A 46,706-nucleotide genomic window follows, 5' to 3' on the forward strand; every position below is an offset into this window, starting at 1 on the left:
CATCGACATGAAAACCTCTATGCTAAACTACTCAAAGAATTAAGAGAGAATCCACTCTAAAGTTATCTAGACCCTTTGTTATAAAATTTTTTTAAAAACATGACATTTGCCATATTTTTACTATAGATCGTAAGATTACATGTCGTTGATTATAAAATCAACAGTCAAATATATTTTCTGTAATAAAATTAATCACATATATACCCAAAGCGTTTCTTGATCATCCATACCTAGAACAAATGTACGGTCATTATCACTTTTCACAACCACATGATCATTAAGCACCAAAAGTACTTTCAGTAATGTACCTTCATCATACTGGATATCTTCGTGACCATCTTTAGAGAGTACCAACGTATCTTTAAGCACGATCAGTTCATTTACATGATGCATATTAAGACCTCCCAAAAGTTAGAAATTTGAACTCTTACTGAATATATTAGGGTGAAACCTTTTGATTAAAACCTTTTAAGCGTAAAGTTTTAAGGGTGTTTTATTATCAAATCCACCGATCAATTACACATTTCTACGTTTTATTTCACATTTTTACGTTGTATGAAGATTAGGTTTAAATCGTGTTTCGGCTTAAAGTTTTTCTCTATGATTTAAAACTGTGTTGCAGAGACTTTTTTCACCTCGCCATCCCAATATAAAGACAATAACTCGTCGGCATCACGTTCAATTGTGACATTGAATCTATCAATCGATTTTGCACAATTCGCACCTGTTTTCAAAATATAGAAAAGTCCTGAATAAACCCCATAACTTTCTCCTCGATCAATGACCTTTTGAATATTCTGATCGACACAATGCGCTTTGGCAACCTCTTGTCCAAGCCCTAGAGAACCGCCAACCAAAGGCTGATATTGATGAGAAATTTTCGTCTCTGTATACAGCTCAATTTTTTGAATATTTATTAAAGTTTAACCGAGAAACCACAATGACATTGCAATTTCTTGTGAATTTTCTCGATTTTCATTGGCATTAAAAATAATTCTCAGTACAATATTTGCCACGTCGAGGGATGCTGCGACTTTTTTACAGACTGACTTTTAACAAAGAAAGCTTGCAAAGGCAGTAATGTGAAATCGCTAGGCTCGACAGATTCGAAGAAATACTATTCCAAATAGCAAGTTCGAAACAAATCAATAACGGCATCCGCGAACAGAATGATCATCACCAAAATATTAGGAGATCCTGATGAACGCGGTTAATCCTGCATTTACAGATTATAAAGTTGCCGACATTTCACTTGCTGATTACGGTCGTAAAGAAATCAAACTTGCCGAAGCTGAAATGCCTGCGTTAATGGGCTTGCGCAAACGCTATTCTGCTGAAAAACCACTTGCTGGTGCAAAAATCCTCGGCTGTATCCACATGACGATTCAGACTGCAGTTCTAATCGAAACATTGGTTGAACTCGGCGCAGAAGTACGTTGGACTTCATGTAATATCTTCTCTACCCAAAACCACGCTGCTGCTGCGATCGCTGCCAGTGGCGTACCTGTATTCGCTTGGAAAGGCGAAACAGAAGAAGAATATATGTGGTGCTTAGAACAACAAATCAATGTTGACGGCTCACCGTGGGATGCCAATATGATTTTGGATGATGGTGGTGATTTAACCGCACTTGTCCATGAAAAGTACCCTGCACTTTTAGAACGTATTCACGGCATTACTGAAGAAACCACAACAGGTGTCGCACGTCTGATCGAAATGTGGAAAGATGGTTCACTCAAAGTTCCTGCGATCAACGTCAATGACTCTGTGACCAAATCTAAAAATGACAATAAATACGGTTGCCGTCATTCTCTAAATGATGCGATCAAACGTGGTACGGACATGCTTCTTTCTGGTCGCCGTGCATTGGTGATTGGTTATGGCGATGTCGGTAAAGGTTCTGCGCAATCGCTTCGTCAAGAAGGCATGATCGTTCGTGTCACTGAGATTGATCCAATCTGTGCAATGCAAGCGTGCATGGACGGTTTTGAAGTAGTTTCTCCATATAAAAATGGCGTACAAACTGGTAATAAAGCCGACATTAACTTAGATTTATTGAAAAATACTGATTTGATCGTGACTACGACTGGTAACTACCACGTTTGCGACGCTGCAATGCTGGATACCTTAAAAGCAGGTGCTGTAGTCTGTAATATTGGTCACTTTGATACCGAGATTGATACTGCATATTTGCGTAATTACAAATGGGTTGAAGTCAAACCACAAGTGCATCAAGTTTATCGTTCAGAGAATGAAAATGATTATTTAATCTTATTATCTGAAGGTCGTTTGGTGAACTTGGGTAATGCAACAGGTCACCCATCACGTGTCATGGACGGCTCTTTTGCCAACCAAGTCTTGGCACAAATGCACTTATTTGCTGAGAAATTTGCCGATTTATCTGCGGAAGACAAAGCCAAACAGATTCGTGTCGAAGTTTTACCGAAGAAATTGGATGAAGAAGTTGCAGCTGCAATGGTCTTAGGTTTTGGTGGTGTGTTGACACAATTGACCACAACGCAAGCAGACTACTTAGGCGTTGCTGTTGAAGGTCCATTCAAAACTGACGCTTATAAATACTGATGATTGAGCAATGCTAGTCGTTAGCATTGACGTATTTAGCGAATCTTGATTCATTCAGGATTCGCTTTTCAAAATCATTTGTTCGGAAAATACAAATTAAGGACAGCTCATGTCAAAACGTATTCCCATTTCTTTTGAATTCTTCCCACCAAAAACTGATATTGGCGCAGAAAAACTTCGTGCAGTCCATCAAGAGCTACAACAACTCAACCCTGAGTTTTTCTCTATCACCTATGGCGCAGGTGGCTCAACACGTGAGCGTACTTTAGCGGCAATTGATGATTTTAATGGCAAAGGTACAGCAGTTGCCCCACACCTTTCTTGTATCGGCGATGACAAAGCTCGAATTGCAGAGTTGCTTGATCTTTACAAAGCTAAAGGCATTGACCGTATCGTTGCACTACGTGGCGACCTTCCTTCAGGTCAGGTTGGACTCGGTGAGCTACCTTATGCACAGGATTTAGTGCGATTTATTCGTGAGCATTCAGGCGATCATTTTCATATTGAAGTGGCTGCTTATCCTGAGATGCATCCGCAAGCTGATTCATTTGACAATGACATCAAACGCTTCGTAGAAAAGGCGAATGCTGGAGCAAATGCCGCAATTACCCAGTTATTCTTCAATCCTGATGCTTATTTTTATTTCTGTGAAAGTGTGGAAAAAGCTGGAATTAATATTCCAATCGCACCAGGAATCATGCCAATTACCAATGCCAGTAGCTTGATTCGCTTCGCTGATAGTACAGGTGCAGACATTCCACGTTGGATTCGTAAACAACTGGCTTCTTATGGCGATGACAATCAAAGTATTCAAGCATTTGGTCATGAAGTCGTATTTAAACTATGTGAGCGTTTGATCGCAGGCGGTGCACCAAGTTTGCACTTTTATAGCATGAACCAAACTGAGCCGACACGCCGGCTTGTTATTGATTTAGGCTTAAACTAAGCGTGAACTATTAATTTGAGAATGAAATCATGAACCGTTTCTATATGGAGAGCTCGCTCACTGTTGGTGAACACGTTCAATTATCAGAAACGGTTTTCCATCATTGGGTACGTGTACTCCGCGCCAAAGTGGGTGATCAAGCGACGCTATTTAATGGCCTGGAATTTAACGGTTTAGGCGGTGAATATCTGGTTGAATTAACTCAGATTGAAAAAAAGTCCGCAACCGTTCAAGTGCTTTCATTTGATCCAATCAATCGTGATTTGCCGATCAAAGTTACGCTAGGACAAGTGATGAGTAAAGGCGATCGCATGGATTATGTGATTCAGAAATCTACCGAGCTCGGCGTATCAGAAATTCAACTTCTCACCAGTGAACGCTGTGAGATGCGCCTAAAATATGACCGTGATCAAAAGAAAATCGAACATTGGCAAAGTGTTGCAATCGCAGCCTGCGAGCAATGTGGACTAAATCTCGTACCGAAGATTTTGCCACCTTTATCTGTAAATGAATGGATTGACAGCGTAGATACTGAAGTAAAACTCATCATGACTTTAGCAGATCAACCATTTCAATTTTCTGATGAAAAGCCAAAATCAATCGCTCTACTCGTTGGCCCTGAAGGCGGTCTAAGTCAAAGTGAGATTGATTTTGCCCTCGCAAAGCAGTTTCAAGCTTGGACGATCGGTAAACGTGTTCTACGCACAGAAACCGCCCCTATAGCCGCACTGGGTGTCATCAATCAATATTTCGTGTAATTCATTTCCATAAATTTTAAAAAGAACTTGATTTTATAGACGCTAAATTGTAACTTTAGAACTGACGGATTGTTTTCTATTTTATCCTGAATTAACTCATTAAAATATAAATATTTAACCGTAATGATTAAGTTTTTTTTGCTTTTAGCATGAGTTTTCGCCATTCTAGGGACATGATGAAATAATGGATAACAGGCAACTCAATTTAATGCTTAATTCTTCAAAAGATGAAGAGCAACTTAAGAGCTTTAAGTCGCTGTATTATTATCGTGTCTTTCAATACATATTCCTATCTCTTACCCTCCTCGTATTTATAATCAACCTATTTCTTAATTTTGAAAGTTTTTCAGTTACTACAACCTTATGGGGTTTTATTACGACTGTTACTATTCTGATTTCGCTACTGATTAACCAATCTTTACTATTAGAATTACCAAGAAAGTCCTTATCTGTAAAAACCTATCTCTCTGCGAGCGCTTTTTTAAATGGCGCATTATTTGCGATTTGTGTTGCATTAATTAGCAACCACCTAGAGTACAAGGTTGATCACTCACATATTGAGATGATGACTTTAGTTATAGCCTCTGTACTGATTCTTCACACTTCTGCGCTAGTGTTATTGACACACTATTACTATGTTTTTTTACTATTCTTCTCGCCAAGTGTATTATCACTACTTAGTGTGAATGAGTTATCTAGTAGTCAACAACTTACCCTTATTGATTTTATTAGCTTCATTACCTATGGTGCTTGCTTACTGTTCATGGCACGTATGATCCATAATCGTAGAAATGAATATTATTCTCTAATTGAGAGTAATAAAAGTTTACTCTCAACAAACAATGATAATACTTCGACAATAAACCATCTTTCAGTCGAGCTAGACGCAGAAAAGCAGATGGCTATGCGCATTCGTGAAGAGCTTGAAACTAACAATATCTTGTTAGAGCAAAAAGTTAAGCAGCGTACAGCGGATATTGAAAGTATCAATGCAAAACTGGAACGCTCACATCAAAACCTCGAATTAGCACATGAAACCGCTGGTATCGCATCTTGGGATTGGGATATTGAAAATCAGAAAATTGAAACGAGTAATTTCCCGCAGATTTTCGGCTACAACATCAAAAATGTAGAGCATTATATTTCTCACTTACATGATTTTATTCATGCCGAGGACTTAGAGCATGTAAAAGAAATTATGCGCGAGCACTTGCGTGGCAATGAAGACCGCTATGAAGCGACCTTTCGAGTGTATCACCCAACAGAACGTTGGATATGGGTACATGATCTTGGTCGTATCACACAACGTGATTCCGAAACAAATCGTGCACTGCGTATGGTCGGTATTCGTCGCAATATTCAAAATGAGAAAAAAGCAGAAGAGAGTTTAAAACTCTCAGCAAGTGTCTTTAAAAAGGCTGCACAAGGAATTTTTGTACTTGATGACAAGCTCAACTATGTCGATGTCAATCCATTTTATCTCAAGCTCATTGAATCTAATGAGGATCAAATCATTGGTCGTCATGCCTTTGATATTTTGAAAAGCTCTAATGTCGATGCTCAGCGCATAAATTTAACGATTTTGCGTCAGCTGATGAGCACAGGTGAGTTTGAAGGAGAAGTTGTTGAGGTGTTGCGTTCTGGGCGAGAAATTCCGCTTTGGATGCATATCAACGGCATTCGAGATAGCCACAATAATATCACGCAGTATATCGGCATCGTCACTGACCTGACAGAGCGCAAAGCCTCTGAAAAACGTTTATCTTATCTGGAAACCTACGACACGCTCACAGATTTACCGAACCGTACCTACTTCAACAATCTCATTCACAGTTATTTGACCGAATCCCCAAGACTACTTAAGCGCTTTGCTGTGATTCGTATCAACTTAGATCGCTTTCGTTACCATAATGAGTATCTCACCCATCAAGGTGGTGATGAGCTGTTAAAAAAAGTAGCGAATCGCCTGCGACGCAATAACTCTGATGCCGTTGTGATTGCACGACTTAATGCAGACGATTTTGCCATGATTTTAGAAGTCAAAGAAAATGTTGATGAAATCACTGACAGTGCGAAGAAAATACTCGAATCTTTTGAAGCGCCGTTTCATGTGCAAAATAAAGAACTGATGTTGAATATTTCCATCGGCGCAGCGATCTACCCTGATCATGGTCGCCAAATGGACAGCTTAAACAACTACGCTGAGCTTGCTTTGTTAGAAGCAAAACGTATCGGCGGCAATACTTTTAGAATATATCACAGCGAAAGTCGTCTCTCGACCGAAGCACGCATCAACCTAGAAGCGGAAATTCGTCGAGCCATTGCTCAAAATGAACTCGCCGTCTACTACCAACCTAAAGTCGATACAAAAACCAAAAAAGTTCATGGCTTTGAAGCACTTGTACGATGGAATCATCCAGAGCGTGGTGTAATTCCACCTGCACAGTTCATTCCACTTGCTGAAGAAACCAGTCTAATCACCGACATCGGTCGTGTGGTCTTAGAACAAACTTGCGCTCAAATCAAAGTTTGGAATGATTTGGGGTATCAAGATATTGCGGTTTCGGTCAATATCGTTGTGCAACAAATACAACGTGGAAGTTTGGTTGAGGAAATTGATTGTCTGCTACAAAAATACAAGATCAAACCACATCAGCTCCTACTTGAGATTACTGAAACTTCATTGATGGAAAATATTGATGAAGTCCGCCAAGTGATGTCTGCATTTCATCAACGTAACATCAAGATTGCACTTGATGACTTTGGTACAGGCTATTCATCATTGGCTTATTTAGGTATGTATGACTTTGATATTATTAAAATTGATCGAAGTTTTGTCAGCAAACTCGGACAAGCCAACCAAAACGCCATTGTTCGAGCAATTATCGCCATGGCAAAAGCGATGGATAAAAAAATCGTCGCTGAAGGCGTGCAAACTCAAGCGCAATATGACTTTTTGAGCGATGAGGGCTGTGATTATTTACAAGGCTATTTGATCGCAAAACCTATGCCTGCCGATCTTGCGACTGAATTTTTAGAAATTCAAAATATTCAGCAAAATAATCCATTGAAAATGCATTAATGAAACGTCATCACAATCAAATTTCAAAGTAAAACTGCGATATTATTTGATAAAAATTAAACCCTTTAGACTATTGTCGCCGTTGAGAAAATGGTATAATGATGACCTTAAAAATTAAGTGTAATTTATTTTGTGATTGATGGGTCAGATTCCTGCCCCGATTTGGTATCCGCATAGAGAGTAAGATGGACGAACAAGCATTAAAGCAAGCCGCATTGTATTATCATGAGTTTCCACGCCCTGGTAAAATCAACGTCACACCAAGCAAACAAGTCGTCAATCAACGTGATCTTGCACTCGCCTACTCTCCAGGTGTGGCTGCACCTTGTTTAGAAATTGCCAAAGACCCTGCAAATGCTGCCAAGTATACCGCACGTGGTAATCTCGTCGCTGTGGTTAGTAATGGTACTGCGGTACTTGGACTGGGTAATATCGGACCACTCGCCTCAAAACCTGTCATGGAAGGTAAAGGCGTACTTTTTAAAAAATTTGCTGGTGTCGACGTATTCGACATCGAAATTGCAGAAAATGATCCTGATAAAATCGTTGATATCGTTGCCGCATTAGAGCCAACTTTTGGCGGAATTAACCTCGAAGATATCAAAGCTCCTGAATGTTTTTACATTGAGCAAAAACTCCGTGAACGCATGAAAATTCCTGTGTTTCATGATGATCAACATGGCACAAGTATCATTGTCGGCTCAGCACTATTAAATGCCTTGCAAATCGTCAATAAAAAGATCGAAGACATAAAAATCATCGTCTCTGGTGCAGGTGCAGCAGCACTTTCTTGCTTAGATTTACTTTGTGCATTAGGTGCACGTAAAGAAAACATCATCGTAGCCGACTCTCGCGGATTATTAACAACATCTCGTGAAGGCTTAGATGCTTCAAAAATGCGTTATGTACAAGACATCCCTGAAAGCAAATTGCACGAAGTGATCGGCGGATCAGATATGTTCTTGGGACTCTCTGCTGCGGGCATTTTGACCAAAGAAATGGTTAAAGAAATGGCGAAAGATCCGATTATTTTCGCGCTTGCTAACCCTGACCCTGAGATTCTACCTGAGCATGCGCACGAAGTACGCCCTGATGCCATCATGGCGACTGGTCGTTCAGATTATCCAAACCAAGTGAACAATGCCCTTTGTTTCCCATATATTTTCCGTGGAGCTTTGGACGTTGGCGCAACCACCATTAACGAAGAAATGAAAATTGCCTGTGTCCATGCAATTGCACGCATGGCGCATGTCGAAGCTGACGCTGCTTCTTATGGTGAAAAATCAGGTAGCTTTGGTCGTGATTATTTGATTCCTCGTCCACTTGATCAGCGCTTGATTCTTGAGATTGCACCTGCTGTTGCACGTGCTGCAATGGAATCTGGCGTTGCGACACGCCCAATCGAAGACTTTGCTGTGTATCATCAGCGTTTGTCTGAGTTTGTATACAACTCAGCATTCATCATGAAGCCTATTTTTGCAAAAGCGAAATCAGCTCCAAAACGTATTGCTTACGCTGAGGGTGAAGATGCACGTGTACTTCGTGCTGCGCAAATTGCTATTGATGAAAAAATCGCATTTCCAATATTAGTTGGTCGTACTAAAGTCATTGAAGACAATATTCGTAAGCTTGGCTTGCGTATGGTACACGGTGAGAATATTGAGATCGTCGATCAAGAACTCAATCCAATGTACGATGAGTTTTGGAAAGATTTTTACAACGCATTGAAACGCAAAGGCACAACAGTTGAATTTGCTCAGCGTGAAGCTCGTCGTCGCTCGACTTTGGTTGCGGCAATGCTTGTGAAGTTTGGCAAAGCTGATGGTATGCTTTGTGGTACGTATTCAGGTTATGACGTTCATTTAGAGTTTGTCAAAGATGTGATTGGCCTAAAAAATGGTCATCAGACATTCTTTACCTTGAATGCGTTAATGCTTGAAGATCGTAATCTCTTTATTGCTGATACTTATGTCAACACCAATCCTACAGCTGAACAATTGGCTGAGATGACGATTTTGGCTGCAGAAGAAGTGCGTCGCTTTGGTATTACACCTCGTATTGCCCTACTTTCTCATTCTAGCTTTGGTAGTGACGAGCTTGATCCTAGTGCGCAAAAAATGCGTGAAGTGTTTCGCATCTTATCTGAAAAAGCGCCAGAGCTCGAAGTTGAAGGTGAAATGCACGGTGATGCAGCGATGGATGAAACCATTCGTGATGGCGCATTCCCGAATTCACGCTTTAAAGGTTCAGCAAACTTATTGATCATGCCGAATCTTGATGCGGCAAATATTTCATTTAACTTGCTCAAATCGACCGTCGGCAACAATGTAACAATTGGTCCGATCCTATTAGGTGTCGCAAAACCTGTGCATATTTTGACACCGACTACAACGACTCGTCGTATCATCAACATGACTGCGTTGACTGTTGCTGAAATTCAAGAAAATGAAAAAGTTTAATTTTAAAAAAAGCTTACTTTTCTAACTTTTTCTTTATCGCTAAAACCTCTAATGTCAATCATTGGAGGTTTTTGCTTTTAGGCTTTTAATTCAAATAATGCAAAGCGCTTTATATTTGTTATGATCAGAACAATCTGTTTGTAAATTTTTATTGATACGTTGTTATGAAAATCTATTTAGTCGGCGGTGCAGTACGTGATCAGCTCTTAGACCGTGAAGTGATCGAGCGTGATTATGTCGTGGTCGGTGCAACGCCTGCACAGATGATTGCACTTGGCTATCAACAAGTTGGTAAAGATTTTCCAGTATTTTTGCATCCTGAAAGCAAAGAAGAATACGCCCTTGCACGCACCGAACGTAAAAATGGACATGGCTATCAAGGCTTTGATTTTTTCACTTCACCTGAAGTGACTTTAGAACAAGATTTATCACGTCGTGACTTGACCATCAATGCGATGGCGATGGATGAAGATGGCAATATCACCGATCTTTTTCATGGTACGCAAGATTTAAAAAATCGAGTGCTGCGCCATGTGTCCGATGCTTTTATTGAAGATCCACTACGTGTATTACGTGTCGCTCGATTTACTGCACGCTACCATAATTATGGCTTTCAGATTGCACCTAAAACCATGCAATTGATGCAACGTATCAGTGACTCAGGTGAGTTATCACACATTTCTGCTGAGCGTGTATGGAAAGAAACAGTAAGAGCTTTAGCAGAAAATGATGCTGATGTGTATTTCTCTGTGCTTCGTGAATGTGGAGCGTTGAAACAATGGTTTCCTGAAGTCGATGCGTTGTTTGGCGTGCCACAACGTGCTGAATATCATCCAGAGATTGATTGTGGTATCCATACGCTGATGTCATTACAACAAGCGTGCAAAAATAACTTTTCAACCATCGTTCGCTTTGCGGTGCTTTGTCATGATTTAGGGAAAGCATTAACACCTGCGGATGTCTTACCACGACATATCATGCACGAACAGCGTGGTATTGAACCTGTCAAAGCCCTATGCAAACGCTTAAAAGTCCCGAGAGATTTTCAGCAATTGGCTCTGAAAGTGTGTGAATATCATTTGCTTTGTCATCAGTTATTTCAGCTAAAAGCATCCACGATTTTAAAACTATTAAAAAGTCTTGATACCTTTCGCAAACCTGAACAAGTAATTTACTTTGCACAAGCTTGTTTGTGTGATGCACGAGGACGTTTAAATTTTGAGGAGAAACCTTATCCACAAGCTGAAGTATTGATGCACCTAGCACAACAGCTTGCGAATTATAAAATTGAAATTCCTGAAGGTTTGCAAGGCAAAGCGATTGCTGAGCACTTAGATCGTGAACGGTCTAGATGGATCGCTGATTTTATGAAAGAAGCAAAGCAAACACTTTCTGTTTAAATGACTGATTAAAGTGTTTTGACTTTGCTTTATTTGAAATGTGCTTTATTTAGAGTGGCTTTATTTCACTTTACTTTTTCGGATCATCTTATACATCAGCTTCGGCGAGATTCGAGAGATTGCTACACCAAGTTTTTCTTTCAGTCCGCCAATGACGATATATTCCTGATCGTTCATGACTGCTTTTACTACTTTTTGTGCAAAATCATCTGCTTTTAAACCATTTTCAATCGCTTCATCTTGATGTGCTTGCGCTTGCCCTGCACCATTGAGTGCATTAAACGACACATTGGTTTTGACAAAACCAGGGAAAACCACAGATACATTGAGTCCTTTCTCGGCATATTCTGCACGTAAGCTATTAGCCCACATATGAATTGCACCTTTTGCCGCAGAATAACTCGCTCGGTATTGTGTACCAAGTAAACCTGCGACACTAGAGATAAATATCACATGCCCAGAGCCTTGATTTTCAAGGTAAGGTAAAACACATTTTGTCATACTAATTTGCGCAAAATAATCAATTTCCATGATACGACGTTCAGTGTCTATCGTCGTATCCGCAATCAAAGCACGTTGACTTAACCCTGCATTGTTAATGAGATAATCAATACGCTGACATTTTTCAATAACTTGCTCTACCGCCTGCTGTGCTTGATCTGCTTGAGTCACATCGAATGCCACACAGAGGTGATTTTCAGGATGATTTAACTGCTGACGTACACGTTCTAGCTCTTCACCTCGACGTGCTGATAGCACCACTTTTGCACCGAGATTGGCAAATACTTGGGCAAGTGCTTCACCAATCCCCGAGCTTGCCCCTGTGATCCAAACCACTTTTTGATCTAAATTTCCTTGACTCAATGTAACATCCTTTTCGCGTTGTATTTTTTGCAATTAAACTTTACGCCGACTTAGCATAAATAAACTTTTGAAAATGTTCAGCATAGCGCATCGCAAGCTGTGGTGAGGAGTGTTGCCCCATTTTTTCAATACGTTTATAGCCAATACTGGTAACGAGATGAATCACGCCATTTAAGGTTTTATCCACCACAAAGTTAAATTTCAACATCGATTTTGGCTTACGAATAAACTCAGTTACGCCGAGATCAATCACTTCGATAATATTTTTCAACATTGAATCAATGGCTGACAAATCACCTTGTTGGATACGCTCAACATCTTTAAGCATACTTTGCACCAGTGCATTGGGCACAGCATAGCGGAGCAAACTGGTTTTGGGATGACTCAAATCAAAGTGCGCCACCATATGATTGGATACAGGTGTTAGGCGATCGTTGTTAAACATGCCGACTGCCCACGGCATATATTTTTGTAGTTGCTCTCGGATTTGACCCAAAACTTTTTCAGCTTCATCGGCATGATCCGCAAGTTCAGGTTGTTGTCTATTGGCATGGATGAGTTCCATAAAGACTTGATCAAGCACCTGATGGGTAATCTCGGTAAAGACTTGCCCTAAGTCTTTAGACAAATCTTTGCCATCACCATGATTAAGCCGTGTATTAATATCTTCAAGCTCACGATAGGTTCGATCGTGTATTTTTAGATGGACATTTTGTGTAGTCACCGCTACTTACCCCTGCTTTTAATTTTTAAATCTTTGCGTCCAAATTCCTTTGACGCATTTTTCTACGCTGTGATCTAATTTTAAAAAATCAAATCTGATCAAACACACGCTATTCTTTCATCAGTGTAACAAGTCCGAACTAGATGCTCAATTGTATTTTAAGCTTTATATTTTCTAGCTTAAAGGACAAAATTCAAGTCATGAAAGCACAATCGTTGCATATATTTTTACGACTATTTTTGCTAGAATAACACCAATTTTTTGCTATTTCATACGCCATATCCAATGACTGAACAAAACTCAAACCAAGCCTCAAATACCGCCCAAAATATTGCAACCACTTACGATCCATCTGATATTGAACGCAAATGGTACAAAGTCTGGGAAGACAATGGTTACTTTAAACCGCACGCTGCAGAAGCGAATTCAACGGCAACACCTTTTACCATCATGCTTCCACCGCCAAACGTGACAGGTAGCTTGCATATGGGACATGGTTTTAACAATGCCATCATGGATGCGTTGACTCGATACCACCGCATGCAAGGTCATAATACGTTGTGGCAACCGGGTACAGACCATGCGGGGATTGCAACGCAAACCGTTGTAGAGCGTCAGCTTGGTGAGCAAGGCATTACTCGTCATGATTTGGGACGTGAAAAATTATTAGAAAAGATTTGGGAATGGAAAGAAAAGTCAGGCGGAACAATCACAGGTCAGATTCGTCGTCTTGGTTCTTCGGTAGACTGGACACGTGAACGCTTTACCATGGATGATGGTTTATCCGATGCTGTGAAAGAAGTCTTTGTACGTTTGCATGAGGAAGGCTTGATCTATCGTGGTAAACGATTGGTCAACTGGGATCCTAAGCTACATACCGCCCTATCTGACCTTGAAGTGGAAAGCAAAGAAGAACAAGGTTCATTGTGGCATTTCCGCTATTTCTTTGAAGATAAATCACTCAAAACCAAAGATGGCAATGACTATCTTGTAGTCGCAACCACTCGACCTGAAACTCTACTTGGCGATAGTGCGGTTGCAGTACACCCTGAAGATGAACGCTATCAACATTTGATTGGTAAAAATATCGTGCTACCGATCACCGGTCGTCTTGTACCCATCGTTGCCGATGATTATGTAGAAAAAGACTTTGGAACAGGTTGTGTCAAAATCACGCCTGCACACGACTTCAATGACTATGATCTTGGCAAACGTCACGATCTACCAGTGATTAATATTTTTGATAAAGATGCCAAAATCTTGAGCGAATTTGACTGGATGGAAAAAACTGGCGTACCAGTGACTAAAACCATCACTGCACCTGAAAGCTATGTCGCACTTGAGCGTTACGTTGCTCGTAAAAAGCTGGTTGCGGAAGCTGAAGCCGAAGGTTGGTTAGAAAAAATCGAGCCATATACACTCAAAGCACCACGTAGCGAGCGTTCAGGTGTAATTGTTGAGCCATTATTATCAGATCAATGGTATGTGAAGATTCAACCGCTTGCTGAGCCTGCGATCGAAGCAGTGAAAAATGGCGACATAAAATTCGTTCCTGAACAGTACAGCAATATGTACATGGCATGGATGAACAATATTCAAGATTGGGCGATCAGCCGTCAGCTTTGGTGGGGACATCGTATCCCTGCATGGTACGACGATGCAGGCAATATCTACGTTGGACGTAACGAAGCCGAAGTTCGTGAGAAGCATAACTTAGCTGAAGATCTTGAAATCCGACAGGATGAAGACGTACTGGATACATGGTTCTCCTCTGCGCTGTGGACGTTCTCAACGCTTGGCTGGACTGGCGATGCACAAAAAGATGCGGAAAATTATTTCTTAAAAACCTTCCATCCAACCAATGTTTTGGTGACTGGTTTTGACATCATTTTCTTTTGGGTTGCCCGAATGATCATGATGACTTTGCACTTCGTCAAAGATGAACATGGCAAACCACAAGTCCCGTTCAAAACTGTCTATGTACATGGTTTGGTACGTGATGGCGAAGGTCAAAAAATGTCAAAATCTAAAGGCAACGTGCTCGATCCTTTAGATTTGGTCGATGGTATTGATCTTGAAACCTTAGTTCAAAAACGTACCACTGGTTTGATGAATCCTTCAACTGCGCCGAAGATCGAAAAAGCCACGCGTAAAGAATTCCCAGACGGCATTAACGCATACGGAACAGATGCGCTACGCTTTACTTTCTGCGCACTTGCCAATACGGGTCGTGACATCAAATTCGATATGAAACGTGTCGAGGGCTATCGCAACTTCTGTAATAAAATTTGGAATGCGACTCGCTTCGTGATGATGAATGTCGAAGGCAAGCAAGTTGCACAAACGGTACAACCTGAGCTATGGGAATTGCCTGAACAATGGATCATCAGCCGTCTACAGAAGGCAGAACAAGCTGTAAAACTCGGCTTTGAAACATATCGTTTAGACCTCGTAGCACAGAGCATTTATGACTTTATTTGGAATGAATATTGCGACTGGTATGTCGAGCTGACCAAGCCTGTACTGAATGACGAAAATGTTTCAGAAGCTCGTAAAGCCGAAGTCCGTCGTGTCTTGCTTTCAGTCATGGAATCTGCGCTACGTCTTGCACATCCATTGATGCCATTCTTAACTGAAGAAATCTGGCAGACGCTTGCACCGATGATCGGACGTGGTGGCGATACCATTATGCTTGCGCCATACCCTGTTGCCGAAGAAGCGAAAATCAACAATCAAGCCGAAGCCGATATGGATTGGCTACAAGCCTTGATCGGTGCGGTTCGTAATATCCGTGGTGAAATGGGCTTGGGCAATGCTCGCCTGTTGCCTGTGTTATTGCAAAATATCAGCGATGCAGAACGTACTCGTATTGAGCGCATTGAGCCATTGTTCAAGGCTTTGGCAAAAGTGGAAAGTATCGAGTTCTTGAGTCTTGATCAAGAGCCACCGCTATCGTCTTCAAGTGTGGTTGGTCAGGCTTCGGTATTTGTTCCAATGAAAGGTTTGATTGATCCAAAAGCTGAGCTTGCTCGTCTGCAAAAAGATTTAGACAAAGTGCAAAAACAACATGACCAAATCGCAGGGAAACTTGCCAATGAAGGTTTTGTGGCAAAAGCACCGCCTGCTGTTGTGGAAGGTGAAAAAGTTAAATTGGCGGAGTTTGCCGATCAACTTGGCAAGATCAAAGCGAATATGGAGCAGATTGCGAATTTGTAATTTGTTTCAAATCCCTATCGTAAAAACCTAGAGCATTTGTGTTCTAGGTTTTTACTTTTGCATATCCTAAATACCATTATTTGATCGACTCAATCCACCTTAGTCAAATTGCCATTTCTCTACTTTCAAGGGGTTGATGCCACGCCAATTGTTGGTTTTGACAATGTATTGCTAGATGAAATATTAGGTTTGTCTGCGCTTGGTCTGCGTAGTGTGGTGATCGTGGCGCTTGGCTATCGAAGCACTGAAGACTTCAATGCGGACTTACCAAAAGCACGTTTAAGCAAAGACGCAGTAATTCGATTTTTATAAGTCATTGCTAAGGCGATTTAGTATTTTCAATAAGTATAAATCACATCATATTTATTGTGCAAAGTTTGATCATTTTCAACATTTGTGCATAGATCAGCCTGTCTTTAGGCTATATGTCCTGCACTCTGTCTGCTATGCTAAAGCCCACGATAAAATTATTATTTTAGGTTGACGGCATGACAGTACGCATCGGCACTCCTTTACAATCTTCCGCCACTCGGGTGTTATTTTTAGGTTCAGGTGAGCTCGGCAAAGAGGTAGTGATTTCCCTGCAACGCCTCGGTGTTGAAGTGATTGCAGCCGATCGTTATGACAATGCGCCTGCCATGCAAGTCGCACATCGCAGTTACACCTTGAATATGAATGATGCGAAGGCGTTAAAGACTTTAATTGATGAAGTAAAACCACATCTGATCGTACCTGAGATCGAAGCGATAGCTACAGAAGTCTTATTAGATATTGAAGCACAAAATATTGCGACAGTGATCCCCTCTGCTAAAGCAGTCAATCTGACCATGAACCGTGAAGGGATTCGTCGCCTCGCTGCTGAAGAATTGGGTTTACCGACGTCGATTTATCGTTTTGCCGATAGCTTAGAAAGTTTCCGTGCTGCCTGTGATGACATTGGCTATCCAAACTTTGTCAAACCTGTGATGTCATCTTCGGGTAAAGGTCAATCTAGAGTGACCAACTTTAAAGAAGTTGATGCCGCTTGGGATTACGCCATGCAAGGCGGTCGAGTCAATCAAGGTAAAGTAATTATCGAATCGCAAATCAACTTTGATTATGAAATTACCCTACTGACCGTCCGTGCCAAAAATCCAGAAACAGGTGTCATCGAAACCCATTTCTGCGATCCGATCGGACACCGTCAGGAAGCAGGCGATTATGTGGAAAGTTGGCAACCTCAAGCAATGAACGAAACTGCCCTCATTGAAGCCAAACGCATTGCAGATAAAGTCACAACGGCACTGGGTGGTTGTGGTATTTTTGGTGTGGAATTATTTATTAAAGCCGATCAAGTATGGTTTAGTGAAGTGTCACCTCGTCCGCATGATACAGGTCTGGTGACATTGGCGAGTCAATTCCAAAGTGAGTTTGAACTCCATGCTCGGGCAATTCTAGGCTTGCCAGTGAATACTACTCGTCACAGTACTGCTGCCAGTGCGGTGATCTATGCAGGTCAAGATGGTGAGAATTTAAGCTTTAGTAATTTGCAACACGCATTGACGCACCCTGATACCGATTTACGTTTATTTGGTAAGCCTGAAGGTTTTGTCAAACGTCGTATGGGCGTGGCAACAGCACGTGCAGAAACGATTGAAAGTGCACGTCAACTTGCCAAAGCAACTGCCGATGCGGTACAAGTAAACCCATCAGAATAATGGTGTTTTAACATGAACGCTTCAACCTAAACACATTGTTCAGCATCAATTGATTCGAAAATACTTTTAATAGCACCTTTTTTAAAGAGCACATCGCATGTTAGATTTTCCTCCCATTTCTGAATATGTTTGCTTAGGTCAAGATCTGCAAGGCTTGACGACTTGGCGTGAGCAAGTCGAAGACAAGCTTGATCATTATTTTGCCGATGGTACCAATATCCGAGATGTGGTTACTGCTCGCTCAGATCAGATAGACTTGGCTTTGGATTTTCTTTGGAAAAATGCAGGACTGGATCAGACTGATTTGGCACTGTTTGCAGTCGGTGGCTATGGTCGCCGTGAGATGTTGCCCTATTCTGATGTCGATGTGCTGATACTTTCTGAAGAAGAGCTCGATGAAGCCACAGAAGATAAAGTGAAAACCTTTGTATCGTCGCTGTGGGATGTGGGGAATTTTAAACCCGGAATTAGCGTTCGCACCATTAAAGCATGCTATGACCAAGCGAAGCTCGATGTCACCATTGCCACCTCTTTGATCGAAGCTCGTTTACTGAGTGGCAATGAATTATTAAAAAAATGGCCACGTCGTATTGTGTCAGAAAGTTGGACGGACAAGACGTTCTTCGATGCCAAAGTGCTAGAGCAGAAAAAACGCTACGAACAGCATAACAATACTGAAAGCAACCTTGAACCTGATATTAAAAATGCTCCCGGTGGTCTACGTGATATGAACCAAATCGGTTGGATTGCCAAACGGCACTTCCGTGTTGGTCGGATTTACGACTTGGTGCATCTTGGATTTATTAGTGAGTTTGAACTAGCAATATTGGAAGAAGCGGAAATTTTCTTATGGGAAATTCGCCACTATCTACATCGCCTCACTAAACGAGATGAAAACCGCTTATTGTTTGATTATCAACGTGAGATTGCCACTTGTTTCGGCTATCAACGTGAGGATGGTAAACATCCAAATCACGCCATTGAACAATTTATGAAGCGTTATTATCGTGTGGCGCAAAGTGTTTCGACTTTGAGTGAATTACTGATCAACTACTTTAATGAAGCAGTAATTATCCCCCGTTTGGCGGATTATGAACGTCAAATTGAACCATTAAATAAAAACTTTAAATTGGTCGATGGCAAACTGGCAGTTACCCATCACAAAGTCTTCTCGGAAACGCCAAGTGCAATTTTAGAAGTCTTTTTTCTGATGGCGAACAATCAAGAGATTCAAGGTATTCGAGCACGCACATTGCGGTTGCTGCTTTTGGCTGCGAAGAAAATTGATCAAAATTTCCGTAATAATGATGCGCATAAAGCTTTATTTCTAGCGATCATTCGCTCGCCATATCGCTTGTACGACACGCTGGTTGCAATGCGTCGTTATGGTGTTTTGGGAAATTATATTCCTGCGTTTGGGCAGATCATGGGCTTGATGCAATACGATCTGTTCCATATTTATACCGTCGATGCACATACTTTATTACTCATTCGTAATTTGAATCGTTTCTCCGAACTTGAGTTTGGTAAGCAATATCCTGTAGTCTGCAACGTGTTCCAACGCCTTGCACGTAAAGACATTATCTTTATCGCTGCACTGTTCCACGATATTGCAAAAGGTCGTGGTGGTGATCATAGCGAACTGGGCGCAGAGGATGCGATTGAGTTTTGCCGTGCACACGGACTCAGTGAACGTGAAGGCAAAATGGTCGCATGGCTGACTCGTAATCACTTAATGATGTCGCTCACCGCACAGAAAAAAGATATTTCTGATCCTGATGTGGTGCAAAGCTATGCCGAAGCGATGGGTGATATGGAGCACTTAGACTATCTATATTGTCTGACTGTTGCCGATATTAATGCGACCAATCCAACGCTGTGGACCAATTGGAAAGCATCGTTGATGCGTCAGCTTTACTCACAATCTCGTGAAATTATCCGTGGTGGATTAGACCGTCCGATTGATCATCAAATGCTGATTGAAGACACTAAGTTTTCTGCATTGGAAAAACTTTCTGACGAGTTCCCGCTGAATGAAATCGAAGAAGTGTGGAAAGAGCTTGGCGATGATTATTTCTTGAAAGAAACGGTCGATGAAGTGGTTTGGCATACCAGTGCGATCTTGCGTCATGGTGAAAATAGCGATCCACTTGTGCTAATTCGTGAGCACCGTAAAGCGATTCAGCTATTTATCTATACTCGTGATACGCCAAACTTATTTGCAACCACCGTTGCCCTGCTTGATCGTTTAAATCTCGATGTCCAAGATGCACGGATTATTACCGCAGCGACCAATTTTTCACTCGACACCTATGTGATTCACGACCGTTTGGGTTCATTGCTAAGCGACCCAAGTCGTGAAAAACAAGTCGTAGAAACCTTAGTCAAAGGCTTGAGTCAAATTGATCAATATCCTGCGCTGATGCAACGGATGATTCCACGTCGTCTGCGTCATTTTGAAGTAGAAAATAGTGTTGATATTCGCCTAAATCGTGCTTTAAATCAAAACATGGTGGAAATCTCTACACTCGATCAACCTGGTCTTTTGGCGAGAATTGGCGGTTTGTTTATGATGCAAGGCATTGATATTCATTCTGCACGTATTGCTACGCTTGGCGAAAAAGCCGAAGATATTTTCTTCGTCACCAAGCCTGATGGTACGCCACTGACTGAAGAAGAATCGACGGTTTTTGCTGAACAGCTTAAAGCGGCATTGGATGAGGCATCGAATCAAGTGACGATACAGCATTGATTTATAGTCAAGTTACTTGAAGTCTGCTACATCGTTAACCTCGCTCAGTTGCCGTGTATCAGACATCAATTACTTCGACTATAGTTAGAAATCAATAGTTGATAACTTGAAAAATATTTACATAGATGAAATTTGGAACTTGCGGTTATGAACCCTGATTTGGCATTACTACACCCTTACCCTTTTGAAAAATTAAATGCGCTATTTGCAGATATTCAACCTGCAAACTTGCCGTTAATTCCACTGTCGATCGGTGAGCCAAAACATGCTGCGCCTGCCTTTGTACAGCAAGCGATCGAAGCCAACTTTGCGCATCTTTCCACGTATCCAAATAGCAAAGGACTACCTGAGCTTCGACAAAGTATTGGCAATTGGTTGACCAATCGTTTCCAACTACAAAGCATCGATGCAGAAAAGCAAATCCTGCCTGTCAGCGGCACACGTGAAGCGATTTTCTCTTTTGTGCAATCTGCGGTTGATCGTAGCAAAACGCCTTATGTAGTGATGCCCAATCCGTTTTATCAAATCTATGAAGGTGCAGCGTTGCTGGCAGGCGCAACGCCCTATTTTGTTAACTGTACAGCGGACAATGATTACAAAGGCGACTTTAGTCAAGTGCCTGCCGAAGTGTGGGAAAAGACCGATATTTTATTCGTCTGTACACCGGGCAATCCGACTGGTGCTGTACTCAGCAGTGAAGATTTTCAACAGCTGATCACCCTATCTGATGAATACGATTTTATTATTGCTTCGGATGAATGCTATTCGGAATTGTGGTTTGAGCAAGCGCCTGTTGGCTTACTACAAGTCTGCGCTGAAATCGGTCGCCATGATTATAAAAATTGCGTGGTGTTTCACTCGCTTTCTAAGCGTTCTAATCTTCCGGGAATGCGTTCAGGTTTTGTTGCAGGTGATGCTAAGCTCCTTGCGCCGTATTTGAAATATCGTACTTATCATGGTGCTGCCATGCCTGTGCAACATCAGCTTGCGTCGATCGCCGCATGGGAAGATGAACAGCATGTTGAAGACAATCGCATCGCCTATAGACAGAAGTTTGCGCTATTTCAATCAGAATTGGGCGATCGCCTACCATTTAAAAAGCCCGATGCAGGATTTTATTATTGGCTGCAAGTTGATAATGATGAAGCCTTCGCCAAAAAATTACTTAGCGAGGCAAATATCAAAGTCCTCCCAGGTCGTTACTTGTCACGTGAAACTGCACAAGGCAATCCGGGTGAGAATCATGTGCGTATGGCATTGGTTGCAAGTATTGCACAGTGTGAAGAAGTCGTAAAACGATTGAAGAAAATTATCTAACAATATACCCCCCTTTAATTCCCCCTACTCAGGGGGAAAACCATCCAATAAAATGGTCAGAATTCCTCCCCTTTTAAGGGGAGGCTAGGTGGGGTTCTAAATTGAATTTTGAAACAACTTCATCCCTAATACACTTAACTACAGTGAAAAATTAAATCTAAATCGCAGTCGCTGTATAACCCTCTTCTTTTAATACATTTTGTACTTGCTCAAGACTCAGCGCAGTTTCCACATCGACTTGTTTCTTAGTCAAATCCACTACGACTTGTGCATTTTGATCTGCACTTGCTATCGCCTGTTTAATGGCTTTTTCACAGTGTCCGCAAGTCATATTCTCTACATGTAATTTCATCTTTTTTTCTCCAATGTATTCTGTATCATGATAATGCTAAAGCTTCCCACTATGGTAAGGTCAAGCAAATAAATCCATCACACATACTAAAAACTCATTATTCAATCCAGAAAACTGTATCACTTGACTTTACCATCATGGTAAGGTTGAAAATAGTGTTAAACCTTATCAATAGAGGTACTCAACCATGAGTCAACAAGCCCCGAACCAACAAAGCATAAATCAGCAACAAAAAACGCTTAACTTTGATGTCAAGGGCATGAGCTGTGCCTCATGTGTAGGTCGTGTCGAGCGAGCGATTGCCAAAGTTAATGGTGTCGACAGCGTCAATGTTAATCTTGCGACCGAACGTACCACAGTACAAATTAGCGATTCGGCTGCTGATGTTGAGTTAAGTACTTCGATAGCCCAAGCCATAGAAAAAGCAGGCTATCAAGCAACCTTGCATCAAGATCCACAACAAATCAATACACCTGCAAAAGATGATGTGCGTACAGTATTGCGTATCGACGGCATGAGCTGTGCCTCTTGTGTAGGACGAGTTGAACGTGCATTACAAAAATTAGAAGGTGTGATTGATGCCAGTGTCAATCTCGCAACGGAAATTGCAAATATTCATCACACTTCAATGGTTGATACAGATCAACTAATAACGCAAGTCGAACAGGCTGGCTACCAAGCCACTGTCGTACAACAGCAATCTAATTCGACAACTGAACATACAACGCAATTACCTCAAAAAAGCTATAGCGAGCGTCGTCAGCATGAAGCGAATGAATTATTTAAAAAGTTAATTGTGGCGATTATCTTGGCGTTACCTGTGTTTATATTGGAAATGGGAAGTCACTTTATTCCTACTTTGCATCATTGGGTCGCCTCAAATATCGGCATACAAAATAGTTGGTATCTGCAATTTATCCTTGCCACTTTAGTATTGATTTTTTCAGGTCGGCTGTTTTATACGCACGGGATTCCTGCACTGTTTCGTGGTGCTCCTGATATGAATACTTTGGTCGCCGTTGGTTCTTTGGCGGCATATAGTTTTTCCATCATTGCGACCTTCCTGCCACAGCTTCTGCCTGAAGCCAGTCTTGCGGTGTACTATGAATCTGTCGTGGTGATCATCGTTTTGATACTTTTTGGACGTTATCTGGAAGCTAAAGCCAAAGGTCAAACCTCACAAGCCATTGAAAAACTCATTCAGTTACAGCCCAAAGTGGCACATGTAAAACGTGATGGTCAATTTATTGATGTGGAAATCACTGATGTAAAAAGTAATGACATTGTAATGATTAAACCCTCAGAAAGCGTGCCTTTTGACGGTGTGGTGATTGAGGGTCAAAGCTATATTGATGAGTCCATGATTACGGGTGAATCAATAGCTGTGCAAAAGACTGTTAATGCTCAAGTGATTGGTGGTACGCTCAATCAGCAAGGTCAACTTATCGTGCAAGTCCGTGCTGTGGGTAGTGATACGGCTTTAGCCAAAATCATTCAATTAGTGGAGAATGCACAGTCGAGTAAATTACCAATTCAAAATCTGGTCGATAAAATCACCATGTGGTTTGTTCCGACCATTCTCGTGATCGCTGTGCTGACCTTTCTCGCATGGATGTTATTTTCTGAGCAAGGATTAAGTTTTGCGCTAATCAATGCGGTATCGGTACTGATCATCGCCTGTCCATGTGCCATGGGCTTGGCGACACCCATGTCAATCATGGTTGGTACAGGTCGTGCCGCCGAATTGGGGATTTTGTTCCGTGATGTTCAAGCATTGCAATCTGCCAAAGATATTCAAGCGGTTGCTTTTGACAAAACAGGTACGTTAACCGAAGGTCACCCGATTTTAACGGATTTGTTACTTGCGCCTGATGTGAAAGACAATGACGTTGACCTGATTCGACAATACGCCGCTTCTCTTGAGTCTGCATCAGAACATCCGATTGCCAAATCCATTGTTGAAGATGCTCAAACACGTGGATTAGCTTTATTACCAATCACTGACTTTCAGGCACATGTTGGTTTAGGTGTACAAGCACAGATTGATGGCAAAACTATTCGCATTGGCTCGGGCACGTGGATGCAGCAATTGGGCTTTTCTACTACAGCTTTACAACCTTATTTTGATGAATTGACCAGTGAAGCAAAAACCACATTTTATCTCAGTGTCGATGAGCAAATCTTTGCGGTAATTGCCGTTGCTGATGAAGCCAAAGCCGATGCAAAATCTGCAATTAAAGCTTTGTATCAAGAGAAGTTTCATGTAGCAATGGTCAGCGGTGATCAACAGAAAACTGCCGAAGCGATTGCCCAATCACTCGGTATCGATCAAGTCATTGCCAACGTCAAACCTGCGCAAAAGGTTGAAGCCATCAGCGCATTACAAGTCAAATATGGCAAAGTCGCCTTTGTCGGTGATGGCATCAATGATGCTCCTGCACTTGCGCATGCCGATCTTGGCATTGCGATGGGTACAGGTACAGATATTGCGATTGAAACGGCGGATGTGGTACTCATGAATGGACATGTAAGCAGTGTGGTGGATTGCATTGCGCTATCTAGTGCTACGATTCGCAATATTCAGCAGAATCTATTTTGGGCATTTATTTATAATGTGGCGTTAATTCCAGTTGCAGCGGGTGTGCTCTACCCGTTGAATGGCATGCTACTTTCACCGATGTTTGCCGCTTTTGCGATGGCGTTATCCTCAGTTTTTGTAGTAACTAATGCTCTACGCCTTAAACGCTTTCAGTCAATTACTGCAAAAAATTAGCCTAACTGGAATTGGATTTATATGAATATCAGCCAAGCAGCCAAACAAACTGGCATCTCCGCCAAGATGATTCGCTATTACGAAGACATCCGCTTGATTCCGCATGTCTTGCGCACCGATGCAGGTTATCGGGTGTTTAATGCGCACGACATTGAGCGATTACAGTTTATCCATCAATCACGCAATCTCGGTTTTAGCCTTGAACAAATCAAACTCCTACTCGAATTGCAAAATAATCCTGACCGCAATAGTGCCGATGTCAAAGCATTGGCACAGCACCATGTCGATGAATTAGAAGATAAAATTGCACAGATGCAACAACTGGTTATACACCTTAAAGGCATCATTAAAAAATGTCAGGGCAATGATCAACCTGAATGTGCCATCTTGGATGATTTAAAAGCAAAATAGATCATGATTCGTTTTTTATTATGATGAGCCTTAAACTGGCAGTTTTAGAGTGTCTCAAAAAACCTAGCGAGTAGCGAAAATTTCAAGGCGCACCTCGCACAGCAACCGCAGTCTACAAAGGCGTACATGAGAATTGCGAGCAAGGAGCAACGCAGAAATTTGCCTACGCAGATGGTTTTTCTTCTGCCTATTGATCTTTATTTAACGAAATCCCCTTCCCACAATGCGGACACACCGAATGCGTATCATGCAATGCTTCTCGTTCTCGGATTAACTGAATAATCACGTCATTCATCTGCTCTTGAGGTAGCCCGACACGCTGACGCAATTTTTCCAATTCATCTTGATCGGTCAAAATATTTAAACCTTGCTGATGCAATAGCTGACGAAATTCAAGCTCAAGTCGTTGATTACGTTGATTCAGCTCATTTGCCAAACCCGACGCCAAAATACCCGCAGGCAATGCCGCAATACCCACACCTAAAATGGTAATCAGCGCCCCTAAAAATTTCCCAACCGTGGTCACAGGTGTGACATCGCCATAACCGACTGTAGTCAAGGTCACCACTGCCCACCACATGGATTTTGGAATCGAGCTAAATGCTTCAGGCTGTGCTTTATTTTCAACGATATAAATCCCTGATGCGGTCATTACAATCATGATGACTAAAATAAAAATCACTGCTTGAAATGAACCACGTTCACGCTGAATCACACGCAGAAGAATCTGTAATGACACAAAATAACGAGTCAGTTTTAACAATCGAAGTAAGCGTAAAATTCGCAGTACGCGCAAGTCGATATGTACGAAGAAATTGAGGAATGCAGGTAAGATCGCCAATAGATCAATAATCGCACCACCGCTTTTCATCCACTGCCAACGCATCGCCCACGGCGAACGACTTTGATCCTGCTCTGCCACACTCCAAATACGTAACAAATACTCTATGGTAAAGACAACAATGGAAATATTCTCGAAATGATTAAACCAAAACTTATATGTCTTATATAACGGCTGTACCGACTCCAAAATTACTGCACCGACATTGGCAACAATCAACACAATCAAAAAATAATTGATACAGGTACTAATCACACTCCGATAATTATCATCATGAAGATTGAGATAGACCCAACGACGTAAGCTTAAAAATGTGGACATGATTCACTTGAATTAAAGTATGCGGTGCATACAGTGTAAACAAATCAATTGATAATGCAAAAATCATCATGTTTTGTAACGCATTTTTCAAATTATTCTATCGGTTATGCGCGTAAAGAATTAAAAAACAACTTTCCAAAATAAACGGATGGATTGCCCACGATCATGCGGGAATGAAGAAATATATTCATAGCCTACAGACTGATTTTTATTCAGGTTAAACGCCATACCATAACCTAATGAAATGGATAAATCCGACATCGTGACTTGGCTAGCTTGGGCTTGACGATATTTATTGCTCAGTTCGTCCATGCTGTATAACGTGTTGTTATATATGCGTATATCTCGATCTTCATAAAAAGCATTATCTAACCGACTTTCTTCGACCATCGGCTGATCTTCACCGTAGTGACGTGACGTCTGATCAATTGAAAATGGATTGTGATTCAATAAAGGTTCTAAATCAGAAAATGTTGTTTGTAATATTGTCTGCTGTGTAGCAATCGGTGCGAAAAACTGAGGCACACTCTCAGCCTTAACCACTACCACCGATGCTATGAAAACGGTTAAAAAGCTAATGGCAAAATATAAAACATGCTTAAGGTAGGAGAAGCAATCCATCGCTATCAATTAACGCTCCATTTTATTGATAAGTTTCACCTTTATGCTTTAGCCAACCACCTACATGCTGACCTTGTGGATCATGATGTGTCCAATGAATCACTCCACCCTTTTGGTTATATTCATATTCACCAAAAAACTCCACATCATCGCCCTTTTCGAGATTTTCAATACGAGGGGCAAGATCAATATTGTGCGCAACCAACACCGTTTGCGCATTACCAATATCGAGAATAAACCGCTGATGGCGTGAACCTTTATTATCGTCAGGAAGTACCGCAACTACCGTACCTACTGCCTGCACTTGTACGTCATTTAATTGCTGATCGTATGCGTTTTGAATCGTCGATGCCCCTTCTGATCGCTGTTGAGCCTCTGACTGATCAGCTCGATTTTCCTGTGGCGTTTGCTCTATGGCAGATTTGATATTGCCATGTTTTGATGTTTTTTCATCTTGATTAAAAAATTGATTAGCAGCAAAAATGGCAATGATAATCGCCGTGAGCACGCCTGCATTCAATTTGTTTTTTGCATTTTTCAAACTCTACTCCAACCGTAAAACAAAACCATTTGATTACATTATCTTATCACTGATGCTTTGGATTACCCGAAGATTATTCCTCATAAACGCACTAAATCTGATAAAAATGTGAATAATCACATATTTCTACTTTCTATCTTGGAAAGATTGCAATAAATTATGCGATATCGACACTTTTTGAATATTGAAGATGAAAAAATTAATCCTTGCATTTGCAATCACGAGCCTTGCTTTAACTGCATGTTCAAAGCCTGAAAATAAATCAAATACCGAACAAAGTGCGCAGAATCCCGACCCCGCACATACCGCTGAAAACTCTCTCGATTGGCATGGCAAATATACAGGGACTTTACCTTGTGCTGACTGTAATGGTATCGAAACGGCAATACAGCTCAATGAAAATAAAACCTACGAAATCAACGAAACCTATCTAGGCAAAGGTCAAGGCAAAGGACAGAATTTCGTAGAGAAAGGTTCGTTTAATTTTGATAATAGCAACTCTTCCATTATCGTTTTAGATCAAAAGGCTGATGGTCGTAAATACTTTGTAGCCGAAAATCAACTCTATGCACTAGATAGCTTTGGTGAGAAAATCACAGGTGATTTTGAAGAAATGTATATCTTGAAAAAAGAAGCCAACTAATTTTTTCCATTTTCAATGACACCATCCCAAATGGTTTTGCCATTTGGGATTTTTTATGCTGCAAATGATTTTATAATAAAAAAACTCGCTCAATTGAGCGAGTTCTTTTTTAAATCAACTTCGTGATTACTCATGAATGAGTATTAACCACCGAATTGACCCATAGTGTTTGCAGTACCGCCAGCTTTAAGCGCGTTGTCACCAGAGAAGATCTCTTTGTGATCATCACCGATGTCTGAACCAGCCATTGCTTGGTGTTTAACACATGCGATACCACCACGGATTTCTTTACGTTGTACGCCAGCAACATAAGCCAACATACCTTCTTCACCGAAGTAACCTTTAGCAAGCTCATGCGTAGACAATGCAGCTGTGTGGTAAGTAGGAAGTGTAATCAAGTGGTGGAATACACCCGCTTCACGAGCAGCATCAGCTTGGAATGTACGGATTTTCTCATCAGCATCTTTAGACAATTCAGAGTCATCGTATTCAGCACTCATCAACTTCGCACGGTCGTAACTAGATACGTCTTTACCTTCTGAAGCCCAACGGTCATAAGTTTGTTGACGGAAGTTCAACGTCCAGTTGAATGATGGAGAGTTGTTATAAACAAGTTTCGCATCTGGAACTTGTGCTTTCACGCCATCAACGAATGCTTTGATTGCAGCAACGTCTGGAGTTGGAGTTTCGATCCAGATCATGTCTGCACCGTTTTGCAAGCTGGTTACACAGTCAAGGACAACGCGGTCGTGTTGCGTGCCTTCACGGAACTGATACAAGCCAGAAGCAAGACGTGTAGGACGGTGAAGTTTACCATCACGTTTGATTAGGATTTCGTCATCAGCAGCTTCTGAGATGTCGATTTCTTTGGTATCCAAGTAGCTGATATATTGAGAAGCCAAGTCGCCTTTCTCTTTAGATACTGGGATTTTTTGCGTCAAGTCAGCGCCTTCAGAGTCAGTACGTGCAACGATGACACCGTCGTCAACGCCAAGCTCTAAGAATGCATAACGTACTGCATTGATTTTCGCCAAGAAGTCTTCGTGTGGCACAGTCACTTTACCAGCTTGGTGACCACACTGTTTCGCATCAGATACTTGGTTTTCGATTTGGATTGCAGCAGCACCCGCTTCGATCATTTGTTTGGTCAACAAATAAGTCGCTTCTTCGTTACCGAAACCAGCGTCGATGTCAGCAATGATTGGTACAACGTGAGTTTCGAAGTTGTCGATTTGTGCTTCGATTTCTTTTGCTTTTGCAGCATCGCCAGCAGCTTCAGCTTTTTGCAATGCACGGAACAAATCATTCAATTCTTTGGCATCAGCTTGACGCAAGAAGGTGTAGATTTCTTCGATCAATTTTGGTACAGAGGTTTTTTCGTGCATAGATTGGTCAGGAAGTGGACCGAACTCTGAACGAAGTGCAGCAACCATCCAACCAGAAAGGTAGATATAACGCTTGCTAGTAGTACCGAAGTATTTTTTGTTCGCGATCATTTTTTGTTGCGCGATAAAACCGTGCCAGCAACCTAATGATTGAGTGTACTTGCTGTTATCCGCATCGTATTCAGCCATATCTTTACGCATAAGTGCTGCTGTATATTTCGCAATGTCCAAACCAGTTTTGAAACGGTTTTGAACAGCCATACGAGCAGCATCTTCAGGACGAATCGCGCCCCAAGTACCACCTAGTTTTTCTTTAACGGCACGTACGTGCTCTAAAGCTGATTGATAAGTCATGATCTATTCCTGCATTCATATTAGGAGTATCAATTGAAGTCACATGCTCCACCCAATCCACTCAGAAAGCTAAGTCGAATGGATAAAACTCGAGCGACTTTATTAATGGGTGACAGGATAGTCCGAGTGCCTTGATTAATCCAATATCCTATGATGATTTTCACTATTTATTTTAGAAATGGAAGGTAATCCCTGATGTGATGCGCAAAAGCTAAATCTCAACCTATTCTTTTACAATAAGTATTTCACATCGCTTTTGAATAATTTCTTATGATCAGGTTTCTTTTTATCCAAAAATTCTTGTTACGACTTATGTCTAAAAGCCGAAATTTCCCCCTTAGAAATGTATTCAACCATTTCGATAGCAAATATTCTGCTTTTTTTGGTGGAATCTCGAATCTTTTTTCAATAAGTTTCGATATATCGTCATCGAAATTGACATACAAACGTCATATTTTATGGCATAATCGCTAAAATTTCTCTAGGTTATTGTCGGTATTTATTAAATGAATCTTGAGCGTGTCGATCTCAATTTACTTATATATTTAGACGTATTATTACGTGAAAAAAATGTGACACGTGCTGCCGAGCAATTGGGCGTTACCCAACCTGCAATGAGTAATATTCTGCGCCGTTTGCGTACTTTATTTAATGATCCATTATTGATTCGTTCATCAGAAGGTATGACACCGACTGAACGTGCATTAGAACTACAACCACGTATTCGTGATGCGCTGTCTGATCTGTCGATGATTTTGGAGCCACGTACCGAGTTCCGTCCATATACTTCGAACCGTGTCTTTCGCATTATGACGTCGGACTATGCCGAAGCAACGCTTGTTCCACGACTTATTAAAGCATTACGTTCTGAAGCACCAAATGTCGTTTTAGACTTCCTTACGCCAAGCGATGTGTCTTATCGAGATATGGAGCAAGGTAAAGTTGATCTTGCCATTAACCGTTTTAATGAGATTCCACAAAGTTTCCATCAAGTCTTAGTTTGGCGTGATAGTTTTAGCTGTCTACTGAATGACAAACATCCTGCCAATACACACCTCAATCTAAAAACATATTTGGACGCACAGCACATTTGGGTATCCAAGACTGGTATGGGCGTTGGCTTTGGCGTGAATCCTGAAAAACAAGCTGGGCTTGGGTGGATTGATCAAGCTTTAGAACGAATTGGTCAAAAACGTAAAATTTCAGTGTTTACTCGCCACTATCAAATGCCTGCGCTACTTGCACAAAATGTTGATCTCATTGCGACTTTACCGACACGTATTGCACGTTTACAAGCCAATAATTCTCGATTAACGATTAAAGATCCGCCATTTTATATTCCAGAGTTTGAGCTAAAAATGGCATGGTGTCCGTTACTTCATCATCACCCTGCGCATCGTTGGTTACGCCAATTGATCTTGTTTGTCGCACGTCAGATGGTCGAAGAAGAACATCGTGAATTTATTGCCAATAACAATACGCCGTCACAACCTTTTTCAAACTACTGATTAAAAAAGTAAAGATAAAGCTAAATCGTCAGTCCATACTGGCGATTTTTTGTTTTTATGGACACAGATTGACAACGGATACTCACATACCGCTTTGACCGTAAATACGATATAATGCTGAACTATATCACTAAAAATCAATACGAATCTAAAAGCCTCTCATCGCAAAGGTGCCCCGTGAGTTTATTTCAAAATGTCCTTGTCATTCTTATGCTCATCACTGCGGCAGGCTTTCTTTCCCTTTCAGAAATTGCGTTAGCGGGTGCACGTAAAATCAAATTAAAACTACTTGCGGAAGCAGGCGATGAACGTGCTCTAAAGGTTTTAAAATTACAAGACAACTCCGCAGACTTCTTTGCTGCATCGCAGATCGGATTAAATGCGATTGCGATTCTTGGTGGTATCTTGGGTGAAGCCGCTTTTCGTCCATACTTTGTTGAACTCGTAACACGTTTTTATCAAGGTCAAGGCGCTGATACTATTGGTTTTGTACTTTCTTTCACCTTAGTCACTTCATTATTTATTTTATTTGCTGATCTGATGCCAAAGCGTATGGCAATGATCGCCCCTGAAAAAATCGCCATTCGTGTGATTGATCCAATCAGCATATTTATCAAAGTGTGTCGCCCTTTGGCATGGTTTATTAATGCGATTGCGAACCTTTTATTTAGACTGTTTAAAATCAATACAACACGAGATGACAACATCACTTTTGATGATATTTCGGCGGTGATGGATGCAGGTGCACAAGCAGGTGTGCTCTTACAACAGGAGCATCATTTTATTGAAAATGTATTTGAGCTCGAAGAACGTACCGTCCCATCAAGCATGACCACTCGTGAAGATGTGGTATTTTTTACTTTAAAAGAATCTGAGCAAAGTATTCGTCAGAAGATTGCAGAGTTTCCTTATTCAAAATTTTTGGTTTGTAATGAGCATATTGATCAAGTAATTGGTTATGTCGATACCAAGGATATTTTGGTCAAAATCATGAATAATCAATCGTTTATTCAACTCAATGAATCGACGATTCGTAATGTCTTGATTATCCCTGACGCACTTACGCTCTCTGAACTTTTAGACCGTTTCCGCTCGACTAAAGAGAAATTTGCCGTGGTCATTAATGAGTACGCTCGTGTGGTCGGTGTCATTACATTGTCAGACGTTATGATCACCGTAATGGGCGATTGGGTTGCGCCACTGGAAGAAGAACAGCAAATCATTAAACGTGATGAAAACTCATGGCTCATCGACGGTACAACGCCAATTGAAGATGTCAAACATGCCTTATCTATCGAGGATTTTCCTGAGTGGGAAAACTACGAAACCATCGCAGGTTTTATCATGTATAAACTGCGCAAGATTCCTCGCCCTGCTGATGCAGTAGAACACGAAGGTTACAAATTCGAAGTGGTTGATATTGATCACTATAAAATTGACCAATTATTGGTGACTCGCATGACGCTTGATAAAACTTCGGAACAGAAAGCAGACTAAAACTGAGATTGGTTTAAAACAACTATTTTCCGTAAAATTAAAGTGTCGTTTGCCCACTCAGCAATAACAATTGTTTCTCAATCGCCAACCAATCTTGTGCGACTTCGCTAATGATCTCTAAACGGTTATCTAGTGCAGCTTTAGTAGCAAAATCGACCTGAAAATTCGTTGAGATAGCATTAATATCAATCCAACCATCGGTAGTATGCAGCTTCGCTTTAATCCGCACAAAACCTTGAATGGCTTGCAACACCCGAATCAACGCATCTGTATCAAACTGCCATGATTTTGGCATATGCCACCCTGCCACAAAAAAGCCTTGCTGTTCACTCGAATAATGATATGGCAAAGTCTTTGGTACACTGAAATCACTTCCGTTAAGTCGTGGCATGTTTTGTGTTAAAAGCTGTTGGCTCAGCAATGGTTGTTTTTTAATTTGCTTGGGAATGCGAGATTGATCAATTTCTTGAAGTGAAATTTCCCCATGATCAAGTAATTTCCATAGCTTAGGTGGAAATTGATAACTATCTTGTAATTGTTTGAGTTGCAGTTGATCATCAGCATTCATCTCTGATTGACACGACACCAGTACAAGATCTGCCACATCAAGCTGTTGCAGGAAAATCTCATGCTTTTGCCAAAGCTGCTCATGCAGTCGATGACCATCAATCACAGTGATGACTTGACGGATATTCAAGCTGGATTGCCAATTTGATTCACTGAGTTGATCAATTAATTCTTTAGGATGTCCAAGCCCTGTCGGCTCAATAAACAATCTAGTCGGTTTAAACTCTGACAATAACCGTGCTAATGCAATCTGCATCGGAAGCTGTGAAGTACAGCACAGACAGCCACCGAGTACTTCTTTCACCGCAATACCTTGATGTTCTGCAATCCAAGTTTGATCGACACCGATCTCACCGAATTCATTCATCAACACAGCCCATACTTCATTTTTAGGTTTTTGCGTAAGTAAATGGCGTAAAACTGTGGTTTTCCCTGCGCCGAGAAAGCCTGTAATAATATGTGTGGGAACGGCTTGGATGATATTCATATAAGAACTTCTAAAGATTACCTGCAAAGGCAAATTAGAATAGACTATTCACTTGCAGATGAAGCAATGAACGGTTTCAACACCTCTTGATACAGCTTAAAGTTTTGCTCATGAAAACAAACGAATAAAATACATTGCACACGCTTTAAGCCACTTAAACGTGATTGCAGTACCTCATAGACTTTTTGCACAGCAAGCTCTTTGGGAAAGCCGTAGACACCTGTGCTGATGTTTGGAAAAGCAATCCGTTCACATTTCAGTTTTTCGGCTTGGTCTAAACAGTTGTGATAGCACTGTTTAAGTAGTTTTTCTTCGTGATTTTGACCGCCTTGCCAGATCGGTCCTACCGTATGAATAATAAAATTTGCGGATAATTTTCCTGCAATCGTCACTACCGCATGCCCTGTACGACAACCGCCTTGCTCGGCTCTGATCATTTTGCATTCTTCAAGGATCTGCGCACCACCTGCACGATGAATCGCACCATCTACACCACCACCACCACCGAGCAAAGATGAATTGGCTGCATTGACAATCGCATCTGCGCTCATCTTGGTAATATCACCGAGAATGACTTCAACTGTTGGCATGTGCTTTCCTTAAAATACGTGGCAAAAATGAGTAGCAAAAAATGAATCCATTGCATTGAAGAAAATCAGATTAAATCATCTACTTTTCTTTTTACTTTTCTTCTTTATTAAAGAAAAACTCACCCATACCTGCGATAAACCCACCCAAGCCAACGCCCAGTAAGGCATAACCTAAAATACTGCTCATGTCATAGTAAAGTTGCACAGCGCCTGCACAGCTTAGCAATCCCGCTATCAACAACAATAAAATAAATAACCACGGACGTGTTTTTTGATCGCTCATTGAAATCTTTACAAGTTGAAAATCGACTGTGACATTGTACACGTATCATTACACAAATTCATGTATTTGCGTGCAAACTTAGCTTGAGCACAATCTACAAATATGATAAATATTATCAGTACTTACAGTAACTCATTAAGGATTTCTCATGGCTTTCGAATTACCTGCATTACCATATGCTTATGACGCATTAGAACCACATATTGATAGCGCAACGATGGAAATTCACCATACCAAACATCACCAAACTTATATTAATAATATCAATGGTGGCATCGCAGGCACAGAGTGGGAAAAGCTTTCTGTTGAAGAGCTTGTAGCACGTGTAAATGACGTTCCTGCTGAACTTAAAGGCAATGTGACCAACAACGCTGGCGGACATGCAAACCACAGCCTGTTTTGGACAGTAATGTCACCAAATGGTGGTGGCAACCCTACTGGCGCAATCGCTGGTGAAATCGACAGTGCATTTGGTAGCTTTGATGCGTTCAAAGAAGCGTTCATTAAAGCTGCGTTGACTCGTTTTGGTTCAGGTTGGGCTTGGTTGTCTGTTACTCCTGAAAAAAAATTGATCGTAGAAAGCTCTGCAAACCAAGACAGCCCATTGATGAATGGCAATACGCCTGTACTTGGTCTTGACGTTTGGGAACATGCTTACTACTTGAAGTACCAAAACCGTCGTCCAGACTACATCGCAGCATTCTTCAATGTTGTAAACTGGGACGAAGTAAACCGTCGCTATGCGGAAGCAACTAAATAAGGATTGACTCTAGGAATAGCTTAATTGCTTAAACTTAGAAAAATCAAACAGCCGTTTAAGTCATTAATCGGCTGTTTTTTGCTTTGGATATTCTAAAAATCTCTCACGCAATCCACACGCAGAATCGGTTAAAATAACGCAATATTTTGACAATATTAATTTTTTATCCTATGAGTGCGAATCAATCTTCTATTTCTCGGCTTTCAAGCAATAACGATACCGATCTCAATACACAACAGGTCTGGACAGCAGTCGATGACTATATCGAAGCCCACCTCGTTGAAACCAATCCAATATTAGAAAAAACTTTAGAAAATACAGCACGTCAAGGCTATCCAAGCCATCTGCATATTGCGCCAAATCAAGCGAAGATGCTCACCATGCTCATCAAAATGAATGGTGCAAAGCGTATTTTAGAGTTTGGGACCTTTGCCGCCTATAGCACAATTGTCATGGCGCAAGCGTTGCCTGAAGATGGCTATATCCTCACCATTGAAAATCGTGATACGCATCATGCCCTCGCCGTAGAAAATATCGAAAATGCAGGATTGTCGAATATCATTGATGCACGTCATGGGCGAGCAAGTGAAGTTTTGCAAAGCTTGAGTGATGATACGCCTGCCTTTGACTTTATTTTTATCGATGCAGATAAACAAAGCTATCCTGAATATTTAGAGCTGAGTTTAAAGCTTTCTCGTTCAGGGACGATCATCATCATGGACAATGTGATTCGAGCTGCTGATATTATTGATCCTGAGAATCAAAAGCCAAGTATTGTGGGATTACGTGAGCTATTTCAAGTATTAGAAAATCACCCACAAATCACGGAATGTACTGCAATTCAAACCGTCGGTTGTAAAGGCTATGATGGGTTTGCAATGGCAATTGTGAAGTAGTAGGCATAATCAACTTATGACAAAATCATTTCAAATTGTTTGTATTTTCAGCAACTTGTATAAGAAATAGGTCAGCTAGTTATTTTTTAAACAAAGCCCTTGAAAGCTTGTTATGACAAAGGCTGTGAGCTTTTATACGCACAGTTATCCACAAATTTTGAGGATAACTGTGATTAACTTTTCGAAGCAAATTGAACCCACATCAAACATACAACATTGAGTCATAGAAAATCTTTTAGTGATCAACTAGCAAAGCCTTTAGCGGGCAACTAGCATCGCCACTTCGGATTCTTGGAAAATTTTTAAGGTGGTACTACCCACAAAGAATTGTTGAATACGGCTATGGCTAAACGCACCCATAATCATCATCCCCAGCTGATGTTGTTTCTGATATTCCAATAAACTTTCGGCAATATCACCGTATAGATATTGGCTCGTGACATTCAGTCCAGAGTATTTTAGATAATCCGTCGGCTGTGCCAAGATCCCATTTTGATCGCCGACATAAACAATATGACATTCCATATCTTTGAGTAATTCACTTTGCCCAACACGTTTGAGCATGGTTTGGCAGACTTGAGAATGCTCATAGGCAAATAGAAAACTGCTCGGCGGTATAAACTGCTCACCTATGGTAAATACTGTTGATTTCGTCCCTCGAATTAAACCTTCAACATTACTTCCTACAGGCTTATTTTTTTCTGCAGCATTTTCTCCAATCTTGCCAATCACAGCGATATCTTCAGGTTGTAGCTCATCAAAACTTTGTTCTAAAAAATCACCACGACGCTGAATAATCGTCGCTTCAATATCATATTTATTTTTAATCAGTTTGGAGATGTGTTGCAGTAAATCATCACTATATTGCTGAGCAAGTTCAAACTGCTTCTCATCAAGCTCGGTGAGTTCTTTGAGGAGCATGGCGTTACTTTCAAAGCCAATCACACCACTGATCTCACCCAAATGATAGCTCGCTGGGCGATAGTCCAAAACTTGCAATAAAACCAATGGTCGTTGAGTCTTTTGAGCGACCCAAACAGCTGCTTCAGCGGTGGCATTAACGCATGGTGACGCATCAATACAGGCGACGACTCGCCCTATCACATTGCCCATATTAGTCCTCGGTTTTTATTGTTAATTATTTTTATACTAAGCCAAAATCTTGCCATGTAGTGCTTTTTTTTTAGACTTTATGTAACTTTTTTCAGAGTGCTAAAATTTTTACTGCGTTCATTTTATTTACTTTTTAGCTTCTTATATTCGCTTTCAAGAGCTTTACTTCTTATTTCGGCGATCGCCAATCACTTGTGCAGGATTACCTGCAACTATCGCAAAGTCTGCAACATCTTTCGTCACCTGACTATTCATGCCAATTACCGCATGATCGCCAACTCGTACACCATCAACGATACCCACATCAGCACCAATCCACACATCACGACCAATATAAATCCCTTTGGAGCTCACGGCTTGATCATAGATTGGCGCACCCATTTTCATCCCATGATTAAAGGCATACAGATGTGTATAAGCAGCAAGCCGAGCCTGATCGGCAATCTGAATCCCTGCTCGACCACCGTCTAAAGTACAGTGATGATTTATTGCTACTTCAGTGCCAATCGTCAACGGTCCGTGCAGTACGCTATCGGCTGCGACAAAGCTATTATTGCCAATACTGATCTTACGACCACGCTCTGCAAAAATATGTGCCAATGGGGAAATAAAACAATTTTCCCCAATTTCCACATCTTCCATCTCTTGCAGATAATCTTGATAGTCTTGTTGCCATGACTTCGCCCACGCAAGATGTTTATCTTTGAGTCGCCAATACAACCACGGCATATAATTCAGCCGATGTTTATGCTGTTCACGGTATTTTAATAAAGGATCGGAATCTGTCATATTAGACTTCAAAATTTAAAGGTTATCTTGAATAGATAACTGCTCTCGTCCACGAGTGAGATTCTGCAAAAATGGATTAATCACGTCGATCTGATCATCAGTCATTTCCGCAGTTATCAACACACCATCTGCTAAATAATCTGCCTGAAAAGCTATCTCTAACTGTTGAAGTTCATATTCAATCTTTGCTAATTCACCAAACTCACAATGCAACTGCACCGATTGCGTGGCGATCAATTCTATTCGCTCAGCCAACTGAATCGCCTGACTTGCGCAACCGCCATAGGCACGTACCAAACCGCCTTTACCAAGCTTCACACCACCATACCAACGATTGACTAGAATCAATACATTGGTCAAATTCTGCCCTTCAATCACAGTAAGGATTGGACGCCCTGCTGTACCCGATGGCTCACCGTCATCATTAAAGCGCACATCATGTCCAATTTTCCATGCCCAACATTGATGCGTCGTGGTGTGATCTCGATAAGACTCTAAAAAATCTTTTACCGCTTGCTCAGAACTTACAGGCACAGCAAAGGCTTGAAAGCGACTTTTTTTCACTTCCAAATTGGCTTCGATAATCGCGCTAATACTGTACATGAAAGATGGGATACCAAATATTTGTCTGAACAGATGGACGCTATCATATCCATTCAACACGCTTTATGCAAAATGTGGATGCTGCGAATCATACTGATTTGCACGACCTTAGCGAGTTGATTTCAGATCACTTTTTAAAACAAACTGCATCGAACTTATACAAAACTTTGCTTTTTTATGAACTGTTTTTTGTTAATTTGAAAAGACAGATTGATTCAAATAAGGAAAACTCAATGTCACACTTTGCGCATAAACCGAATTACTTTTTCTTATCACACACTTTGGTCGGTTTCTTAACCAATAAAATCCAACAAGCTGGGGAGCTGAGTGAGTTGACGATTGATCTTAAAGATATTTTTAGCTTATTCCATCAAGACCTCGCGTCAACGACGAGTAACTTGGAAGGAATTATCAATATCGCCGACAATTATCACGTAGGTACGGAAAGTCCTGAATATCGTTTAATTTCGAGCTATAAAATCCATGCTGAGAGTAATACGGTGACTTTTCACTTTAGCCCGAAATCTGTGCAAGCATTGCAACAAGGTCAAGCGCTGATTGCACCTGATGCGAATAATTATGAGTAATACCAGTAAACATCAAGATGAATTCTGATGTATTTGGGGACAACCCGTCCCCAATTTTTTAGCGACATCTAAAGTCGATCAAATGAATTTTCAGTTCTACACCCAAATCACCAAAATCGCCGCCACAACCACTAAGAATAATCCCAAATGATCGCTTTTTGCCAACTTCTCTTTAAAGAAAAATGCAGAAATCACCAAACTAAATAAAATCTCAATCTGCCCTAGCGTCTTCACCAATGCCACGCTTTGAATACTCATCGCACTAAACCAACCTAACGAAGCGAGAAAACTGCAAATGCTTACCTTAAACGTCAGACATTTGTTCAGCCACATTTTCTGCAAAGTCTGCACGTTAAAGATGCCTAAAAATATCAGCATTATCGTCGCTTGAAAGCCAATCACTAAACACAGCACCCACGCCGCTCGAATTAGAAAAGGTAAACTTCCAAGCTCTAAGCTCGCTTCACGTACTAATAATGATGTGATTGCAAAACTCAAACCACTACCGATACCAATGCTTAAAGTCTGCCAAGACAGTTTAATTTGCCCCGTACCCTTACTCAGTAGAAAAACAGCAATACCACCAATCAAAACCCCCAACCAACCAAAGCCATCGAGATATTCCTGCAAAAACAGCACACCAATGATTGCTGCCAATATGGCTTCACTCTTCGCCAAGCCAACGCCGATCGCATAATTCTTTTGTTTAAATAGCATCACCATTAGAGCTGTTGCTAAGATTTGACTTAATCCTGCAATGACAATGTATATCCAAAATCGAGGTGTGAAATCTACACTTTCAATTTGAGGCGCTTGCTGATAAAGCAGAAATAGATACGCAATCGCAAAAGGCCATGCAAAAATAAATCGAGCTAAGGTAACACCGTAGACATCGACATGATGACTGAGTTGCTTTTGAAAGGCATTGCGCCATGCCTGCATAAACGCCGCCATGACCGTAAAAGCAATCCACGCCATCTTCTCCCCCACAATCTAAATATTTACTTTGTCAGTCGCTATATCTGTATACATCAATCCACACATCATCGTCTAAGTGACGCATCGACCAACTGCATTATATTAATCCATTATCTTTGCAAATTTTTTCTTATTTTTCATATTTATAATTTCTGAATCACTGCTCGGTATACTCAGGTTCACGCTTAATATTTTGTAATGGGATATCCAAATTCATGCGCAAATCTGCTTGTGTATCTCGAACTTCGTTATACATCGTGGCATTAAACTGTGCAATTTTACTCAGTGTAATCGGATCATCAATATTCAGCTGATTTCGGAATTGATGATTAATTGGCAAATTTAATTGTTCATCAAACTCATAGTACACTTCCCCATCGAAATAGATTTTCAACGGCACTGTATATTGGCGTTTGAGGTCAAACGGCAGGGACATTTTTACAGCTTGGTTTTATAAACAGAACATAGATGCTAAAGTGCCGAAATACAAATATCGCAAGCGCAACACCGAGAATCGTTGCCAAAATAATAAATACAGATACGCCAAATAAATTTTTAACTTGCAAATCCAGATCCTTGATCGCAATTTCTTTGGCTTTACTTTAACGGAAATTTTTTTACACTAATGCAATAATTTGAACAAGTTATGCTAATTGTTTGTGAAATTATGTGAATGGCTGATGAAGTTGAAACTTATATCAATAAAAAACCCAGTCCGAAGACTGGGCTAAATCTGAATGAAAACCTATTCAATAAAGCATTTAATGGTCATTCGAGGCAATCGAGCGATGGTGTACTTGCCGTACATCAAGCGAGATTAACGATGAAGTGCCGAAAAATGCGAACTTGAATTATTTTTCAGCAGGTACTTTCGGGTAACTCACATCACACATTTGCTCTGCGATACGCAATACTTGGCAGCTGTAGCCAACTTCATTGTCATACCAAACATATGCAGTCAAATGGTTGCCAGATGAAATCGTCGCTTGCGCATCAAATACACCCGCAGTACGTGAACCAATAAAATCACTCGATACCACTTCAGTAGAATTGGTAAAGCCGATTTGACCTTGTAGATTCGATACAATCGAGATTTGACGAATATATTCGTTCACTTCGTCACGATCAGCAGGATTTTCAAGCGTTAAGTTCAAGATCGCAAGTGATACGTTTGGCGTTGGTACACGTACTGAGTTACCAGTCAATTTACCTTTAAGCTGTGGCAATGCTTTGGCAACGGCTTTGGCTGCACCAGTTTCAGTGATCACCATGTTCAAGGTCGCAGCACGACCACGACGATCTGCCTTGTGATAGTTATCAATCAAGTTTTGATCGTTCGTGAATGAGTGAACCGTTTCAACGTGACCATTGATCACTTTGTATTTTTCATCAATCACTTTAAGTACAGGTGTAATGGCATTGGTAGTACAGCTTGCTGCAGAGATAATTTTGTCTTCATCTAAGATATCTGCTTGGTTTACGCCGTATACAACATTTTTCATGTCGCCTTTACCAGGTGCAGTCAATACAACACGGTTAATACCTGCGCATTGTAAGTGTTGGCTCAAACCATCAACATCACGCCATTTACCTGTGTTGTCGATCAATAGCGCATCTTTAATACCATAAGCGGTATAGTCGATTTCGCTTGGGCTAGACGCATAGATCACTTTTATAAAGTTACCATTGGCAATGATCGCTTCGTTTTCTTCATCCACAGAGATCGTCCCTGCAAATGAACCGTGAATCGAATCACGGCGTAGCAACGATGCACGCTTTTCCAAATCACCATCAGCAGTTTTACGCACAACGATCGCTTTTAAGCTCAAGCCACGACCAAGACCAGATTGACCAATGATCAAACGTGCCAAGATACGACCGATACGACCAAAGCCATACAATACAACGTCTTTAGTTTCGCAAGTTTGTGGTTGATCTTCGATTGATTTCACTGCATTGGCAACAAATGCGTCAACGTCACCGCCTTGTGCTTTGTATTCAATCGCCAATTTACCCAAATCCACTTCCGCAGAACCGATATTGTCGATCTTGACCAAAGCTTCAAGTAGTGGAATCGTATCTACAACAGAAAGCTCAACATCCATCATACGAGTACGACGGTGTGCTTTCAAAATTTGAATCACAGAGCGATTCACCAATGAGCGAGCATAGATAGAAGTGACAATATTTTTTTCACGATATAACTGACCAATTAAAGCGATCATGCGCTCGGCAATTTCTTCGCGGTTTTTCCAACGACCTTGATGTTCTTGATGTAGGGCGATGATAGTGTCTTTACTCACGGATGACGTCCTCTAGTGAAGGTAGGTGAAACTATTGTAATGCTTGACCTGCGATCTGCATTGCCAAAATACAATGTTTCTAAAAAATGCCCACATTCTAAAGTAAAATGATTATTTTTAAAATCAAAATTGAAAATTATTCGGTGTTGATCAATAAACTGCCAAATTCTGAACTGTAAGATTAGGGTCTGTGAAATGTCAAGTGACCCTAAGAAAGCATCTTAATCTTCGATGGTACCGCTTGCGGATTGTGATCAACAAAAATCATATTATCAGTATCAAAACCTTGCTCACGTGCAAAATCCAAATACTCATCGACAATACAAGCATCTAGAGTTGGTTGGCGTGAAAATAACCATAGCCGTGTGCGCTTTTTATTACCCACTAAACAGACTTGATACACCTCATCAATACGCATAATCCAAAAATTGGTTTTTTTCGGTTTTTTTAAGACTTTCGGTGTGTAACTCACAAGATACTGGCTATTATCAGGTGGATTTTTCACGATCGCTTCACCTGAGAGCTGAATCACTCGCCCTTCTTTGGTCTGATAACGTAGATTGGTCGATAGCTTATTTTTCGCCACGACATGATATTCATAAGTAATATGATGAAATGATTTGCGCTCAAGGCTCACTGGCTTACGTGCAATCTCAAACCATGTCCCGCTAAAGCGATGCAAATCAACATTGCTCGCCACTTGCATTTTTTTCGGAATCATTCCCCATACGATACGTCCGATACCTACAGTTGCTAAGGCAGCAGCACCGATTGCAATCTTAATTCCACGGAATTGTTTTTCTTGGCTTGTGATACTCATATTTACGTAAAAATCCCTACTCGCACACTTTCGTCTTCGTATTTGTGCTACAAAATATAGAGTAAAACACCTATTTTTGACAAGGGTATTGTCGAACAATTCCCAAGTCTTATTTCTGTCATATTAAAATGAACAAAAATTTATATAAAATGAATAACTTAATTTTCAAATTCTCTAAAAACTATTTTAACAACTGTGCTTTTAAGCGCAAGATTTCATCTCGCAGTCGAGCAGCTTGTTCAAATTGAAGCTCTTTTGAGGCTTTGAGCATTTCCTTTTCCAGTTTATTAATGTGTTTAGAAAATAATTTTGGATCTGCAATGAGATGTTGCTCATCGTCAGTAAGCTTTTTCTCCGATGAATGTGCTTGAATCTCTGCATCTTCATCATAGACCTCACCAGTATCAATCTCTTTAATCACTTGACGTTTAGCACTGCGTGGAATGATGCCATGTTCTTCATTAAACTGGATTTGCTTGTTACGACGACGCGTGGTTTCATCAATGGCTTTTTGCATCGAATCAGTAATGCGATCGGCATAGAGAATCGCTTTACCTTTGATATTCCGTGCGGCACGACCAATGGTCTGAATCAGTGAGCGTTCAGAACGTAAGAAGCCCTCTTTATCCGCATCGAGAATTGCCACCAAAGACACCTCAGGCATGTCCAAACCTTCACGTAGCAAGTTAATCCCGACTAAGACATCGTGAATCCCTGTGCGCAGTTCATGAATAATTTTCACCCGCTCTACGGTATCAATGTCCGAATGCAGATAGGCAACTTTAACGCCATATTCCTTGAGATAACTGGTCAAATCTTCCGCCATACGTTTGGTCAAGGTGGTAACGAGTACACGTTCATTGAGCTCTTTACGAATGTTAATTTCGGATAAGACATCATCGACTTGGGTGAGCACTGGACGAATTTCAATCTCAGGGTCAATCAACCCTGTTGGACGCACCACCTGCTCGACCACTTGTGCCGATTGTTCCAATTCATAATTGGCTGGTGTCGCAGACACATAGATGGTATCAGGCGTAATGCGCTCCCATTCTTCAAATTTCATCGGACGATTGTCCAAAGCACTCGGCAAACGGAAGCCGTAATTGACCAAATTTTCTTTACGTGAACGGTCACCTTTATACATCGCACCGATCTGTGGAATGGTCACATGTGATTCATCAATGATCAGCAACCCATCTTCAGGCACATAATCAAACAAGGTCGGCGGTGCAGCGCCTGCTTCACGCCCTGATAAATGCCGTGAATAATTTTCAATACCATTACAATAGCCAAGCTGTTGAATCATTTCTAAATCATAGCGTGTACGTTGCTCTAGTCGCTGTGCTTCGACCAATTTGTCGTTGTTTTTAAAAAATTCTAGTTGTGATTTTAGCTCGGTTTTGATCGTACCCGTTGCACGCTCTAAGTTTTCTCTTGGAGTAACATAATGACTCTTTGGATAAATTGTGACTCGTGGTACTTTGCGCACCATTTTCCCAGTCAATGGATCAAACCACTTGATGGATTCGACTTCATCATCAAACAGCTCAATGCGAATCGCATTCTGCTCCGATTCCGCAGGAAACACATCGAGAATCTCACCACGAATTCGATAAGTGCCTCGGGTAAATTCCAACTCATTGCGACTATATTGCATCGCCACCAAACGACGAATGAGATCATCTCGATTGACTTGGTCGCCATCGACCACATGCAACAACATCTGCATATAAGCTTCAGGATCACCCAAACCATAAATCGCCGACACCGAGGCAATAATGATCGAATCACGACGCTCTAACAGCGAACGTGTCGCCGAGAGTCGCATTTGGTCAATGTGATCGTTGATCGAAGCATCTTTCTCGATAAAAGTATCCGACGACGGCACATAGGCTTCAGGCTGATAATAGTCATAATAACTGACAAAATATTCCACCGCATTGTGCGGGAAAAACGCTTTAAACTCGCCGTAGAGCTGTGCCGCCAAAGTCTTGTTATGCGCCATGATGATGGTCGGGCGTTGCGTTTGTGCAATCACATTCGCCATGGTATAGGTTTTCCCCGAACCCGTCACACCGAGTAGCAATTGATTCTTCTGCCCTTGCTCAAGCCCTGCTACCAATCGCTCGATCGCCTGTGGCTGATCGCCCGCAGGGGCAAAATCGGTGACGAGTTTAAAGGCTTGAGATTCACTCACAGGACACTCCAAGAATAAAGATAAAAATCAAAATGGATAAAACAATGACAACTATTATGGGGTTAGATTAGCAGAATTAAAGCATAGCAAATTAAGAAATAAAATTGACAGTACACTTGTAAAATCCGCAATCTTGACTTGACCAACCAGTGTGATACACGCAAGATAAAATGATTATGAAATTCAACAAGACTAGAAGTCATCTATGCCCTATCAATATCATGATGAAACACACATCTATCAACTTCCTGAAGACACGTTATTTGTCTTTGGTAGTAATCTCGCAGGCAAACATGAATGTGGCGCAGCACTAACTGCTTATGAACATTTTGGCGCAATGACACATTTTGGACGTGGCTGGGCGGGACAGAGTTTTGCCATCGCCACAGAAAATGAACATCAGCAAGCGATGCCGATTCATCAAATTGCGCACTACATCGACGACTTTAAAATCTACACAAAGAATCATCCACGACAAACTTACTTTATTACAGCGGTCGGCTGTGGACATGTTGGCTATGATGCCAAAGACATTGCACCACTGTTTCAAGGCATTTCTGAAAATGTGATTTTGCCGATGCGGTTTAAGGTGTATTTGGAACAGTAACTGGACTGCTCCCAGTATCCTAGACATTGAAGTAGCCTCATTTTGAAGCTGCCTCGAATGCTTCTGGACTCATCCCAT

General features: G+C 41.1%; 39 protein-coding genes and 2 pseudogenes. 20 read left to right on the forward strand and 21 right to left on the reverse strand.

The genetic code is table 11. The features are described 5' to 3' along the window. Positions 1 to 192: 192 nt before the first annotated feature. Positions 193 to 393: a hypothetical protein gene (locus tag MKI79_RS10465; RefSeq protein WP_241573190.1), complete on the reverse strand. Its 201-nt coding sequence runs from the start codon at positions 391 to 393 to the stop codon at positions 193 to 195. Between the two features lie 212 nt (positions 394 to 605). After that, entirely contained in the window at positions 606 to 917 is a 312-nt protein-coding gene (locus MKI79_RS10470; RefSeq protein WP_322111819.1) for a DUF4424 family protein, read from the reverse strand. Positions 918 to 1,200: 283 nt separating this feature from the next. Here MKI79_RS10470 and ahcY point away from each other — a divergent pair, with 283 nt between their 5' ends. From ahcY to MKI79_RS10500, 6 genes are all read left to right on the forward strand, one after another. Continuing rightward, entirely contained in the window at positions 1,201 to 2,583 is a 1,383-nt protein-coding gene (ahcY, locus tag MKI79_RS10475; RefSeq protein ID WP_241573196.1) for an adenosylhomocysteinase, read from the forward strand. 109 nt (positions 2,584 to 2,692) lie between these two features. Next, on the forward strand, positions 2,693 to 3,529 hold the full coding sequence (gene metF / locus MKI79_RS10480) for a methylenetetrahydrofolate reductase [NAD(P)H] (protein ID WP_241573198.1): 837 nt from the start codon (positions 2,693 to 2,695) through the stop codon (positions 3,527 to 3,529). A 29-nt stretch (positions 3,530 to 3,558) separates the two neighbouring features. Next, positions 3,559 to 4,287 (forward strand): 16S rRNA (uracil(1498)-N(3))-methyltransferase, encoded by a 729-nt coding sequence (locus tag MKI79_RS10485; RefSeq protein WP_241573200.1) that lies wholly within the window; start codon positions 3,559 to 3,561, stop codon positions 4,285 to 4,287. Between the two features lie 898 nt (positions 4,288 to 5,185). Then, positions 5,186 to 7,369 carry a putative bifunctional diguanylate cyclase/phosphodiesterase gene (locus tag MKI79_RS10490; RefSeq protein WP_241573203.1) on the forward strand — a complete coding sequence of 728 codons (2,184 nt, stop codon included), beginning with the start codon at positions 5,186 to 5,188 and terminating at the stop codon, positions 7,367 to 7,369. Positions 7,370 to 7,554: 185 nt separating this feature from the next. After that, the gene (locus tag MKI79_RS10495) at positions 7,555 to 9,828 is read left to right on the forward strand and encodes an NADP-dependent malic enzyme (RefSeq protein ID WP_241573205.1); all 2,274 of its coding nucleotides are present in this window, start codon (positions 7,555 to 7,557) and stop codon (positions 9,826 to 9,828) included. 164 nt (positions 9,829 to 9,992) lie between these two features. After that, positions 9,993 to 11,228 (forward strand): multifunctional CCA addition/repair protein, encoded by a 1,236-nt coding sequence (locus MKI79_RS10500; protein ID WP_241573208.1) that lies wholly within the window; start codon positions 9,993 to 9,995, stop codon positions 11,226 to 11,228. A 60-nt stretch (positions 11,229 to 11,288) separates the two neighbouring features. Here the strand turns inward: MKI79_RS10500 and MKI79_RS10505 are convergent, their stop codons facing one another. After that, complete coding sequence (locus MKI79_RS10505) at positions 11,289 to 12,092, reverse strand: SDR family oxidoreductase (RefSeq protein ID WP_241573211.1); 804 nt, start codon at positions 12,090 to 12,092, stop codon at positions 11,289 to 11,291. A gap of 40 nt (positions 12,093 to 12,132) precedes the next feature. Continuing rightward, the gene (locus MKI79_RS10510; protein ID WP_241573213.1) at positions 12,133 to 12,816 is read right to left on the reverse strand and encodes a hypothetical protein; all 684 of its coding nucleotides are present in this window, start codon (positions 12,814 to 12,816) and stop codon (positions 12,133 to 12,135) included. A 285-nt stretch (positions 12,817 to 13,101) separates the two neighbouring features. Between MKI79_RS10510 and MKI79_RS10515 the strand changes: the two genes are divergently transcribed. The 5 genes and pseudogenes from MKI79_RS10515 to dapC all read left to right on the forward strand — a co-directional run bounded on the left by MKI79_RS10515 (position 13,102) and on the right by dapC (position 21,798). After that, complete coding sequence (locus tag MKI79_RS10515) at positions 13,102 to 16,032, forward strand: valine--tRNA ligase (RefSeq protein WP_241573224.1); 2,931 nt, start codon at positions 13,102 to 13,104, stop codon at positions 16,030 to 16,032. Positions 16,033 to 16,140: 108 nt separating this feature from the next. Then, positions 16,141 to 16,344 carry a nitroreductase family protein gene (locus MKI79_RS10520; RefSeq protein WP_407651635.1) on the forward strand — a complete coding sequence of 68 codons (204 nt, stop codon included), beginning with the start codon at positions 16,141 to 16,143 and terminating at the stop codon, positions 16,342 to 16,344. A gap of 176 nt (positions 16,345 to 16,520) precedes the next feature. After that, complete coding sequence (purT, locus tag MKI79_RS10525; protein ID WP_241573225.1) at positions 16,521 to 17,729, forward strand: formate-dependent phosphoribosylglycinamide formyltransferase; 1,209 nt, start codon at positions 16,521 to 16,523, stop codon at positions 17,727 to 17,729. 163 nt (positions 17,730 to 17,892) lie between these two features. Further along, positions 17,893 to 20,481: pseudogene (gene glnD / locus MKI79_RS10530) on the forward strand ([protein-PII] uridylyltransferase); the annotation flags it as partial. A gap of 147 nt (positions 20,482 to 20,628) precedes the next feature. Further along, complete coding sequence (dapC, locus tag MKI79_RS10535; RefSeq protein WP_241573229.1) at positions 20,629 to 21,798, forward strand: succinyldiaminopimelate transaminase; 1,170 nt, start codon at positions 20,629 to 20,631, stop codon at positions 21,796 to 21,798. A 157-nt stretch (positions 21,799 to 21,955) separates the two neighbouring features. Here dapC and MKI79_RS10540 read toward each other — a convergent pair whose 3' ends face one another. Next, positions 21,956 to 22,150: a heavy-metal-associated domain-containing protein gene (locus tag MKI79_RS10540; protein WP_241573231.1), complete on the reverse strand. Its 195-nt coding sequence runs from the start codon at positions 22,148 to 22,150 to the stop codon at positions 21,956 to 21,958. Positions 22,151 to 22,337: 187 nt separating this feature from the next. On the opposite strand from MKI79_RS10540, the gene MKI79_RS10545 reads away from it, so the two are divergent. After that, positions 22,338 to 24,923 (forward strand): heavy metal translocating P-type ATPase, encoded by a 2,586-nt coding sequence (locus MKI79_RS10545; RefSeq protein WP_274619081.1) that lies wholly within the window; start codon positions 22,338 to 22,340, stop codon positions 24,921 to 24,923. A 21-nt stretch (positions 24,924 to 24,944) separates the two neighbouring features. Further along, entirely contained in the window at positions 24,945 to 25,334 is a 390-nt protein-coding gene (cueR, locus tag MKI79_RS10550) for a Cu(I)-responsive transcriptional regulator (RefSeq protein ID WP_241573233.1), read from the forward strand. A gap of 187 nt (positions 25,335 to 25,521) precedes the next feature. Here cueR and MKI79_RS10555 read toward each other — a convergent pair whose 3' ends face one another. The 3 genes from MKI79_RS10555 to MKI79_RS10565 all read right to left on the reverse strand — a co-directional run bounded on the left by MKI79_RS10555 (position 25,522) and on the right by MKI79_RS10565 (position 27,658). After that, positions 25,522 to 26,496, reverse strand: coding sequence for an ion transporter (locus tag MKI79_RS10555; RefSeq protein WP_241573234.1), 975 nt, complete (start codon positions 26,494 to 26,496; stop codon positions 25,522 to 25,524). Positions 26,497 to 26,616: 120 nt separating this feature from the next. Further along, positions 26,617 to 27,021 carry a hypothetical protein gene (locus MKI79_RS10560; protein ID WP_241573236.1) on the reverse strand — a complete coding sequence of 135 codons (405 nt, stop codon included), beginning with the start codon at positions 27,019 to 27,021 and terminating at the stop codon, positions 26,617 to 26,619. 118 nt (positions 27,022 to 27,139) lie between these two features. Beyond that, positions 27,140 to 27,658, reverse strand: coding sequence for a DUF3465 domain-containing protein (locus MKI79_RS10565; protein ID WP_241573238.1), 519 nt, complete (start codon positions 27,656 to 27,658; stop codon positions 27,140 to 27,142). Between the two features lie 190 nt (positions 27,659 to 27,848). Between MKI79_RS10565 and MKI79_RS10570 the strand changes: the two genes are divergently transcribed. Continuing rightward, positions 27,849 to 28,301: a copper resistance protein NlpE gene (locus MKI79_RS10570; protein WP_241573240.1), complete on the forward strand. Its 453-nt coding sequence runs from the start codon at positions 27,849 to 27,851 to the stop codon at positions 28,299 to 28,301. Positions 28,302 to 28,444: 143 nt separating this feature from the next. Here the strand turns inward: MKI79_RS10570 and MKI79_RS10575 are convergent, their stop codons facing one another. Further along, the gene (locus tag MKI79_RS10575; protein WP_241573317.1) at positions 28,445 to 30,043 is read right to left on the reverse strand and encodes an isocitrate lyase; all 1,599 of its coding nucleotides are present in this window, start codon (positions 30,041 to 30,043) and stop codon (positions 28,445 to 28,447) included. A 503-nt stretch (positions 30,044 to 30,546) separates the two neighbouring features. Between MKI79_RS10575 and MKI79_RS10580 the strand changes: the two genes are divergently transcribed. Both MKI79_RS10580 and MKI79_RS10585 read left to right on the forward strand, forming a co-directional pair. Next, the gene (locus tag MKI79_RS10580; protein WP_241573243.1) at positions 30,547 to 31,548 is read left to right on the forward strand and encodes a LysR family transcriptional regulator; all 1,002 of its coding nucleotides are present in this window, start codon (positions 30,547 to 30,549) and stop codon (positions 31,546 to 31,548) included. A gap of 177 nt (positions 31,549 to 31,725) precedes the next feature. Then, positions 31,726 to 33,045 carry a hemolysin family protein gene (locus tag MKI79_RS10585; RefSeq protein WP_241573245.1) on the forward strand — a complete coding sequence of 440 codons (1,320 nt, stop codon included), beginning with the start codon at positions 31,726 to 31,728 and terminating at the stop codon, positions 33,043 to 33,045. A gap of 37 nt (positions 33,046 to 33,082) precedes the next feature. Here the strand turns inward: MKI79_RS10585 and MKI79_RS10590 are convergent, their stop codons facing one another. The 3 genes from MKI79_RS10590 to MKI79_RS10600 form a co-directional block, all read right to left on the reverse strand. Beyond that, a complete protein-coding gene (locus MKI79_RS10590; protein ID WP_241573248.1) occupies positions 33,083 to 34,099 on the reverse strand; it encodes a CobW family GTP-binding protein in 1,017 nt (338 codons plus the stop codon). 44 nt (positions 34,100 to 34,143) lie between these two features. Continuing rightward, positions 34,144 to 34,689, reverse strand: a complete 546-nt coding sequence (locus MKI79_RS10595; protein WP_241573252.1) for an O-acetyl-ADP-ribose deacetylase — start codon at positions 34,687 to 34,689, stop codon at positions 34,144 to 34,146. Positions 34,690 to 34,780: 91 nt separating this feature from the next. Beyond that, complete coding sequence (locus MKI79_RS10600) at positions 34,781 to 34,972, reverse strand: hypothetical protein (RefSeq protein ID WP_241573268.1); 192 nt, start codon at positions 34,970 to 34,972, stop codon at positions 34,781 to 34,783. 148 nt (positions 34,973 to 35,120) lie between these two features. On the opposite strand from MKI79_RS10600, the gene MKI79_RS10605 reads away from it, so the two are divergent. Together MKI79_RS10605 and MKI79_RS10610 are read left to right on the forward strand one after the other, a co-directional pair. Continuing rightward, positions 35,121 to 35,732 (forward strand): superoxide dismutase, encoded by a 612-nt coding sequence (locus MKI79_RS10605; RefSeq protein ID WP_241573273.1) that lies wholly within the window; start codon positions 35,121 to 35,123, stop codon positions 35,730 to 35,732. A 170-nt stretch (positions 35,733 to 35,902) separates the two neighbouring features. After that, positions 35,903 to 36,628: an O-methyltransferase gene (locus tag MKI79_RS10610; RefSeq protein WP_241573276.1), complete on the forward strand. Its 726-nt coding sequence runs from the start codon at positions 35,903 to 35,905 to the stop codon at positions 36,626 to 36,628. Positions 36,629 to 36,886: 258 nt separating this feature from the next. Here MKI79_RS10610 and MKI79_RS10615 read toward each other — a convergent pair whose 3' ends face one another. From MKI79_RS10615 to MKI79_RS10625, 3 genes are all read right to left on the reverse strand, one after another. Beyond that, positions 36,887 to 37,729, reverse strand: a complete 843-nt coding sequence (locus MKI79_RS10615; protein WP_241573321.1) for a universal stress protein — start codon at positions 37,727 to 37,729, stop codon at positions 36,887 to 36,889. 174 nt (positions 37,730 to 37,903) lie between these two features. Beyond that, complete coding sequence (locus tag MKI79_RS10620) at positions 37,904 to 38,530, reverse strand: acyltransferase (RefSeq protein ID WP_241573280.1); 627 nt, start codon at positions 38,528 to 38,530, stop codon at positions 37,904 to 37,906. Between the two features lie 15 nt (positions 38,531 to 38,545). Continuing rightward, complete coding sequence (locus tag MKI79_RS10625) at positions 38,546 to 39,133, reverse strand: IMPACT family protein (RefSeq protein ID WP_241573282.1); 588 nt, start codon at positions 39,131 to 39,133, stop codon at positions 38,546 to 38,548. 233 nt (positions 39,134 to 39,366) lie between these two features. Between MKI79_RS10625 and MKI79_RS10630 the strand changes: the two genes are divergently transcribed. Next, entirely contained in the window at positions 39,367 to 39,720 is a 354-nt protein-coding gene (locus tag MKI79_RS10630) for a hypothetical protein (protein WP_241573289.1), read from the forward strand. A gap of 96 nt (positions 39,721 to 39,816) precedes the next feature. Here the strand turns inward: MKI79_RS10630 and MKI79_RS10635 are convergent, their stop codons facing one another. From MKI79_RS10635 to uvrB, 6 genes are all read right to left on the reverse strand, one after another. Then, entirely contained in the window at positions 39,817 to 40,698 is an 882-nt protein-coding gene (locus MKI79_RS10635) for a DMT family transporter (protein WP_241573291.1), read from the reverse strand. Between the two features lie 157 nt (positions 40,699 to 40,855). After that, positions 40,856 to 41,134 (reverse strand): hypothetical protein, encoded by a 279-nt coding sequence (locus tag MKI79_RS10640; RefSeq protein ID WP_241573294.1) that lies wholly within the window; start codon positions 41,132 to 41,134, stop codon positions 40,856 to 40,858. Further along, positions 41,118 to 41,264, reverse strand: a complete 147-nt coding sequence (locus tag MKI79_RS10645; RefSeq protein WP_241573297.1) for a hypothetical protein — start codon at positions 41,262 to 41,264, stop codon at positions 41,118 to 41,120. The genes MKI79_RS10640 and MKI79_RS10645 overlap by 17 nt, the downstream gene beginning before the upstream one ends. 285 nt (positions 41,265 to 41,549) lie before the next feature. Further along, complete coding sequence (locus MKI79_RS10650) at positions 41,550 to 43,001, reverse strand: glyceraldehyde-3-phosphate dehydrogenase (RefSeq protein ID WP_241573303.1); 1,452 nt, start codon at positions 42,999 to 43,001, stop codon at positions 41,550 to 41,552. Positions 43,002 to 43,209: 208 nt separating this feature from the next. Beyond that, entirely contained in the window at positions 43,210 to 43,821 is a 612-nt protein-coding gene (locus tag MKI79_RS10655) for a lipocalin family protein (RefSeq protein ID WP_241573304.1), read from the reverse strand. Between the two features lie 181 nt (positions 43,822 to 44,002). Beyond that, positions 44,003 to 46,021 (reverse strand): excinuclease ABC subunit UvrB, encoded by a 2,019-nt coding sequence (uvrB, locus tag MKI79_RS10660; protein ID WP_241573309.1) that lies wholly within the window; start codon positions 46,019 to 46,021, stop codon positions 44,003 to 44,005. Positions 46,022 to 46,226: 205 nt separating this feature from the next. Here uvrB and MKI79_RS10665 point away from each other — a divergent pair. Further along, positions 46,227 to 46,625: pseudogene (locus MKI79_RS10665) on the forward strand (A1S_2505 family phage non-structural protein); the annotation flags it as partial. Positions 46,626 to 46,706: the final 81 nt, after the last annotated feature.

It is taken from the genome of Acinetobacter sedimenti (genome assembly GCF_022601685.1).
In the GTDB taxonomy this organism is placed as follows: Bacteria; Pseudomonadota; Gammaproteobacteria; order Pseudomonadales; family Moraxellaceae; genus Acinetobacter; species Acinetobacter sedimenti.

What these genes read in the sequence shown, in the direction of transcription:
- MKI79_RS10610 (WP_241573276.1), top strand. Translation starts at nt 35,903, where the DNA reads ATGAGTGCGAATCAATCTTCTATTTCTCGGCTTTCAAGCAATAACGAT.
- metF (WP_241573198.1), top strand. Translation starts at nt 2,693, where the DNA reads ATGTCAAAACGTATTCCCATTTCTTTTGAATTCTTCCCACCAAAAACT.
- MKI79_RS10485 (WP_241573200.1), top strand. Translation starts at nt 3,559, where the DNA reads ATGAACCGTTTCTATATGGAGAGCTCGCTCACTGTTGGTGAACACGTT.
- MKI79_RS10570 (WP_241573240.1), top strand. Translation starts at nt 27,849, where the DNA reads ATGAAAAAATTAATCCTTGCATTTGCAATCACGAGCCTTGCTTTAACT.
- MKI79_RS10630 (WP_241573289.1), top strand. Translation starts at nt 39,367, where the DNA reads ATGTCACACTTTGCGCATAAACCGAATTACTTTTTCTTATCACACACT.
- MKI79_RS10555 (WP_241573234.1), bottom strand. Translation starts at nt 26,496, where the DNA reads ATGTCCACATTTTTAAGCTTACGTCGTTGGGTCTATCTCAATCTTCAT.
- MKI79_RS10495 (WP_241573205.1), top strand. Translation starts at nt 7,555, where the DNA reads ATGGACGAACAAGCATTAAAGCAAGCCGCATTGTATTATCATGAGTTT.
- MKI79_RS10590 (WP_241573248.1), bottom strand. Translation starts at nt 34,099, where the DNA reads ATGAATATCATCCAAGCCGTTCCCACACATATTATTACAGGCTTTCTC.
- MKI79_RS10625 (WP_241573282.1), bottom strand. Translation starts at nt 39,133, where the DNA reads ATGTACAGTATTAGCGCGATTATCGAAGCCAATTTGGAAGTGAAAAAA.
- MKI79_RS10540 (WP_241573231.1), bottom strand. Translation starts at nt 22,150, where the DNA reads ATGAAATTACATGTAGAGAATATGACTTGCGGACACTGTGAAAAAGCC.
- MKI79_RS10500 (WP_241573208.1), top strand. Translation starts at nt 9,993, where the DNA reads ATGAAAATCTATTTAGTCGGCGGTGCAGTACGTGATCAGCTCTTAGAC.
- MKI79_RS10490 (WP_241573203.1), top strand. Translation starts at nt 5,186, where the DNA reads ATGGCTATGCGCATTCGTGAAGAGCTTGAAACTAACAATATCTTGTTA.
- MKI79_RS10620 (WP_241573280.1), bottom strand. Translation starts at nt 38,530, where the DNA reads ATGACAGATTCCGATCCTTTATTAAAATACCGTGAACAGCATAAACAT.
- MKI79_RS10580 (WP_241573243.1), top strand. Translation starts at nt 30,547, where the DNA reads ATGAATCTTGAGCGTGTCGATCTCAATTTACTTATATATTTAGACGTA.
- cueR (WP_241573233.1), top strand. Translation starts at nt 24,945, where the DNA reads ATGAATATCAGCCAAGCAGCCAAACAAACTGGCATCTCCGCCAAGATG.
- MKI79_RS10605 (WP_241573273.1), top strand. Translation starts at nt 35,121, where the DNA reads ATGGCTTTCGAATTACCTGCATTACCATATGCTTATGACGCATTAGAA.
- MKI79_RS10465 (WP_241573190.1), bottom strand. Translation starts at nt 393, where the DNA reads ATGCATCATGTAAATGAACTGATCGTGCTTAAAGATACGTTGGTACTC.
- purT (WP_241573225.1), top strand. Translation starts at nt 16,521, where the DNA reads ATGACAGTACGCATCGGCACTCCTTTACAATCTTCCGCCACTCGGGTG.
- MKI79_RS10545 (WP_274619081.1), top strand. Translation starts at nt 22,338, where the DNA reads ATGAGTCAACAAGCCCCGAACCAACAAAGCATAAATCAGCAACAAAAA.
- MKI79_RS10655 (WP_241573304.1), bottom strand. Translation starts at nt 43,821, where the DNA reads ATGAGTATCACAAGCCAAGAAAAACAATTCCGTGGAATTAAGATTGCA.
- dapC (WP_241573229.1), top strand. Translation starts at nt 20,629, where the DNA reads ATGAACCCTGATTTGGCATTACTACACCCTTACCCTTTTGAAAAATTA.
- ahcY (WP_241573196.1), top strand. Translation starts at nt 1,201, where the DNA reads ATGAACGCGGTTAATCCTGCATTTACAGATTATAAAGTTGCCGACATT.
- MKI79_RS10515 (WP_241573224.1), top strand. Translation starts at nt 13,102, where the DNA reads ATGACTGAACAAAACTCAAACCAAGCCTCAAATACCGCCCAAAATATT.
- MKI79_RS10640 (WP_241573294.1), bottom strand. Translation starts at nt 41,134, where the DNA reads ATGTCCCTGCCGTTTGACCTCAAACGCCAATATACAGTGCCGTTGAAA.
- MKI79_RS10595 (WP_241573252.1), bottom strand. Translation starts at nt 34,689, where the DNA reads ATGCCAACAGTTGAAGTCATTCTCGGTGATATTACCAAGATGAGCGCA.
- MKI79_RS10635 (WP_241573291.1), bottom strand. Translation starts at nt 40,698, where the DNA reads ATGGCGTGGATTGCTTTTACGGTCATGGCGGCGTTTATGCAGGCATGG.
- MKI79_RS10600 (WP_241573268.1), bottom strand. Translation starts at nt 34,972, where the DNA reads ATGAGCGATCAAAAAACACGTCCGTGGTTATTTATTTTATTGTTGTTG.